Genomic DNA, 57671 nt, shown 5'->3' on the forward strand with positions numbered 1-57671 from the left:
ACGTACGGTGGTGTGAGAGGTCGGTAATTAAAAGTTACCTCCTACTCGATTTGTTTTAGAAACGGTTTTGTTTTAGAAACTTATGTATCTTAAATCTTTGGTACGGTTTTGTTTTTAGAAACTTGTGGTTCTTGGAACTACACATAAGGTAGAAAAAATCCTCCGACTAATACAATTTCCCGAACTACTTGCTGCGTAAGTAATTCGAGAAGTTGTATTGATCTTCTGAGTAAAACTATCTTACAATGTGTTCTTATCTAGAATTTTACCAGATTTTAAATCATCAATCTCGGAAACAATGAAACTCTTTTTCTCTAAGCGCTTAATAATTTCCTTCAAAGTATTGATATCTGTTCCAGAAGGTAATGTGAAAAGCGTTCTACGTACGACTTCGTTGGACTTGGCATCCAAAGTCATACATGCGGCAACGGAAACATATTTGGCGAAAATTTTTGACATTTTTTCCAAATCGCCACGATCCCCTGAAGAACTGACTGTTAGTACGTAGCTACTAATATCCAAGTTCCAAGCGTCTGACAACATGCTCAAGAGTCTTGAGTGAGTCAAAATTCCGTAGAATAAATTGTTTTCGTCAAGAACAGCGATGTATGGCAAATCTTTGATATTGAAGAAAACCTTGAAGAAAGGTGAGTCGACGCTGATCGTCTTAGTGGCATTTTTCATCAAAGTAGTTACAGGCAAACTCATATCGCCACCACGTGATTTATGACGGTAGATGTGCATCTTATAGATGTTACCCCTAAATATTTGACCACTCTCATCCAAAATTGGCACACAACGATAACCTGAATCTTCAAGTACCTTCAAGGCCTCTTCGAGAGTTACAGTTTCTTTAACTGTAGTAAGCTTGTCCTTTTTAAGTACAAGTGATTTAACTAACATATATATTCACATCCAATCAAAGTATAATTGAATTAATAATACAGTACTTCGAAGTAAAAAAAAAGCTAGAGTGTGACAAAACTCGGGTAACTCCCGAGCAATAACAGTAAAATACCGATATTCGCATTATGAATATTGGTATTTTACTGTTATGCGGAAGGAGTTGAGTTTTGGTGCACGTTTATGGCTACATATAGGGCGAAAAATAAACGATCATGCAGCTATTTAGGGTAAAAAAAAGCTGAAACAAATTATTCATTTGTTTCAGTCTTTTTTAAGCACGATATTTTGGATTATTGACGACCCTTGATACCTGTAGCTTCGAAACCATCTTTAAGAATTTTTTCAAGTTCTGCAGCTGATTTCTTCATTTGTGCTGATTCTTCATCGTTCAATGGGACTTCAACAATTTGTTTTAGACCTTTACGGTTAACAATAGCAGGTGAACCGATGTAAATGTCTGAAACGCCGTATTGACCAGTCATCATGTTTGATAATGGAAGAACAGTGTTTTCGTCGTTTAGCAAAGCCTTGCAGATTCTTGCAAGAGCAGTACCGATACCGTAGAATGTAGCACCCTTAGTATTGATAATGTCGTAAGCAGCGTTAACAGTCTTCTTGTAGATCTTGTCAAGAGTATCTTTAGTGATTTCTGGGTGTTGTTCCATCCATTCGGCCATTGTAACGCCACCAACAGTTAAGTGTGACCATGCAGCGAATTCTGAATCACCGTGTTCACCCATGATGTAACCGTGGACTGAGCGAGGGTCAACTTCTAGTTCTTCACCGACAAATTTTTGTAATCTGGCAGTATCTAGTGATGTACCTGAACCAATTACACGTTCCTTAGGGAAGCCTGAAAGTTTCCAAGTAGCGTATGTCAAGATGTCAACTGGGTTAGCAGCAACAACGAAGATACCATTGAATCCTGATTCAACGATAGGATCAACGATTGTCTTCAAGATGTTCAAGTTCTTGTTTACAAGGTCAAGTCTTGTTTCACCTGGTTTTTGTGGAGCGCCGGCTGTGATAACAACGATATCAGCATCCTTAGCATCTGAATATTCACCAGCGTGAATGTTCTTTGGGAATGAGAATGGAATTGCATCTGCAAGGTCCATTGCGTCACCCTTAATCTTGTCTTTTGCGATATCACAGATAACTAGTTCTTGTGCAATACCTTGAAGTGTCATAGCGTAAGCAAATGTTGAACCTACGGCACCGTCACCAACTAGAAGTACTTTTTGGTGGTTCTTTTCGTTTGTTGGAGTTGTCATTATAAAATATCATCCCTTCGAAAATAATATGTTCCGTGGTTCATTATACAAATAATTAAGGGTAATTAACAAGTTCATTGTGAAAAAAGTAAAAAAATAGTGAAATTAACATGATATAATGTAAATTCGAAATGAGGTATTAAATATGAAACTAATTGTTGGCTTAGGAAATCCAGGCAAAAAATACGATCGTACAAAGCATAATATGGGCTTTATGACCATCGATAGATTGATGGATGAATATGGCCAAACACAAATGAAAAAGGACTTTGAAGCTGAATACTGCAAATTCAAAGTTGATGGCGAAACAGTTTTCTTAGTTAAACCTTTAACATTCATGAATGAATCTGGTCGAGCAGTAAATTTCTTGATGGGCTATTTTCAAATCAGACCTGAAGAATTGATGGTTATCCAAGATGATCTCGACATGCCGATCGGTAAAGTTAGATTAAGATCAAAGGGTTCTGCTGGTGGTCACAATGGGATTAAGAGTATAATTTCAGCTGTGGGTACAAAAGAGTTCAGTCGAATTAAAATCGGTATTCAGCATCCCGATAAACAGTCAGTAGTAAATTGGGTCTTGACGCCTTTTTCAAAGGATCAAGCTCCGGTTGCCTTAGCTGGGATCGACCAAGCAGTTGACATGGTCAAAGACTGGGTCAAAGGTGACACGATAGATCAATTAATGAACAAATACAATTAAAAGAGAAGCCAAAGGGGGCAAAAATTGGATCTAATAAATTTCATTACGAATAAGCTCGACCTTGGGGAATTTATTAATCAAGTTAAGCCAGAAACGAAAAATGCGTTGACAGGTTTAACTGGATCAACTATTTCCCTTTTTGTATTGGAAACTTTAAAACAAACAGGTAAAAAAGTATTGATCGTGGAGAATACCAATTTCCACGCTAATAAGCTCTATGACGATTTGAATCTCTTAGATAGCGATTCAGTTCACTTGTTCCCAGTTGAGGAATCGATCTCGACTGAATTGGCTACCAGTTCGCCGGATGAATTGAGTCAAAGACTTGATACATTGAGTTTTTTGGTCAGTGATGAGCCGGGCGTCGTCGTTACGTCAGTCGCTGGTTTGGAATACGAATTGTCTGCCAAAGAATTATTCAAAGCGGCACAGTTAGAGATTGAAGTTAATGAAGAATATGATCTTGAAGACTTGAATCAAGAGTTCGTTCAGATGGGCTATGTTAAAGATAAATTAGTCGCTAAGCCAGGGGATTTTGCTATCCGTGGTGATATTGTCGATATTTATCCATTGAATGTCGACAACCCAATCCGGATCGATTTTTTTGGTAATCAAGTTGAAAAAATCAAATACTTCGACACGGAAACACAACGTAGCATGGACGAACTGACGAAGATAAATGTGTTGCCAGCTAAGGATCGAGTCGTAACTGATGAACAAGTGGCTAGTGGTTTAAAGAAGTTACAAAGGAGCTACCAGCGACAACTTGAGTCAGCCGATAAAGATATCAAAGAAAATTTGGAAATATCATTTGGTCAGACGATCGAAGAATTATCTGAAGGAATGCGTCCGGAAAATATCGGTAGGATCGCGGATTATATTTTTGAAAATCCGCATAGTTTAGTAGATTATTTAAATCCTGATGATATCGTTATTTTCAACGAATACAATCGATTGATCGAACAATCCAATGACAGTCAGGCTGAAAATCAATCTTGGCTAGCTAGTCAATTAGAGTTTGGCAAAGCTTTGCCAGAACAAAAGATCCGTCAGAGTTTTGCCGATAACATCAAAAAAGATGTTCACGCCCAAATATACTTATCAACGTTGCAGCAGAGTATGGGTCGGATGCGTCTGAATCAATTGGAAAATGTTTCGGTCCGTTCAATGCAACAATTCTTCAGTCAAATGCCACTGTTGAAGTCTGAAGTGGAGCGTTGGCAAAAACAAGCTTATACCGTGATTTTGGTAATCAACAACGACAAAAGGATCAATGCAATCGACGATACATTGGTCGATTTTGGTATCAAAGCAACCTTAACGACCGCTGACAAAGTGATCGAGGGCAATACGCAGCTGATGAATGCCAGTTTAAGCTCTGGTTTTGAAATGCCAGATCAAAAATTAGCCATCATTACCGAGAAGGAACTTTTCAATCGGCAACCGAAAAAACGTCGTCATCAAACTTTGGCAAATGCGGAACGTTTAAAGAGTTACAACGAATTAAAACCGGGTGATTATGTCGTCCACGTCAATCATGGTATCGGTAAGTTTATCGGTATGCAGACGATGGAAGTCGACGGCAAGCATCAAGATTACATTACGATTGAATATCGTGACGATGGTCGCTTGTTCATTCCAGTAACGCAGCTGGATATGGTACAGAAATACGTTTCAGCTGAAGGTAAAGCACCTAAGACGAATAAATTAGGCGGCAACGAATGGCAAAAAACTAAGCGCAAGGTGCAATCAAACATTGAAGATATTGCGGATGATTTGATTGATCTTTACGCTAAACGTGAAGCTGAGAAGGGCTATGCTTTCCCTAAAGACGACTCCTTGCAGACTGATTTTGACAATGCCTTTCCTTATCCAGAAACGCCGGACCAATTACGTTCGATCGAGGAGATCAAGCGTGATATGGAAAAACCCCATCCAATGGATCGTTTGTTGGTCGGGGATGTTGGTTTTGGTAAAACGGAAGTAGCTCTCAGAGCAGCTTTCAAAGCCGCCGAATCGGGCAAGCAAGTAGTCTTTTTGGCACCAACGACGTTATTGGTTCAACAACATTATGAAACGATGAAAGAACGCTTTTCCGGATTCCCAATCAACATTGGTGTCTTGTCACGTTTCCAAACTCGTAAACAAGTTAAAGAGACGCTTGAACAATTAGCAGATGGAACAATCGATATTATCGTTGGAACTCACCGTCTGTTATCTAAAGATGTTAAATTTCACGATATCGGCTTGTTGATCATTGATGAGGAACAACGTTTCGGTGTTAAACACAAGGAAAAAATCAAGCAGTTGAAAGCTAACGTTGATGTTTTGACGTTGACAGCGACACCGATTCCTCGGACATTGAATATGTCCATGCTGGGCGTGCGTGATCTGTCTTTGATCGAAACAGCACCAAGCAATCGTTATCCGGTTCAAACCTATGTAATGGAACAAAACTACGAAGTTATCGCTGGAGCAATCAAACGTGAGATGGCTCGTGGTGGGCAAGTCTTCTATCTTCACAATCGAGTGGAAGATATGGACCAAGTTGCAGGGCAACTGCAGGCTTTAGTACCAAATGCTCGAATTGCGACTGCCCATGGCCGGATGAACGAAACACAAATGGAAGGTGTCATTTCAGACTATTTAGCTGGCGAATATGACGTATTAGTAACGACGACAATTATTGAAACTGGTGTTGATATGCCTAATACCAATACTTTGATCGTTGAGAATGCTGACCGTTATGGTTTGTCTCAACTTTATCAAATCAGAGGCCGAGTCGGTCGTTCTAATCGAGTGGCTTACGCTTACTTGATGTACCGTCCCAACAAGGTATTGACTGAAGTCGGTGAACAGCGCCTGGAAGCCATTAAGAACTTTACCGAATTAGGCTCCGGCTTCAAGATTGCGATGCGTGATTTATCGATTCGTGGAGCTGGTAATTTGTTAGGTAAGCAACAACATGGTTTCATCGATTCAGTTGGTTTCGACTTTTATACGCAGATGCTAAACGATGCCGTAGCTAAGAAACGTGGTCACACTAAAGCTGAAAAAACCAACGCTGAAGTCAATTTGGCTTTGGAAGCCTATTTGCCAGCCGACTACATTACGGATCAACGTCAAAAGGTAGAATTATACAAACGGATTCGTCAGATCGATTCAGTCGAAAATTATGCTGAAGTGAAATCAGAATTATTGGATCGGTTCGGTAAATACCCACAAGAAGTCGGCAATCTGCTAGACATCAGTTTGTTGAAGAATTCCTTTGATGAATCATTAGTGAAGAGCGTCGTAATGCGTAACGGCATGATTGCTATCAAGTTTTCTAAGAAAGCTTCAGATTATTTAACTGGAGACTTAGTCTTCAAGTTCTTAGCCAACACGACGATGAAAGCTAAGGTCAATGATAAGAATGGTGAATTTACCATCACCTTGGATTCTGGAAGCGTCAAGAAGGACGAATGGTTCGAACAATTAAAGACGTTTGCTGACAAGATGGCTGAAGGTTTTGACAATTTAAAGAAAGAAAAAATTAAAAACTAATATGCAAAAAGAAGTGTCGAGAGCTATTAAGGGGACTTGGATTTTGACGATTGCCTCATTGTTTTCTGAATTATTGAGTGCAATTTATCGAATTCCATTGCAGAACATCGTTGGGGATCGGGGCTATTTCATTTATCAACAGGTGTATCCCATTTACGGTATTTTCTCCGTATTGGCTCTGTCAGGCTTGCCGGTGGTTATCTCGAAGACGTTTGCTCAACAAGAGACCATGGCTGCTAAGCACAATCTGTTGAAAAAGACTTTCATTATTTTGATGGCTGGATGTTTAACTATTACGGCTTTATTGTGGATGTCATCGCGTTATCTAGCTTTTCTCATGGGGGATCCGAATTTGTATCCTGAAGTGAGAGTTGTGGCATTGACATTTTTATTGGTTCCCTTTGAGGCTAGTTTGCGAGGTTATTTTCAAAGTGACTTAATTATGGAACCGAGTGCAATTTCACAAGTTTCGGAACAGTTTTTCCGAATCGTGATCATCATCGGCAGTGCTTTATTGTTCGGTCATGGAGTATTGGATGTCTATAAGATGGGAACTTTGGCTAACTCGGGTGCTTTTATCGGTGGTTTGTTAGCGGTGGCTATCTTGGTAGTTCACTTCTTGAAAACCCGTAAGTACGATACTGAAGAGAATCCTGATGCGACGATCAAGTTGGAGCATGGTTTGGCTTTGGAGGTAGTTTTGATCGTTGTTTTCACCGGAATCACGATCTTCTATCAATTCATTGACTCCTTTTCGACCTTGCGACTGTTGATGCACGCTGGTATGTTGCGAGATCAAGCTGAGATTCAAAAAGGTATCTTTGATCGTGGGCAACCTCTGTTGCAATTAGGAATTGTTTTATCCTTATCTTTTGTGTCAACAATCATGCCACAATTGAAGGAAAAAAATCGTTTAGAACAAAATAAAGGTACTATTCAAAAGATGGTCCGCGTCTGTTTGTGGCTATCGGTTGCTGAAACGGCTGGACTTATCGCCTTGATGCCACAGATCAACACGATGTTGTTTACAAACGCTAGTGGTTCAAAAACATTGAGTATTTACATGTTGTCGATTTTGATTGTTTCGTTTATCAATCTACTGATAGCAGTAACGAGTGGCGACGACGAAAAAAATGTTCATAAATTAGTCTTGTTCGGGATGTCTTTGGTTGCTAAAGTAGCTTTGAATGTCATCCTAGTGCCGAAATATGGTATTGCCGGTTCAGCCATGGCCACAGTTTTGAGCGAGTGCATTATTTTGTTCGGTATTTTAACGATTTATAATTTTAACCGTGAATTTTTGTCGCTGGATAAAAAATTCATCAAAAACTTGATCAAGACGGGGTTGATCATGGCTATTGCCGTCAAAATCGTCGTCAAGATTTTAACGCTCCACTTTGGCGTAATGACGCGTGCTAACAGTATTTTGATAAATCTGGTTGCTATTCCGATTGGAGCAATCGTTTATCTAAAACTTTCAAAGCGTTGGCATATGTTGGCTAAAGCTGAGTGGGAAATTTTACCGATGGGTAAATATATTACTAAGTTTATGAAAATTGAGGATTAATTATGAGATTAGATAAATATTTAAAAGTAAGTCGTATTATCAAGCGTAGAACTGTCGCTAAAGAGTTTGCTGACAATGGCCGTGCTCTTATCAACGACCGTGTTGCCAAATCATCTAGTGAAGTTTCTGTGGGTGATGTATTAGAATTACACTTTGGTGAAAAGACGATGAAAATTCGCGTGCTTAACATCAAAGAAACAACTAAAAAAACTGATTCAGTGGATATGTACGAAGAAGTTTAAAGTTCAAAATTTAAAATTAGAAATAGATTAAAATTAACAATTTGCTTATTCAAATAATCGCTTAAACTTGTTATACTCAAAGTAATCATTTCTAGGGGAGTAGTGGTATGGAAGTACATAAACTAAATTCTAACGTTTCTGTATTACAACCGAAAAAATCACAAACTCCGAAACCTAATCACAACAATCATGCCAAGGTAGTTCATCGGCGGCGGATTTTGTTGATAGGAATCGTTTTTGCGATTATTGTGGTTGTTTTTGGCGTTCAAATTTTTAATGCTCACCGAACATATGCCAATACGATGGAACAAATAGAAATTAGCAATCAGAAGTTGACCAAGCAAAAAGCCACGCAAAGGGACTTGAAGCTAGAAGTTAGTCAACTTCACAACACGAATTATTTGGAAAAATATATCCGCGAGAAATACATGTATAGTAAACCAGGCGAGCAGATCTATAACTTACCTGATGACGTTAAGACCACTACGATTCAAAAATAGGGAAAGGAATTATTTTTAATTAGATGACAGTTGAAGTAGGAGCTAAAACAGAAGGTAAAGTTACCGGAATTACAAACTTTGGGGCATTCGTTGACCTTGGAGAAGGACAAAGCGGAATGGTGCACATCAGTGAAGTCGCTGACGGATACGTTAAGGATATTCACGATGTGTTAACTGTCGGTGATACAGTTAAGGTTTTAGTTCTTAGTGAAAAAGACCACAAGATCGCACTATCGATCAAACAAGCATCAGATAAGTCAAAGCCAAAGTATCATTCACATCGTTCATATGATCGTAATGATCACAACAGCAGAAAACCACAACAACACAAGCCAGAAAGTTTCGACGACATGATGTCAGGCTTCATGAAGGAAAGTGAAGAACGACTAAGCGTTATTAAGAAGAACACTGAAGGCAAACGTGGTGGCCGTGGCGGACGCCGTAGCTAAGACAATATATCAGGTTGGGACTATTTTAATTCAAGGGGGATCAAATGGAACTTGATAATAGGATTATAGGTACCGTTAGAAAAACTTTGAAACGATATCGGGCCCAAAGAGTTTTAATAGCTGTTTCTGGTGGCGTCGATTCAATGGTTTTGTTGGAAGTCGTCGCGCAGATCTTGCCACCGGAACGATTTGGAGTCGTCAATGTCGATCACGACCTGCGAAAAGAAAGTGCTTCGGAAGTAAAATTCGTGCAGGATCATTGTTTAAAAAATGGCTACCAGTTCTTCACAACTAAGTGGCAAGATAAGCCAGTCGATGATATCGGTATGGAAGCTGCCGCTAGAGAGTTTCGTTATGGATTTTTTAAGGAAATAATGACCGCAAATAACTTCGATACGTTGTTAACAGCCCATCATGGCAACGATTTGGCGGAGAATATTTTAATGAAGATGATTCGCTCGGGCAATGCATATGAAGTCGTTAGTTTAAAAGAACAGCGTCCTTTTGCCAACGGTCAGATCGTACGGCCGCTGTTGAGCTTTGCCAAAAAGGAATTGAGTGAATATGCCGATATTCACAATATTAAACATGTTCAGGATGAAACTAATTTTGACAATATTACGATGCGCAATCGTTTAAGAAATAATATTTTCCCTGAACTGCAAAAAGAAAATGGGCAGCTATTGCCACACTTTCGTTTCTTCGAACAACAGTTGATTGCATTGATCGACTTGGCTAAGCAACAATTTGAACAAATTGAACAGGCGATGGAGCTGACGAAAAAAGACCAATCGATCACCGGCTTGATTGCCCCCGTATTAGCTTTGAATACTGAACAGCAAACGTTGTTTTGGGGGAACTTTTTTACGAAAAGTCAGTTGGATGTGACGATCAGTAACCGTCAGATCGATCAGATCATCGAGATAGTCAGTGGCAATGAAGCTAATGCTTCAATCAATTTGGAAGATTCGTGGCAATTCATTAGAAGTTATGACCGTTTCGTGATCAAAAAGACGATGCCTCGTAATTTAACAACGGTGGATTTGAAATTAGGACAGAGTGAAACTTTCGGTCAAAAAAAAGTGACTGTCAGTGAGAATGAAACTGATTTTGATTTAACGGTTGCAAAGATCCCTCAAAAAATCACCTTACGAACGCGTAGGGATGGCGACAAACTCTTGTTATCCAATGGTCAGCATCAGAAATTGAGCAAGCGTTTTATAAATGAAAAAATACCTGGATACAAACGAGATAATTATTTAGTTTTATTATTTGATAATCAGATAGTATGGGTTGAAAAAATCTATAATTTAAGCGATTATTTAAAAAAAGGTAATAACCATTACCAAATTAACTTGACTGAGGTAAAAGGATGAATTCAGATATTGAAAAAGTTTTAGTTTCACAAGAAGAAATTGAAAAAGCCAATGTTCGTCTTGGAAAAGAACTAACAGAGGAGTATCGTGGCAAAAATCCGTTGTTCGTCTGTATTTTACGCGGAGCTGCTATGTTCATGATGGATCTAGTTAAGCACGTTGACATCGAAATGGAATACGACTTCATGGATGTTTCTAGTTACGGTGGTGAAAATACTACAACTACTGGAGACGTTCGGATTATCAAGGACTTGGATACGTCGTTACGTGATCGCGATGTAGTGATCGTTGAAGATATCATTGATACTGGATATACCTTGGATCGTTTGACAGAATTGTTTAACGCTCGTCATGCTAAGTCGATCAAAATCGTTTCATTCTTGGACAAACCGGCTCGCCGAATCAAGCACGTGAAGGTTGATTACGTCGGAGTTCAGATTCCAGATGAATTCGTTGTAGGCTACGGAATGGACTACAATGAGCATTATCGTAATTTAGGTTATGTTGGGGTCTTAAAGCCAGAGGTATATACTACAAAATAATTAAGTTAGAGTTACAATTATTATTGTGTTACTGTTCACCAATGTTACAATATGTAACGTCTAAGTGATTTAGGAGGAAATGTATGAAAAATAATCGAAATAGGTTAATCAATAATAGCCTGTTTTACATCTTGCTCTTCGTTGTTTTGGTCCTTGCAGCAAGTTGGTTTGCTGGTGGTCAATCCTCAGACCAATCAAAGACGCTAAGCCAAGACCAATTCATCACACAATTGAAGCAAGGCAAAGTGAAGAACTTCAAATTAGAACCTATTGGGGGAGCTTATCAAGTAACTGGTGAATACAAGAAAGCTCAAAAAGCTGAAACAACACGTTCTGTGTCTCTTTTCAGCCGTACTCAAGCTACAAGTTCTACTGAAGTAACTTCTTTCAGTTCAACTGTTTTGCCTAACAATGACACGTTGAAAATGATCAACAATGCCGCGATGTCCAAGGGAGTCAAGACTACTGCTGCTCCTAAGTCACAATCGGGACAATGGATATCATTGATCTTGACGGTGATTGTTCCGTTTGCATTATTCTTCTTTATCATCTTTGCGATGATGGGTCGTGGAGGCCAAGGTGGTGGCGCTAACCGTGTCATGAACTTTGGTAAGTCCAAGGTCAAACCTGAAGATCCTAAGAAAAATAAAGTTAGATTTTCTGATGTTGCCGGTGCCGAAGAAGAAAAGCAAGAACTTGTCGAAGTTGTTGAATTTCTAAAAGATCCAAGAAAATTCGTTTCTCTAGGTGCTAGAATACCGGCCGGTGTTCTTCTAGAGGGACCTCCCGGGACTGGTAAAACTTTACTAGCTAAGGCTGTTGCTGGTGAAGCTAAAGTTCCTTTCTACTCAATCTCTGGTTCAGATTTCGTTGAAATGTTCGTTGGTGTTGGTGCATCACGTGTTCGTGATTTGTTCGAAAACGCCAAAAAAGACGCTCCATCAATCATCTTCATCGATGAAATTGATGCTGTCGGTCGTCAACGTGGTTCTGGTACCGGTGGTGGTAACGATGAACGTGAACAAACTCTTAACCAATTATTGATCGAAATGGATGGATTTACAGGTAACGAAGGTGTTATCGTTATGGCTGCTACTAACCGTTCTGATGTCCTTGATCCTGCCTTGTTACGTCCAGGTCGATTCGATAGAAAGATTCTTGTTGGTCGTCCTGACGTTAAGGGTCGTGAAGCTATCCTTAAAGTTCACGCTCGTAACAAACCATTTACAGATGATGTAGATCTAAAAGCAATTGCTCAACAAACTCCAGGATTCGCTGGTGCTGATCTAGAAAACTTACTTAACGAAGCTGCCTTAGTTGCTGCTAGACGTGGTAAGCAAAAGATCGATCCAACTGATCTTGATGAAGCTGAAGACCGTGTTATCGCTGGTCCTGCCAAGAGAAATCGTGTTGTTCCTGAAGAAGAACGTCACACGGTTGCATATCACGAAGCTGGACACGCCTTGATCGGTTTAGTATTGAGTGATTCAAGAGTTGTTAGAAAGGTTACCATCGTACCTCGTGGACGTGCCGGCGGTTACGCTATCATGCTTCCTAAGGATGATCAAAACCTTGCAACTAAGAAAGAATTGAACGAACAAATCACTGGTTTACTTGGTGGACGTACTGCCGAAGAAATTATCGTCGGTCAACCTTCATCAGGTGCTTCAAACGATTTCGAGCAAGCTACACAAATCGCCCGTACGATGGTTACTGAATACGGTATGACTGACAAGCTTGGTACAGTTCAACTCGAAAAGAATGGTCAACCATTTAGTGGTGGTAACTATCGTCAACTACCTTCATATTCAGAAGATACTGCGAAAGCTATTGACCAAGAAGTTAAACGTATTATCGATGAAGATCACGAACGTGCTCGAGAAATTATCGAAACACACCGTGAACAACATAAGATTATTGCTGAAGCCTTATTGAAGTATGAAACACTTGATGAAAAGGAAATCTTGAGCTTGTATAACACTGGTAAGATGCCAGCTAACGATCCAAACCAAGAATTCCCAAGTGAAAGTGCTGCAACCTTCGAACAAGCAAAGAAGGCCGCTGAAGCTAAAGATGTTGCTAGACAAAAGACTGAAGAATCAAATAACGAAACTCCAAAGACTGACAATGATGGTCTTGACGAGAAGACTTATCCTTCAGAACAAGATGGCAAGTCAACTGATGAAACTAAATCAGACACTGACAAGTCAGATGATAACGGTTCTGATGATTCAACAGACGATACAAATAACAACAACGATAATGACAATAATAAAGATAATCAATAAGAAAAAGCGACTCTTACGAGTCGCTTTTTTGAACGGAGGAAAACATATATGACTGATACTTTGACAAAAGCCATCTCTAAGGACGGTAAATTTAGAGCCTACGTTGTCAACGCAACTGAAACGATCCAGGAGGCTCAAAAAAGACATGATACTTGGAGAAATTCTAGTGCTGCCTTAGGTAGAACCATGATCGGTTCAATGTTAGTTGCCACTTCAACTTTGAAAGAAGATGAAGTTTTGACGACTAGAGTTCAAGGCGACGGACCAGTTGGTGCTATTGTCGTTGATGCAGATGCTCAAGGAAATGTTAAAGGTTACATCTCTAATCCCCATGTGAGTTTAAAAGCACGTGAAGATGGCCACATTGATGTAGCGGCAGCTGTTGGTACCAAAGGTATGCTCAGTATTACTAAAGATCTACACATGAAGGAACCATTTACAGGCCAAGTGCCATTGGTTTCCGGCGAGATCGGCATGGACTTTACATATTACATGGCCAAATCAGAACAAATTCCTTCAGCTATTGGTGTTTCAGTTTTCGTAACGCCAAATGAAACGGTTGGTGCCGCAGGTGGTTTCATGATTCAAACATTGCCAGGAGCAACTGACAAAGATATTTCTCAAATTGAAGCTAATTTAAAAGTCGTTCCTAATCTTTCAACTCTCCTTAATGAAGGTTTGAGTAACCAAGATATTATGGATAAGATCATGAACGGTATTGAAATGAAATATCTTCAAGATATGCCGGTTCAATTCAAATGCGATTGTTCCAAAGATAGATTTTCTAAATCTTTAGCAACTTTATCCAAAGACCAATTGCAATCAATGATCGATGAAGATCATGGTGCTGAAGCTGTCTGCAAATTCTGTGGCAACAAGTATGAATTTTCCGAAGCTGAATTACAAAAAATTCTTTCCGAAAAGAAATAATGATATTTGCCATGTGAATGGTTAATTTGTTATTATTGCAAGTTGTAATTGAAAAATAGAGGTACAAAGAATGGAATGGAAAATCGGTGACGTTACAATTCCTAATCAAATTGTCGTCGCACCCATGGCTGGAGTAACTAACTCGGCTTTTAGAGTCACGGCTAAAGAGTTTGGTGCCGGTTTGGTCGTCTGTGAAATGATCAGTGACCAAGGTATCAAATATCGGAATGCTAAAACCTTGGGTATGATGTTTGTCGATCCTAAAGAACATCCTGTCAGCATTCAAATTTTTGGTGGAACCAAAGAATCTCTCGTGCAAGCGGCTCGATATGTGGCTGAAAATACAGCGGCTGATATTATCGATATCAACATGGGTTGCCCGGTCAAAAAGGTAACCAAAATTGGCGCTGGCTCGAGTTGGTTAAAAGACCCTGACAAGTTATACGATGCTGTCAAGGCAGTCAGCTCGGCTATTGATAAGCCTTTGACAGTTAAGATGCGAACCGGTTGGGATGATGACCATATTTTGGCTGTTGAAAATGCTTTGGCAGCCCAAGAAGCCGGAGCTAAAGCTATTGCTATGCATGGACGGACGAAAACCCAAATGTATACGGGACATGCGAACTGGGATATTTTACACGAAGTCGCCCAGCACCTCACAGTTCCGTTTATGGGCAATGGCGATGTGAAAACGCCACAGGATGCTAAAAAGATGCTCGATGAAGTGGGAGCTGACGCCGTTATGGTCGGCCGAGCCGTTCTAGGTAATCTTTGGCGCCTCAATGAAATGAAGCATTATTTGGATACTGGCGAGATGCTTTCTGAACCAACTGTTGCAGAAAAAATTAATATTGCTAAACTTCAACTGCAACGTCTGGTAGACTTAAAAGGTGAGCATGTTGGTGTTCCAGAATTTCGTCAACAGGCAGCATATTATCTAAAGGGGATTCCCCATGCAGTCAGAACTCGTGCTAAAGTAGTGAATGTAAATACAATGCAAGAAGTTTTTGATGCTTTAGATGAATTTGTTGAAAGTTACGAAAAACGAGAAGCGAGATCTTCAAAAATTTCGTAGACAGGGGGAAAAATTTTGAGTAACGAAAATAAGAAAAAGCAACTTACTAAAGAAGATATAAAAAAAGCTAGAGTCATGAATGACCAATTGAAGGTCAGACGCGATAAACTTCAAGAACTTTATGATGAAGGCGTTGATCCATTTGGTTCAAGATTCGAAAGAACTGCTTTGGCTCAAGATATTCATGAAAAGTACGGCGACGAAGATAAGGAAGTTCTTGAAGAACAAGACTTACCAGTTGTTATTGCCGGACGTATGATGACAAAACGTGGAAAAGGTAAAGTTGGTTTTGCTGACATCCGCGACCGTTCTGGTAAGATTCAGATCTATGTCAGAAAAGACGTTGTTGGTGAAGAAAACTATCACATTTTCAAACGTTCTGATATCGGTGATCACTTGGGTATCCACGGTGAAATTATGAAGACAGATATGGGTGAATTGACTGTCAAAGCTACTCACGTCACAATGCTTTCTAAATCACTTCGTCCATTGCCTGACAAGTATCATGGTTTGACTAACGTTGAACAAATTTATCGTCAAAGATATTTGGATCTTATTGCTAACCAAGATAGTTTTGAACGTTTCAAGAAACGTACTAAGATCATTTCAGCTGTACGTGAATACTTAGACGGTGAAGGTTTCATGTCAGTTGAAACTCCTGTCTTAAATACTCAAGCCGGTGGTGCTAGTGCTCGTCCATTTATCACTCACCACAACGCTATGGATATGACAATGTATCTTCGTATCGCTTTGGAACTACCTTTGAAGAGATTGATCGTGGGTGGTTTTGAACGTGTTTACGAAATTGGTCGTGCTTTCCGTAACGAAGGTATGGATACACAACACAACCCTGAATATACATCACTAGAAACATATGCTGCATACTGGGACATGACTGACGTCATGAAAGAAGTCGAAGGTATGTTCAGACACGCTGCCGAAAAAGCTAACGGTACGCAAAAGGTTACTTATCAAGGTGAAGAAGTCGACTTGTCTAAGCCTTTCAAACGTATCAAGATGGTTGATGCTATTAAAGAACAAACTGGTATCGACTTCAGTCAAGATATGGACCTTGAAACAGCTCGTAAATATGCTGACGAAAAAGGCGTTCACTACGAAGACTTCTGGGGTGTTGGTCACATCATCGCTGAATTCTTCGAAGAGTTCGTTGAAGATACTTTGAAGCAACCTACATTCGTTTACGAATATCCTTTGGAAGTTTCACCATTGGCTAAGAAGTCAAAGGACAATCCTAAATTTACTGATCGTTTTGAAGTTTATATCTTAGGTCACGAATTTGGAAATGCCTTTACCGAATTGAATGATCCAATCGATCAAAAGGAACGTTTCGAAGCACAAGCTAAGGAACGTGAAGAAGGTAACGACGAGGCTGAACCTATCGACGAAGATTACGTTGAAGCCATGGAATATGGTATGCCACCAACAGGTGGACTAGGAATTGGTATCGATCGTTTGGTCATGCTATTGACAGATGCTCCATCAATTCGTGATGTTATCTTGTTCCCAACTATGAGACCAGAAGACAACACAAATAACGAAGAATAATTAATATATTAAGAATCAGGACATTTTAGTTCTGGTTCTTTTTTTATTGGAAGAAGGCAAGTATAAAAGAATCAAACTGCAGAAAGAACTAAGCTCTGAAATCGGCAATGAATTTAATTCAAAAAAATCTAAAATTTTTGTTGACTTAGATTATAGTCAAACGGTATACTAATATAGTTGTTTCGAACAGGAAACATATGGAGGATTAGCTCAGCTGGGAGAGCATCTGCCTTACAAGCAGGAGGTCACAGGTTCGATCCCTGTATCCTCCATTAAGCAATTTGCTTAATGGAATTTCAATAAGTATTTTGCGGGTGTGGCGGAATTGGCAGACGCGCTAGATTTAGGTTCTAGTGTCCAGTGGACATGAAGGTTCAAGTCCTTTCACCCGTATGAATTTGTTCTTGCAAAAGAATGAATTAAGAGTATTATGTTAATTGTTGTTGACATAATGCCGACTTAGCTCAGTTGGCAGAGCACCTGTCTTGTAAACAGGGGGTCGGAGGTTCGAATCCTCTAGTCGGCATGTTTTAAATTTTAATGCGGAAGTAGTTCAGTGGTAGAACATCACCTTGCCATGGTGGGGGTCGCGGGTTCGAATCCCGTCTTCCGCTTTAGAGATTTGAAAAATTAAAAAGGGTAATTAATTCTAATATAGGATTGATTACCTTTTTTCGTTCTCTAAAAAAAATTAAACTAAGTCAAATTGGAAATTCTATTTGGCTATATTAATTCGCTGAATGTGTTAGGATTCTAGTGAAAGACAGTTATAATTGGGATATTAATTATCTGATTTGGTTTTATAAGGTTAATTAATTGCTTTTTTTTGAAACACAATTATACTTTCTAAACAGACACTTAAAAAGTAGAGGTAACATTAATGGACAAAGTATTTACCGAAAGCGCCAAAAATGCACTTGTGTTAGCACAAGAACAAGCTAAAACATTTCACCATAATGCTGTTGGGACTGAACATATCTTACTCGGCCTAACGATGGAAAATGATGGTATCGCCGGTATTACTTTGAGAGATCTAGCTGTGAGTGATCGAGATGTTGAAGAGGAGATTGAACATCTGACAGGTTATGGAGATGTCTCATCTAATACCGCTAAAGGAATTTACCTACCTTATTCTCCTAAGGGACAATTAATTTTAAGCGATGCAGAAGAAGTTTCTAATGCTTATAAAGCTAACCGCATCGGAACTGAACATATTTTATTGGCCATCCTCGATGACGCTGATAATTTGGCTAACCGCATCCTAGTTAATTTAGGATTGAGCTTGGCTAAAACTAAATCATTACTATTGAATAAAATGGGCATGTCCAACAAGGCTGCACGTCGCAGTGGTTTTGGCTCAAGCCTAGCAAACAAACAAAAGAAGCAACAAACTCAAGCCGGTGGCACACCAACCCTTGATTCTTTGGCTCGTGATCTAACAAAGATGGCTTCTGACAACCAAATCGACCCTGTTATTGGTCGTAAGGAAGAAGTCGAAAGAACTATCCAGATCCTCAGTCGTAGAACGAAGAACAATCCTGTTTTAGTAGGGGAACCCGGCGTTGGTAAAACGGCAATTGCCGAAGGTTTGGCAATTGCTATTGTCAAAAAAGAAGTTCCACTTGATATGCAAAACAAGCGAATCATGATGCTTGATATGGGCTCATTGGTTGCCGGTACTAAGTATCGTGGTGAGTTTGAAGACCGTTTGAAGAAGATTATTGAAGAAATTTATCAAGATAAACACGTTATCTTGTTCATTGATGAGTTGCACACTTTGATCGGTGCCGGTGGTGCTGAAGGAGCAATCGATGCTTCTAACATTTTGAAGCCTGCTTTGGCTCGTGGTGAATTGCAATTGATCGGTGCTACAACTTCAAATGAGTACCAAAAGTACATTGAAAAAGATACAGCCTTAGAACGTCGTTTCGCTAAGGTTCACGTTGAAGAGCCTACAGCAAAAGATTCAGTTAAAATCTTGGAAGGTTTACGTCCTAGATATGAACAACACCACGGTTTGACTATTTCTGATGAAGCCGTTGAAGCTGCAGTACGTCTTTCAACACGTTACTTGACGAACCGTTTCTTGCCTGATAAGGCGATCGATTTGATGGATGAGGCTTCGGCTAAAGTTAGAATCCACAATGTTTCTAAGAACAACAAGTTAGAAGAACTAACGGATCAATCAATGAAATTGTTGAGCGACAAAAACGATGCTATTTTAAACCAAGATTTTGAAAAGGCTGCTAAGATCCGTGAACAAGAACAAGACGTTCAAGCAGAATTGGCTAAACTCAAGAATAAGAAGACTGGTGCTAATAAGAAACCAGTTGTTACAGCCGACGATATTGCCGAAGTTATCGCTCAATGGACTGGTGTTCCAGTCAAACAGATCACTAAGAAGGAAAGCGAACGTCTACTTAACCTCGAAAAGGAACTTCATAAGCGTGTGATTGGCCAAAACGATGCCATCAATGCTGTTTCTCGTGCCATTCGTCGTGCCAGAAGCGGTATGAAGGATCCTGACCGTCCAATTGGTTCCTTCATGTTCCTTGGACCTACTGGTGTTGGTAAGACGGAACTAGCTAAGTCGATTGCTGAAGTGATGTTTGGTTCTGAAGACAACTTGATCCGTGTAGATATGTCTGAATACATGGAACAATACAGTACTTCTAAATTGATCGGTTCAGCTCCAGGTTACGTTGGTTTTGACGAAGGTGGACAATTGACAGAAAAGGTCAGAAATGAACCTTATTCAGTTGTTTTACTTGATGAAGTTGAAAAAGCTCATCCAGATGTCTTCAATATTCTTTTACAAGTTCTAGATGATGGTATTTTAACTGATGCCAAGGGTCGTAAAGTTGATTTCCGTAACACGATTATCATCATGACTTCTAACTTGGGCGCAAGATCACTTGAGGAAGATAAGTCAGTTGGTTTCGGTGCTAAAGATGTTCACGACGACTACAAGGAAATGCAAGAACGAATCAATGCTGAATTGAAGAAGTTCTTCCGTCCCGAGTTCTTGAACCGTATCGATGAAACAATCATCTTCAAGTCTCTAAACAAAGAACAACTCAAGGCGATTGCTAAGATCATGAGCAGCAACTTGAGAAAACGTTTGGCTGAAAGAGAAATTAAGCTAGATATTTCTCCAAGTGCTTACAATGATTTAGTTAAGGATGGTTACAATCCAGAGTATGGTGCTCGTCCAATGAGAAGGACCATCCAAAGAGAAATCGAAGACCCAGTGAGTGAACAACTCTTAATGGGCAAAGTTAAAGCTGGCGATGCCATCAAAGTTGGTTCGAAGAAGGGTAAGTTGACTGTGACAGTCGATCACCCAGAAGACAAAAAGGCTTTAGCTCATCAAAAGTAATATGCTCAAGTATTGACATGGATAATTCATGAGAGTATTATGTTTTTTGAGATTCAAAGTTCAAATCGCAGATCACGATCTATTGTCCGTGGTTATGCTAAATAAAAAACACAAAAATAGATAATTGATTCTATTTTTGGTTTTTTTTTGCCTAAAAACAGATTAAAAAAACGTTTTCATGCAATTGTAACCAAATTGTAATATTTGTTTGGTCTGGGTTTGAACAAATTATATGTTGAGGTGAAAAATTTGACTTATCATAACGTTAATTATGGTGCACACCGTGTTCGTCGTAGTTATGCAAAGATCAAGGAAGTACTTCCACTGCCAAATTTAATTGACATCCAAACAAACTCTTATAACTGGTTCTTAGATGAAGGACTAAAAGATATGTTTGACGATATTATGCCAATTGATGACTTTGCTGGAAACCTTTCTTTGGAATATGTCGATTACAAATTACTAGAACCAAAATATACTGTTGAAGAAGCAAGAGCACATGATGCTAACTACTCAGCACCATTACATGTAACTCTTAAGTTGACTAATCATGAAACTGGTGAAATCAAGACTCAAGATGTCTTCTTTGGTGATTTCCCTATCATGACTGATGAAGGTACTTTCATCATCAACGGTGCCGAACGTGTTATTGTTTCCCAATTAGTACGTTCACCTGGTATTTATTACAATCAAGATACTGATAAAAACGGCCGTGTAAACTTCGGTACAACTGTTATTCCTAACCGTGGTGCATGGTTGGAATTTGAAACAGATGCCAAGGGTCTAGGCTACGTAAGAATCGATAGAACTAGAAAACTTCCTATTTCAGAATTGATCCGTGTACTTGGTTTCGGTGAAGATTCAGAAATCTTGGACATTTTCGGTGATAACGATACTTTGAACCTTACACTTGAAAAAGATGTCTTCAAAAATGCTGACAGTGGCGACACACGTGTTGAAGAAGCATTGAAGGATGTTTACGACAGACTTCGTCCTGGTGAACCTAAGACAGCCGACAGTTCTCGTTCATTGCTTTATGCTAGATTCTTTGACCCACGTCGTTACGATTTAGCTCCTGTTGGTCGTTACAAGATCAATAAGAAGTTGAACCTTAAAACAAGACTTATGAATAAGACTTTGGCTGAAACACTTGCTGATCCAGATACTGGTGAGGTTATTTTGGCTAAAGATACTTTAATTGATCGCGATGCTATGAGTAAGTTGTCTCCATATCTTGAAAGAGATGACTTCAAGACTGTTTCATTACAACCCGCTGAAGAAGCTGTTTTGACAGATCCTGTTAATGTTCAAATCATTAAAGTATATTCAGAAGCTGACAATGAAAAAGTAGTTAATATCATTGGTAATGGCCACATTCCTGCTGAAAACCGTACAATTACACCTGCTGATATCTTAGCTGGTATCAATTACTTCCTTAACTTGAAGGAAGACATCGGTACAACAGATGATATTGATCACTTGGGTAACCGTCGTATTCGTTCAGTCGGTGAATTGCTACAAAACCAATTCCGTATTGGTCTATCACGTATGGAACGTGTTGTACGTGAAAGAATGTCAATTCAAGACTCAGCTACAGTTACACCACAACAATTGATCAACATTAGACCAGTTGTTGCTTCAATCAAGGAATTCTTCGGTTCATCACAACTATCACAATTCATGGATCAGACAAACCCACTTGGAGAACTAGAACACAAGCGTCGTCTATCTGCCCTTGGACCTGGTGGTTTGACTCGTGACCGTGCCGGATATGAAGTTCGTGATGTTCACTATACTCACTATGGTCGTATGTGTCCTATCGAAACTCCTGAAGGTCCTAATATCGGACTTATCAATAACTTGGCTTCATACGCTATCATCAACAAGTATGGTTTCATCGAAACACCATATCGTCGTGTTTCATGGGATACACACAAAGTTACCGACAAAATCGATTACTTGACTGCTGATGAAGAAGATAACTACGTTGTTGCTCAGGCCAATACTCCATTGACTGATGATGGTTCTTTCGTTGACAACACGATCTTGGCTCGTCACAAGGATGACAACATCGAAACAACTCCAGAAAAAGTCGATTACATGGATGTTTCTCCACGACAAGTAGTTTCTGTTGCTACTGCATGTATTCCTTTCTTGGAAAACGATGATTCTAACCGTGCCTTGATGGGTGCCAACATGCAACGTCAAGCTGTTCCTTTGATCAATCCACACGCACCACTTGTTGGTACAAGTATGGAATACATTGCTGCCCACGATTCTGGTGCTGCTTTGTTAGCTGATCACGATGGTACAGTTGAATATGTTGATGCTAAGAAAGTTACTATCAAACGTGACGAAGATGGCACAACTGACGATTATAAAGTTACTAAATTCCGTCGTTCAAATAACGGTAAATCATACAACCAAAGACCTATCGTCCGTAAGGGTGAAAAGGTTAAGAAGGGTGACATCATCTGTGATGGTCCTGCTATGGAAAACGGTGAATTAGCTTTGGGTCAAAACCCACTTATCGCCTTCATGACATGGAACATGTACAACTATGAAGATGCTATCGTTCTTTCAGAAAAATTAGTGCGTGAAGATGCTTATACTTCAATTCATATTGAAGAGTACGAATCAGAAGCACGTGATACAAAACTTGGACCTGAAGAAATCACACGTGAAATTCCTAACGTTGGTGAAGATTCATTGAAGGATCTTGACGAATTCGGAATTATCCGTATTGGTGCCGAAGTTCGTGATGGCGATATCTTAGTTGGTAAAGTTACACCTAAGGGTGTTACAGAATTATCAGCCGAAGAAAGACTATTGCACGCTATCTTTGGTGAAAAGGCCCGTGAAGTTCGTGATACTTCACTTCGTGTACCACATGGTGGTGGCGGTATTATCCAAGATGTTAAGGTATTTACTCGTGAAGCCGGCGACGAACTTGATCCTGGTGTCAACATGCTTGTTCGTGTTTACATCGCTCAAAAACGTAAGATCCAAGTTGGTGACAAGATGTCTGGACGTCATGGTAACAAGGGTACTGTTTCAATCGTTGTACCTGAAGAAGATATGCCATACATGCCAGATGGTACTCCAGTAGATATTCTACTTAACCCAATGGGTGTTCCATCACGTATGAATATCGGACAAGTTCTTGATCTTCACTTAGGTATGGCTGCTAGAAAACTTGGCATCCATGTTGCAACACCTGTTTTCGATGGTGTTAGTGATGACGAACTTTGGGATATTGTTAAAGAAGCTGATATGGATTCAGATGGTAAGTCGATTCTTTATGATGGACGTACTGGTGAACCATTCAAGAACCGTGTTTCTGTTGGTGTCATGTACTACTTGAAACTAGCTCACATGGTTGATGATAAGCTACACGCTCGTTCAATCGGACCTTACTCACTTGTTACTCAACAACCACTTGGTGGTAAAGCACAATTTGGTGGTCAGAGATTTGGTGAAATGGAAGTTTGGGCTCTTGAAGCTTATGGTGCCGCATATACACTCCAAGAAATCTTGACATACAAGTCAGATGATATTGTTGGTCGTGTTAAGACTTATGAGGCTATCGTTAAGGGTGAAAGTATTCCTAAGCCTGGTGTTCCTGAATCATTCCGTGTTCTTGTCAAAGAATTACAAGCTCTTGGACTAGACATGAAGGTTCTCGATTCACACAAGAAAGAAATTGAACTTAGAGATATGGATGATGACGAAGATGCTGTAAGTGTCGATGCTCTATCTAAATTCGCTAAGGAACAAGAACAAAAACGCGCTGAAGAAGAAGCTAAAAAGTTGGAAGCATCAAAAGATTCAACTGAAACTAGTACAAAATCAGAAAACTAGTCAAAACTTTAGGGAGGTTACCTTTTGATAGACGTTAATAAATTCGAAAGTATGCAAATTGGTTTAGCATCTCCGGACAAGATTCGTAGTTGGTCTTATGGAGAAGTTAAGAAACCAGAAACTATCAACTACCGTACTTTGAAACCAGAAAAAGATGGTCTATTCGATGAAAGAATTTTCGGACCAACTAAAGACTGGGAATGTGCCTGTGGTAAGTACAAACGTATCCGTTATAAGGGTATTGTTTGTGACCGTTGTGGTGTTGAAGTTACTCGTTCAAAGGTTCGTCGTGAACGTATGGCTCATATCGAACTAGCTGCCCCTGTATCACACATCTGGTACTTTAAGGGTATCCCATCACGTATGGGACTTGTTTTGGACATGAGTCCAAGAAACTTGGAAGAAGTAATCTACTTTGCATCATACGTAGTTATCGACCCAGGTGATACAGATCTAGAAAAGAAACAATTATTAACTGAAACTGAATATCGTAAGAAACGTGAAGAATTTGGTAACAAGTTCGTTGCTAAGATGGGTGCCGAAGGTATTCGTGATTTACTTAGCCAAGTTGATATGGATACTGAAGTTAAAGAATTACGTGAAACATTGAAGTCTGCTCAAGGCCAAAAACGTACACGTGCAATCAGACGTTTGGATATCCTCAGTGCTTTCCAAAAGTCAGGTAACAAACCTGATTGGATGGTAATGGAAGCAATTCCTGTTATCCCACCTGACTTGCGTCCAATGGTTCAACTTGAAGGTGGCCGTTTCGCTACTTCTGATTTGAACGATTTGTACCGTCGTGTTATTAACCGTAACAACCGTTTGAAGAGATTGTTGGATCTACATGCTCCTAACATCATCGTTCAAAACGAAAAACGTATGTTGCAAGAAGCTGTTGATGCCTTGATCGATAATGGTCGTCGTGGCCGTCCTGTTACAGGACCTGGTAACCGTCCATTGAAGTCACTTTCTCACATGCTTAAAGGTAAGCAAGGACGTTTCCGTCAAAACTTACTTGGTAAACGTGTTGATTATTCAGGACGTTCAGTTATCGATGTTGGACCTACATTGAAGTTCTATCAATGTGGACTTCCTCGTGAAATGGCTTTGGAATTGTTCAAGCCATTCGTTATGCATGAACTTGTTAAACGTGAAATTGCTTCTAACGTTAAAAATGCTAGAAGAAAGATCGACCGTCAAGATGATGACATTTGGGATGTACTAGAAGACGTTATCAAAGAACGTCCAGTATTACTTAACCGTGCCCCTACACTTCACAGACTTGGTATTCAAGCCTTTGAACCTGTATTGGTTGATGGTAAGTCAATGCGTTTGCACCCACTTGCTTGTGAAGCTTACAATGCCGATTTCGATGGGGATCAGATGGCTATCCACGTTCCTCTATCAGACGAAGCCCAAGCTGAAGCTCGTATGTTGATGCTTGCTGCTCACCATATTCTTGCTCCTAAAGATGGTAAGCCTATCGTTACTCCTTCACAGGATGTTGTTTTAGGTAACTACTATCTAACAATTGAAACAAGACATATGACTGGTGAAGGTAAGATCTTCAAGGATGCTAATGAAGTTCAAACTGCACTTCTAAATGGTGATATTCACTATCACACAAGAATTGGTATTGCTGTTTCATCAATGCCTAACAAGCCATTCAAGGATGAAGAACGTAACAAGATCATGATTACCTCTGTTGGTAAAGTTATCTTTAACGAAATTCTTCCTGAAGACTTCCCATACTTAAACGAACCAACTGATGACAACTTGATGCACGGCGTTCCTGACAAGTACTTCCTTGGTAAAGGGGAAGACATTCACCAACGTCTTGATGAAATGGATCTAATCGACCCATTGAAGAGTGGATACCTTTCAGATATCATCGCTCAAGTATTCAAGATCTACCGTGTTCAAAGAACATCATCACTACTTGATGACATGAAGACATTGGGTTACACAATTTGTACATTGTCTGGTTTAACAGTCGGTGTTACAGATGTTCCTAACTTGACTCAAAAACCTGAAATCATCGAAAAAGCCCACAAACAAGTTGCTTCAATTTCTAAGCAATTCCGTCGTGGACTAATTACGGATGCTGAACGACACGATCGTGTTATTAGTGTTTGGAACGATACAAAGGATGAAATTCAACAATTGTTGATCGACTCATTTGATCCTACCAACCCTATCTCAATGATGTCTGATTCCGGTGCCCGTGGTAACATCTCAAACTTTACGCAACTAGCTGGTATGCGTGGACTAATGGCTGCCCCTAATGGTGGTATGATGGAAATCCCTGTTATTTCTAACTTCCGTGAAGGACTTTCTGTTTTGGAAATGTTCATGTCAACCCACGGTGCTCGTAAAGGTATGACCGATACAGCCTTGAAGACAGCTAACTCAGGTTACTTAACTCGTCGTCTAGTTGATGTTGCTCAAGATGTTATCGTACGTGAAGAAGATTGTGGTACTGACCGTGGACTTGTTGTAAGTTCAATCATGGAAGGTACAGATATGATCGAACCATTGTATGATCGACTTGTTGGTCGTTATACACAAAAGACTGTCAAAGACCCACAAACAGGTGACGTAATCGTTCCTCGTGGTGTCATGATGGATGAAACACTTGCTCAAAAGGTTGTTGACGCTGGTGTTACACACGTTACAATTCGTTCAGCATTCACATGTGATACAAAACATGGTGTATGTAAGAAGTGTTACGGTCGTAACCTTGCTACTGGTGAAGAAGTTGAAATTGGTGAAGCAGTTGGTACTGTTGCTGCTCAATCAATCGGTGAACCAGGTACACAATTGACAATGAGAAACTTCCATACCGGTGGTGTTGCTGGTGGCGACGATATTACTCAAGGACTTCCTCGTGTTCAAGAAATTGTTGAAGCTAGAAATCCTAAAGGTCTTGCCGTTATTTCCGAAGTTGAAGGTACTGTTGTTTCAATCGAAGAAAACCCAGCAGAACACACTAAGGTTATTACTGTCGAAGGTGACATTGATAAGCGTGATTATCAAGTTCCTTATACATCAAGTGTTGCCGTTGCCGAAGGCGATCACGTTAAACGTGGTGGCAAGTTGACACAAGGTTCAATTGATCCTAAGGAATTGATCAAAGTTACAAACGTTCTACATACAGAAAACTACTTGCTTGCTGAAGTTCAAAAGGTTTACCGTATGCAGGGTGTTGATATCTCTGATAAGCACTTTGAGGTTATGATCAGACAAATGCTACGTAAGATCCGTATTCTTGATCCTGGTGACACTGATGTCTTGCCTGGTCAATTAATGGATATTTCACAATTTACTGACCATAACCGTGAAACATTGTTCAACGGCGGTGTTCCTGCTACTGGATGTCCTGTCCTTCTTGGTATTACTAAGGCTTCTCTTGAAACAAACAGTTTCTTGTCAGCCGCTTCCTTCCAAGAAACAACTCGTGTTCTTACTGATGCTTCAATTCGTGGTAAGAATGATCCACTTCTTGGTCTCAAGGAAAATGTTATTATTGGTAAACTTATTCCTGCCGGTACTGGTATGGCTAAGTACAACCACATGGAACCTAAGAAAGTCGGCCCTATGGCAGATAACTCCTTGAATGGTGCCTACACTATTTCTGACATCGAAGCTCAAATGAAAGCTGAAGATGCAGCTAAACAAGAAAAATAGTTAATAACTAAAAGACGACCCTCGGGTCGTCTTTTTTTGTATAATAAGATTGAAAAATAATTTGGAGGTAGGATTTTGCAAACACAAGACTTAGCATATCAAGATACCAAATTTACCTTAGATACGTATTTTTTGGACCCAATTGCTGACTTTGAGACCCAAGTAGAGCGTCCACTAGCTATTATTTGTCCCGGAGGGGCTTTTAGATTTCAATCTGACCGTGAGGCGCAACCGATTGCCATGCAATTCAACGCTGCTGGAATGCACGCTTTAGTTTTGCATTATCAATTATTTGATGGCGATACGCCGGTTTATCCCTTGGCACTGCAAGAGATGGCGACAACTTTAAATTGGTTGAAATCACAAAAAGAAAACCATCATATTGATTTGAACAAAGTTGTATTGATTGGTTTTTCAGCCGGCAGTCAGATCGTGGCCAACTTTAATTCGATCATGTTGGACCCTGAACAACGTGAAAAGATCTTTACAGACGAATTGACAGTTGAACCAGCCGCTAATATTTTGAGTTATCCTGTGATCGATATGACTTTGGGATGGCCTAAAGACGAGGATTGGGCTATGAAGATCAGTCCAGACATCTATTACTGGCAAGCTCAAGAACACTTGACGGATCACGGTAAACCAACTTTCATTTGGCAAACGGTGACCGACCAAGCAGTTCCAGTTATGAATTCGATTATTTATGCACAAAAGATGGATTTGTTGGGAATTCCTTATGAAATGCATCTGTTTGGCTCAGGCAGTCACGGCTTATCAATGGCAACTTACGTTACCCAAAACCCTGGCAATGAGGCCAATCTCAACTCGAACGATGCTAAATGGTGGGAGCTATGTCTTAACTGGCTAAAATTACAAAAAATCTTACCTAAGTTTTAAATAAAAGATCAGATAGATCACTCCAGTGGCGCAAGCTAAATAGGGGATGAATCTAAATGATCTTTTTTTGTTGACCAAATAACTCAAAATACAAAATGAACAGGCAACAATGATGATCTGTAAGACAGTTTCGAATTTAAAAATCAGTCCCAATAAGGAAATGACCTCGACATCGCCTAAACCAAACTCGAATTTTTTGCTCAATAAAAAGAGCGTCAAATACAATATCACGGCCGGTAGCCAATGCAGTGGCTTGACCAAGAATAAGGTAGGTAAACTCAACAAATAAAAAATTGGGTAGATATAACCATAGAAGTGGTCAGTGAACCCTAAAAGAACCAGCATGATGAATATCGGTAAGTATTTCCAGTCATGTTGATAAGCTATTAGTGTAAAGAAAAATCCACCAATGAACTCCCAAAAAGGATTGGAAAAATCGATTTGCATTTTGCAGCGGATGCACTTACCATGAACTATGAAATAACCTAATATAGGTATGATTTCGAACCATCTAAGGATTCTATTACAGTGATCACAGTGAGATCGACGAGTTATGCTCAACTGTGGGTAGTCGTAGGCGATTACCTTTAGAAAGGAGATAATGCAAGCTCCTAGTATGAAGAAAATAAAGTATAAAAATAATGTCATTTTAAGCACCTCGTTTGAAATTACGAGAACTTGTGGATAACTTTTTAGAATGTTACATTGACAGGACTTTTTTTAGATGGTATTCTAATAGACGTGCTTTTATTGGCAGCAATATTAGTTTGTTTATTAAATATAAAGCTCGAAGCGTACGCCACTCATGTGGTTTATTATTTTACAAAATTATGAACCACCTGGATGTGTGTACTTAAATTTTTAGGAGGAACTTTGAATGCCTACAATTAATCAATTAGTTCGCAAAGGCCGTAAATCTACAGCCTCAAAGTCTGATGCACCTGCATTGAACTTTGGTTACAACAGTATGAAGAAAGTTGCCACAAAGAACCCAGCTCCACAAAAACGTGGTGTTGCAACTCGTGTCGGAACAATGACACCTAAGAAACCTAACTCTGCCCTACGTAAGTACGCCCGTGTTAGATTATCAAACCTTATTGAAGTTACAGCTTATATCCCTGGTATTGGCCACAACTTGCAAGAGCACAGTGTTGTCCTAGTCCGTGGTGGACGTGTAAAGGATTTACCTGGTGTTCGTTATCACGTTGTTCGTGGTGCCTTAGATACAGCCGGTGTTGATGGACGTATGCAAAGTCGTTCAAAATATGGTGCTAAGAAGCCTAAGAAATAACATCAATTCAATTTTATTAAAGAAATAATGTAATAACGGAGGAATTTTATATGCGTAAAGGTAGAGCTCCAAAACGTGATGTTTTGCCAGATCCAATGTACAACTCAAAGCTAGTAACTCGCTTGATCAACCACTTAATGTATGATGGTAAAAGAGGTACTGCTTCAACAATCTTATATCGTGCATTCGATATTATTAAGGATACAACAGGTAACGAACCATTGGACGTGTTTGAAGAAGCAATGAACAATGTTATGCCTGTCCTTGAAGTTAAGGCTCGCCGTATCGGTGGTTCTAACTATCAAATTCCTATCGAAGTTCGTCCTGACCGTCGTACTACTTTAGGACTACGTTGGATTACAAGTTATGCTCGTCTACGTGGCGAACACACAATGGACCAACGTCTAGCAAACGAAATTATGGATGCAGCCAACAACACTGGTGCAGCCGTTAAGAAACGTGAAGATACACACAAGATGGCCGATGCTAACCGTGCATTCGCTCACTATCGCTGGTAGGATCTAGTTACCTTAAAAACTAGTTAATTTGAGAGGAGAAACAATTATTCATGGCTAATAAACGTGAATTTCCACTAGAAGAAACCAGAAATATTGGTATCATGGCCCATATCGATGCCGGTAAAACTACAACTACTGAACGTATTTTGTACTATACTGGTAAAATCCACAAAATTGGTGAAACACATGATGGTGCTTCACAAATGGACTGGATGGCCCAAGAACAAGAACGTGGTATTACTATTACATCAGCTGCTACAACTGCTGAATGGAAAGGTAACCGTATTAATATCATCGATACACCAGGACACGTTGATTTCACAATCGAAGTTGAACGTTCACTACGTGTGCTAGATGGTGCTATTACAGTTCTTGATGCTCAATCTGGTGTTGAACCACAAACTGAAAATGTTTGGCGTCAAGCTTCAACATACGGTGTTCCACGTATCGTCTTTGTTAACAAGATGGATAAAATCGGTGCTAACTTTGACTATTCTGTTGAAACATTGCATGAAAGACTAGATGCTAATGCTCACGCTATCCAAATGCCTATTGGTGCAGAAGATCACTTCGAAGGTGTTATTGACCTTATCGAAATGAAAGCTGACCTTTATGACGAAGATGAACTAGGTACAAAGTGGGATACAGTTGATGTTCCTGCTGACTACTTGGAAGAAGCTAAGAAGAAGCGTGCTGAATTAGTTGAATCAGTTGCTGATGTTGATGATGACATCATGGAAAAATACCTTGATGGTCAAGAAATCACAAATGACGAATTGCGTGCTGCAATCCGTAAAGCAACTATCGACTTGAAGTACTTCCCAGTTCTTGCTGGTTCTGCCTTCAAGAACAAGGGTGTTCAAATGTTGATGGATGCCGTTGTTGACTATCTACCATCACCACTTGACGTACGTCCTTACAAGGCTACTGATCCTAAGGATGATTCAGAAGTTGAACTTATGGCTGACGATAGCAAACCATTTGCTGGTCTAGCATTTAAGATTGCTACTGATCCATTCGTTGGACGTCTAACATACATCCGTGTATACAGAGGTTCACTAGAATCAGGTTCTTATGTCTTGAACTCAACAAAAGACAAGCGTGAACGTGTTGGTCGTTTGCTACAAATGCACTCTAACCACCGTAAGGAAATCCCAGAAGTATTCTCTGGTGATATCGCTGCTGTTATCGGTTTGAAGAACACTACAACTGGTGATTCTCTAACTGATGTATCTGATCCATTGATTCTTGAATCATTGGATATTCCAGATCCAGTTATCCAAGTTTCTATCGAACCTAACTCAAAGGAAGATAGAGATAAGATGGATATCGCTATCCAAAAACTATCTGAAGAAGATCCTACTTTCCAAGCTGAAACAAATCCTGAAACTGGTGAAACTCTTATCGCCGGAATGGGTGAATTGCACTTGGATATCATGGTTGACCGTATGAAACGTGAATTCAACGTTGCATGTAAGGTTGGTGAACCTCAAGTTGCTTACCGTGAAACATTTACACAACAAACAAGTGCTCAAGGTAAGTTCGTTCGTCAATCTGGTGGTAAAGGTCAATATGGTGATGTTTGGGTTGAATTTACACCTAATGAAGAAGGTAAAGGCTTCGAATTCGAAGACGCTATCGTCGGTGGTGTTGTTCCTCGTGAATACATCCCATCAGTTGAACAAGGTTTGAAGGAAGCTATGGAAAACGGTGTTCTTGCCGGTTATCCATTGATCGATGTTAAGGCTAAGTTGTATGATGGTTCATACCACGAAGTCGATTCATCTGAAGCAGCCTTCAAGATTGCCGCTTCAATGGCTCTACGTAATGCAGCTAAGACTGCTGGTGCTGTAATTCTTGAACCTATTATGAAGGTTGAAATTGTTACACCAGAATCATACTTAGGTGATGTTATGGGACAAGTTACTGCTCGTCGTGGACGTGTTGAAGGTATGGAAGCACGTGGTAACGCACAACTTATCAATGCTTTCGTTCCACTTGCAGAAATGTTTGGTTACGCTACAACACTTCGTTCAGCAACACAAGGCCGTGGTACATTTACAATGACAATGGATCACTACGAAAAGGTTCCTAAGTCAATTCAAGCTGACATCATTAAGAAGAATGGTGGCAACGCTGAAGACTAGGTCTTTAAATGTTGATAATCAAAAGAGAAGATCATTTGGTCTTCTCTTTTTTTGTGCCCTAAAATAAATTCTTGATACAGATCAAGTCCTCGAATGAACAAATTGGGTAAGATAGTCCTTGTAAGTTGATTGAACAAAAGTATTCAAAGGATGGAGGAATTGATTATGGCAAAAGCAACTTTACAATTAGGCGCATTAACTTGCCCATCATGTATGACAAAGATTCAAAAGGCAGTCGAAAACCAAGCTGGCGTTTCAAATGTCAAAGTTCTCTTCAATGCAAGCAAGGTTAGAGCTGATTTTGACCCAAGCCAAACTTCCGCTGATGAGTTGGCAAGAGTTATTACTGATTTGGGATACGAAGTATTGAAGGTAAAAGTTAAGGAACTTGCTTAATAATAAATAACTTCTGAGTTCACCACTCGATTGAAATGTATTGCGAGACGACGTCGAAATTAACAGTCGTAATTAACTTCTCTGACTAAAAATAAATAAAAAACTTAGACATGAATAATCCTTAGGTCGTGAAGTAAAAGACTCCATAATTGTTAGATGTGAATTTAACAGTTGTGGAGTCTTTTGATTTTATAATTTTCATATTGAAATAGTTATTAGTTGTATAATAATCGCATAAAAAGGGGGAGATTTTATGCGGTTTAATCAACTAAAAGCAAATTCTAATTCAATCGTTAGAAAAAAACTTTATAAGAAAGGCAAAGTTTGGTTAGTTGCTTCGATGTTGAGTTTTGCAGGTGTATTGATGTTAAGTTCAGTACCTGTAAAAGCAACAGTGACCAACGATTCTACTCAACAGACTGACACCACCACCGTTAATGATGATCAATCTTCCAATCAGAATGAGACTACTTCGATAACTAAAACTTTGGCAGTTTCATCTAATTTGGGCGACATAAATATCTCCGTTAGTGGGCAAAAAGGTACCACAGTTGAGGTGTCAGCTCCAACAAAAACTGGCTACACTATTACAAGCGACCCAACTATTACGGTCCAAATAAGTGCTGATGGTTCGCTCAGTACCAATGATTCGATTGTTTACGTCGCAAACACCGATTCAAATACTGAAAAGGAAACTGATTCAGTTGACAGTACGCAATCTCAATCAGAAGATTCAACTAATACTCAAGCAGAGGATTCATATATTTATACTGGCGATAATGTTAAACAAAACGATGATGGATCTTATTCAGCATCGGTAACTTATCAAGGTCAGACATATGACGTTGATGGCAAAATTGGCGACACGATTAGAAAAACTGACAGCTCAGGTAATGCGGTAACAATTAATATCAAAGCAACTAAGCAACAAAAATTTACTGATCCGGCAAATAGTAATTTGATCAATATGAGTAATACCACTGCGGTATACGACCAATATGGTCGCCAAACATCACAGATTCTGAGTGGTAATAAATTCGTAGATGCTCAAATGACCGATTATGAAGGTAATATTTTTTATAATATCTCTGACAATGCTGACCAATGGATCAAACAGGGAACGGGTGTAGAATTTACAGGTGAAGGTACCTTGAGTTCTGAAGTAGTAACAATACCCATATTTATTATCAATGATCCCAAGTTGTATAATGGAAAATACGAATCGGTTACTGAAGAGTATAATGCGGATACCGGAGAAGTAACGGGATCGGTTGTAGTTCATTCAGATTACTATGACAAAGATCTTACATATTCCTATACCGGAAAACCCGGTGAGACTGTTAAAGCCACATTGGATGGAAACGATAGTTCTATGATCACACCGAATGTTTACGTAGATATTCAAGCAAGCAATCCGGAAAGCTCCACAGGCAAAGTAGGTACTGCCTTAAATCCGGGTGACACGGTAACTTTGGCCGGTCCCGCTAGCCATGTCTATGATCTTTATAATGCGGATGGGACCAAAGTTGATCTGGGATTGGCTGGAGATTCAACTTGGGCAACGGATTCTTATATTTATATCGACGGAGTACCTTGTTATCGTGTTTCTGAGGATGAGTGGGTCAAACAAAGCGATGGCGTCACTTATAACGGCACTGTTAAACCCGTCGATAACACGGTTTACACGGCTACACCATATGTAGAGCCTTTAATAGTCGGTGATGTATCGATTGATTCTAATCTTGATAAAAAAGTAGTCAAAGAAATCAGTGGCTATGCAGGTAATGACGTGACGGTCAATGTCCCTGATGTTTCGGGCTATACTAAAGATAAAGACTCCATTACAGCGCACATCAATGACGATGGCACAATAACAACTGATGAGTCAGTTACTTATACGAAGATTAATTCTGGCAATAATGGTGGCAGCGACTCCGGTATCCAACTTGATTTTATAAAAAAGAGTCAAAACGTCTCGACCTTTGTTGGTAAAGGCAATGTAACCTTGTATAAATTATCAGGCACGAAGTTCACGCCAGTAATAAATCGAGCTTTGGCAGAACAAACTGATTGGTATTCAGATCAATATGTCAATTTAGATGGAATGACTTACTTCAGAGTAGCTACCAATGAATGGGTCAAAATTTCTAATGTTTATCGTTATAAAGATTTGAATACGATTGTTAATACCAAAAATCAAACGTCTAGGTTATTGAATGATGAAGGTGTATTAGTTATGAATCGGGCACTGGGACCAAGAACTAGCTGGTTAGTTGATAGGATCGGTTATTTAGGTGACGATGACAATCCAACTGGTTTTTATAGAGTGGCTACAAATGAATTTTTGAACACTTCCGATACGCTTCAATAAGTATAAAATAACTATCTTTTTCATTAAACATGCAGCGTAAACACAAAAGAACGTCTCTGATTCAGTATTTGAATCGGAGACGTTCTTTTATTAATGATTCGGTTTGTTGCACTCTCTAAACGAGTTGCACAAACCAACTTCCTGCGTTTTGCTACATCTCCCAAATCATTCGCGAAAGCGGCGAGCAATTCGTGAGATTAGGCAAATACTCAGAAGTTACCCGGTTTGTTCCACTCTCTAAATGAGTTCCACAAGCTAGATTCCTGTGCATTACTACGACTTAAAAATCATCCACCAAAATTGGGTGGCTAATTTCCAAGTCTAGGCAATTGCTCAGAATCTGACCAAGCTTGTTGCACTCTCTTGCAAGCAAATTAGAAGCCAAATGACTTGTTTCTTCTATTATAGACAGCAATCAGGATAGCAATGGCGACAGCAACGAAAATCAACGTTTCTAAAATCGTCAAAAGACTGTCGGCTAAAGTTACTTTACCTGACATCAGGGTTCCTGAGACACTGAATACTAAGGTGTCAACGAGGATGTGAAAGATAACAGGTACATAAAACATTTCGGTGTAGAGATATAGTCCACACATCAGTAGGCCAAAGCCAAAAGCAAAGACGACTTGATTGAGTGTATTAGCAACGCTTTGACCGGCAGAGATATTCCCTAAGTGCAATAAACTAAAGCAGAGACTGCTGATACCGGCAGCGTAGAAGATTTTGAATCTAGTATTGCGAAAGGCCAGCAACAAGATTGTTAGGAAAGCATATCTAAAGAGTAATTCTTCAGCAATACCGGCTTCTAGACCAGAGAGAATATACTCAGGCTTAAAAGTGAGGTTGGAGAAGTTAAAACTGAAAAATGACGTGAAGAGATTATTGCCGCCACCGAAAGCATTCCAGAGTACGAACCAAATACTTACTATTAATAGTAGAATTAGGACTTTGATATTAGCAGCTTTAGCCAAGCGCATCTTAGGCCAGCTGTATCCCCAATGACGCATCAAAAGAAGCGTCAAAACTAAAAATCCTAATGCACCAAGAAAAGCGGAGTTGATCAAGGTAGCCATGAAAGGGTTGAAGTAGAGAATAGTTCCGTAAGTCACCATACTCAAGCCACCCATTGCCACATATTCAAAAACGAATATTAAGATGACTAGTTGCCAGAACTTGTTTTGAATATTACCAAAGAAAACAATTGCGTAAGGAATATACATTAACAACATAGTCACTAACAACAAAGCAATCGAACTAGGCAGGTTCCAACCGTAAAGTCTAGTCGTGGCATTAATTAGATAATGATACGATTCCGGGATGATAAAGACCTGGAAAAATAATTGAAAGAGGTAATTGATACGATCAAGTATTTTTTGAGGATGTTGTTTGAGATACAAAGCTAACAGATTCAAAATAATTGGACCAAAGAGATATAGGTTCTCGGTCAAGGCACTGTAAGCAAAAATCGCTAGTGCGTTAAAAATTACTTGAGCTTTGAACAAATAAAAATAAACTTTGTCTTTATTATTTGTTTCAAACCTGTTATTATAACTAAATTCGAGATTATTCAATCATTACACACCTCCACTTTTTCTTAGAGTATAATGTAAAAATGCTTTTTAAGAAAGCGTCTTTCATTTAAAAAAATACTTGATTTATCCTTGAAAAAGGGGAGCTCATCGTGTAGTATTATAAGAGTGCTTATTTCATATAGAAGTATGTACCGAAGAGGTATTGAAAAAAATATCGACGGTTTAGAAGTGAGAGGTTGCGACACACCCGGCCGCTTTGCCACGGCAGGGCTGGCGGATATTTTCACGGAGCCGGTCATCTTGAAAGAGACAAAAAGGAGGTAACCCCATGGCAAGTCAAAAAATTCGCATTCGTTTGAAGGCTTATGAACATCGTATTCTAGATCAATCAGCTGACAAAATTGTGGAAACTGCAAAGAGAACTGGAGCACAAATTTCAGGTCCAATTCCTTTACCAACAGAGCGTTCACTATATACAGTGTTAGCTTCACCACACAAGCACAAGGATTCTAGAGAACAATTCGAAATGCGTACACATAAGAGACTTATCGACGTTGTTAACCCAACAAAGAAGACGGTTGATTCACTAATGAAGTTGGATCTACCATCTGGTGTTGACATTGAAATCAAATTATAATAATTAAAAATAAATTATTGGAGGTGCAAACATGGCCAGAAAAGGTATTCTTGGTAAAAAAGTCGGAATGACTCAAATTTTCACTGACAACGGTGAACTTGTTCCCGTAACAGTTGTTGAAGCAACACCAAACGTTGTTATGCAACTTAAAACTGTTGAAAATGATGGTTATGAGGCCGTTCAACTAGGTTTTGAAGACAGACGCGAAGTTCTATCAAACAAACCAGCCAAAGGTCATGCAGAAAAGGCAAATACAACTCCTAAACATTACATTCGCGAATTCCGCGATGTTGAAATGGGAGACTACGAATTAGGTGCCAACGTTACAGTTGATACATTTAATTCTGGTGATATTGTCGACGTTACAGGTATTACAAAGGGACACGGAATGCAAGGTAACATCAAGCGTTTTGGTCAAGCTCGTGGTCCAGAAACTCACGGTTCTAGATATCACCGTGTTGCTGGTTCAATGGGTGCCATCATTAACCGTGTATTCAAGGGTAAGATGCTTCCTGGTGTTATGGGTAACAACCGTGTTACTACACAAAACCTTGAAATCATCAAAGTTGATACCGAACACAATGCAATCATGATCAAGGGTAATGTACCCGGTGCAAACAAATCATTAGTTAAAATCCAAACAGCTATTAAAGCTAATCAAAAATAGGAAGGAGGAACTGAGTTATGACAAAAATCACAGCTTACAAAGATAACGGTGCTGAGAACGGTGCTGTTGAAGTAAAAGACGCAATCTTTGGTATCGAACCAAACAACAACGTCGTTACTGATGCGGTTATTATGCAACGTGCATCAATGAGACAAGGTACTCATGATGTTAAGAACCGTTCCGAAGTACGTGGTGGTGGTAGAAAACCATGGCGTCAAAAAGGTACTGGACGTGCTCGTCAAGGTTCAATTAGATCACCTCAATGGGTAGGTGGTGGTGTCGTATTCGGCCCTACACCAAGATCTTATTCATATCACCTTCCTAAGAAGGTTAGCCGTTTGGCATTGAAGTCTGTACTTTCACAAAAGGCTGCTGACAGTAACTTAATCGTTATTGACTCAATTTCATACGACAAGCCAAGTACAAAGGCTTTTGCACAATTACTAAATACTGTAGGTGCTGATAACAAAGCTCTTGTAGTTGTTGAAGATGGTAACGACAACGTTGCTTTATCTGCAAGAAATATTGCTGGAGTTAAGGTTGTTGCACCAGAAGGTGTTAACGTTCTTGACGTTATTAACGCTAACAAGTTAGTTGTTACACAAGCAGCACTTTCTAAAATTGAGGAGGTGCTTGGATAATGAACGCAAGAGACGTAATTATTCGCCCTGTTGTTACTGAAAGCTCAATGGATGCTATGAGCGACAAGAAATATACTTTCGATGTTGCTTTAGATGCTAACAAGGTTCTTGTTAGACAAGCTGTTGAAGAAGTTTTCGGTGTTAAAGTTAAACAAGTAAACATCATGAATGTTTCTGGTAAGAAGAAGCGCCAAGGTCGTTATGTTGGTTTTACAGCAAAACGTCGTAAGGCTATCGTTACTCTTACAGCAGATTCAGATGAAATTAAGATTTTTGACGAAGAATAAATAAGGAGGTCCAATAATGGCGATTATCAAGTATAAACCAACCACAAACGGTCGTCGTAATATGACAGGTTCTGACTTTTCAGAAATTACTAAGACAACTCCTGAAAAGACACTTCTAGAATCACAAAGCCATACTGCTGGTCGTAACTCATACGGTCATATTACAGTTCGTCACCGTGGTGGTGGACACAAACAAAAATACCGTGTTATTGATTTCAAACGTATCAAAGACGGTGTTAAAGCTACAGTTAAGGCAATCGAATACGATCCTAACCGTACTGCTAATATTGCACTTATTCACTATTCAGATGGTGTTAAATCATACATCTTAGCTCCTAAAGGTCTTGAAGTAGGACAAGTTATCGAATCTGGTAAAGATGCAGATATCAAACCAGGTAACGCACTTGCACTTGCTGATATTCCCGTTGGTACAACAATTCACAACGTTGAATTGAAACCTGGCAAGGGTGGTCAACTAGGCCGTTCAGCTGGTACATCAATCCAATTGCTTGGTAGAGATGGTAAGTACTCAATCTTACGTCTACCTTCAGGTGAAGTTCGTTTAATCCTTTCAACTTGCCGTGCTTCAATCGGTGCTATTGGTAACGAACAACATGAACTTATTAAGATTGGTAAAGCTGGTCGTAAGCGCTGGTTAGGTATGAGACCTACAGTTCGTGGATCAGTAATGAACCCTAACGATCACCCACACGGTGGTGGTGAAGGTAAAGCTCCTATCGGTCATCCATCTCCTATGTCACCATGGGGTAAGAAGACTCTTGGTAAGAAAACTCGTTCAACTCATGCCAAATCTGAAAAGCTTATCGTTCGTCACAGAAAAGGTAAGTAGACTATTCATTAGAATAATATAAGGAGGACATAAGATGAGTCGTAGTTTAAAAAAGGGACCATTCGCTGACGCACATCTTCTAAAGAAGATCGATGCACAAGCTGATTCTGAAAAGAAATCAGTTATCAAGACATGGTCAAGACGTTCAACAATTTTTCCTAGTTTCGTAGGATACACAATCGCAGTTCATGATGGTCGTAAGCATGTTCCAGTTTATATCCAAGAAGATATGGTTGGACACAAGTTAGGTGAATTCGTACCTACACGTACTTTCCATGGTCATGCAACTGATGACAAGAAGACAGTTAAGAAATAAGAAGGGAGACTTAAATGATGGCAGAACAAGAAATTACATCTGCAACAGCTAGAGTTACAAACGTGCGTATCGCACCTCGTAAAGCTCGTCTTGTTATTGACTTGATCAGAGGCAAACAAGCTGCTGAGGCACTTGCACTTTTGCAATTCACACCTAGAGCAGGCTCTCCAATTATTGCTAAAGCTCTTAAGTCAGCAATTGCAAACGCAGAACACAACTTTGATTTAGATGCACAAAACCTATATGTCAGTGAAGCTTTCGTTGACGAAGGACCAACTCTTAAACGTTTCCGTCCTAGAGCTAAAGGTTCAGCATCACCAATTAACAAGAGAACAAGTCACATTACTGTTGTAGTAAGTGAAAAAGAATAGTATAGGAGGTAACTTTAGTGGGTCAAAAGATTAATCCAGTCGGATTCCGTGTCGGTGTTATCCGTGACTGGGATGCCAAATGGTATGCAAACAACAAAGACTTTTCAACATTTTTACATGAAGACCTTAAGATTCGTAAGTATATTGAAGACAAACTTTCAAATGCTTCTGTCTCAAGAATCGAAATCGAACGTACTGCTAAGAACGTTACTGTTTCAATTCATACTGCTAAACCAGGTATGGTTATCGGTAAAGGTGGTTCTGAAGTTGAAAAATTACGTAATGAATTAAACAACTTAACTAACAGAAACATTCACATCAACATCATCGAAATCAAGAAACCTGATCTAGATGCAAAATTGGTTGGTGAAAGTATCGCCCGTCAACTTGAAGCTCGTATTGCTTTCAGACGTGCACAACGTCAAGCAGTTCAACGTTCAAGACGTGCAGGTGCTAAGGGTATCAAGGTACAAATTTCTGGTCGTTTGAACGGTGCTGATATGGCTCGTCGTGAATGGCATACAGAAGGAACTGTTCCTTTGCACACATTGCGTGCTGATATCGATTATGCTTGGGTTGAAGCAAAGACAACTTATGGTAATTTAGGTGTTAAAACTTGGATCTACCGTGGTGAAGTTCTTCCTGCTAAACCACAACATACTCAAGAAACAAAAAACGAAGGGAAAGGAGAATAATCTATGCTAGTACCAAAACGTGTAAAACACCGTCGTGAATTCCGTGGGAAGATGCGCGGAGAAGCTAAAGGTGGAAAAGAAGTAACATTTGGCGAATATGGTTTGAAAGCACTTGATTCAAGCTGGATCACAAATAGACAAATTGAAGCATCTCGTGTTGCTATGACTCGTTACATGAAGCGTGGTGGTAAGGTTTGGATTAAAATCTTCCCTCATAAATCATACACTGCTAAGGGTGTAGGTGTTCGTATGGGTAATGGTAAAGGTGCTCCTGCTGGATGGGTAGCTCCAGTTAAACGTGAAAAGGTTTTGTTTGAAATCGGTGGCGTTTCTGAAGAAGTTGCTCGTGAAGCATTGAGACTTGCATCACACAAACTACCTGTTAGAACTAAGTTTGTAAAACGTGAGGAAGTAGGTGGCGCTGATGAAGGCTAGTGAAATCAAAGAGCTAACTGCTGCTCAATTGCAAGACAAAGTCAAAGCATATAAAGAAGAATTGTTCAACTTGCGTTTCCAACAAGCCACAGGCCAATTGGAAAACACAGCCCGTTTAAAGGCTGTTAGAAAGAACATTGCAAGATTAAGAACAGCTCAAAACCAAAAGAATAACGAAAAATAATAGACAGGAAGGGGACATCAAGTTGAGCGAAACACAAGAAACTCGTAACCGTCGTAAAGTATATCAAGGCCGCGTTCTTTCAGATAAGATGGATAAGACGATCGTCGTTGTTGTTGAAACAACAAAACAACATCCAGTTTATGGAAAACGTGTAAGATATTCTAAGAAATATTACGTTCAAGACGAAAACAACGAAGCAAAAGTTGGCGATATTGTACGTATCATGGAAACTCGACCTTTGTCAAAGACAAAGCGCTTCCGTTTATTAGAAATCGTCGAAAAAGCAGTCACAATCTAGACTATAACTGATGAGAGGAGGGCCAAAACGTGATTCAACAAGAAAGTCGTCTAAAAGTTGCAGATAATTCTGGAGCTCGTGAAATTCTAACAATTAAAGTTCTTGGTGGTTCAAACCGTAAGACAGCTAATATCGGTGATATTATCGTAGCTACTGTCAAACAAGCAACACCAGGTGGCGTTGTTAAAAAGGGTGACGTTGTTAAAGCTGTTATCGTAAGAACTGTATCAGGTGCTCACCGTACAGATGGTTCTTACATCAGATTTGATGAAAACGCCGCAGTTATTATTAATGCTGATAAAACACCTAGAGGAACACGTATCTTCGGACCCGTTGCTCGTGAACTACGTGATAACGATTTTATGAAGATCGTATCTCTAGCACCAGAAGTGCTATAAAAAGATCAATTAAATTCAGGAGGTGCTGAATAGTGTTTGTAAAAACTGGAGACAACGTCAAAATTATCGCTGGCGATGCTAAAGGCAAGACAGGTGTAGTTAAAAAAGCTTTCCCTGCTACCAACAAAGTTATCGTTGAAGGCGTAAATGTTGTAAAGAAACACTCTAAGCCAAGCAACGCTCAACCCCAAGGTGGAATTGTTGACGTTGAAAGACCTATTAGCGCAACTAACGTTAAAGTTGTAAGTAAAACAACTGATAAAGAAGATAAATAAGAAAGGAGAAAACTAAATGGTTAACGCATTAAAAGAAAAGTACGTTAGCGAAATCACACCATCAATGATGAAGAAGTTCAACTACTCATCAATCATGGAAACACCTAAGATCGACAAGATCGTTCTTAACATGGGTGTTGGTGATGCAATTGCTAACTCAAAGAATCTTGACGAAGCCGTTGAAGAATTAGCTCAAATTTCTGGTCAAAAGCCATTAATTACAAAAGCTAAGAAATCAATCGCTGGTTTCAGACTTCGTGAAGGTATGTCAATTGGTGCTAAGGTTACACTACGTGGTGATCGTATGTACGACTTCCTTGACAAACTAATCAACATTGCTTTACCACGTGTTCGTGACTTCCGTGGTGTATCTACTCGTTCATTCGATGGCCGTGGTAACTACACACTTGGTGTTAAAGAACAATTGGTTTTCCCAGAAATTGACTACGATAAGGTTAACAAGATTCGTGGATTGGACATCGTTATTGTTACAACTGCTAACACTGATGAAGAATCACGTGAACTATTAACACAAATCGGTATGCCATTCGCTAAATAAATTAGGAGGTAAATTCATTGGCTAAGAAATCTCAAATCGTACGTAATCACAGACCTGCAAAGTTCTCTTCACAAGCATATACTCGTTGCGAACGTTGTGGTCGTCCACACTCAGTCTATCGTAAGTTTAAGCTTTGCCGACTTTGCCTTCGTCAATTGGCTCACGAAGGTCAAATCCCTGGTATGAAAAAAGCTAGCTGGTAAGATTTTTAATATAAAAAGGAGGCAAATTAAATGGTCATGACAGATCCTATTGCAGATTACCTAACACGTATTCGTAATGCAAATATGGTTAAACATGAATCTCTAGACATTCCTGCTTCAAACATCAAGAAGAGCATGACAGAGATTCTCAAGAATGAAGGATTTATCAAGGATTACGAAGTTATCGAAGATAACAAACAAAACGTAATTCGTGTTTTCTTGAAATATGGAAAAGATCAACAACGCGTAATCTCAGGCTTGAAACGTATTTCAAGACCAGGTCTACGTAGTTATGTTGATTCAGATAACGTACCAAAGGTTCTTAACGGATTAGGTATCGCTATTCTTTCAACTTCAAAAGGTGTTATTACTGACAAAGAAGCCCGCGCTCAACACGTTGGTGGAGAAGTAATCGCTTATATTTGGTAATATTCTTAAAAAGTAAGGAGGTGCACTAATTTGAGTCGTATCGGTTATAAAGTAATTGAAATACCTGCAGGTGTTGAAGTTACAGAAAAAGACAATAGTATTACTGTTAAAGGCCCTAAGGGTGAATTAACAAGAGAATTTAGTCCAAAGATCAAGTTGACTGTTGAAGGCAACGAAGCTAAGTTCACACGTGAAAGCGACAATGACAAAGCTCTTCACGGAACAATGCGTTCAAACCTTAACAACATGATCATTGGTGTAACAGAAGGTTACGAAAAGAAACTTGAACTACGAGGTGTTGGTTACCGTGCAGCTGTAAAGAACAATGTATTGACACTTTCAGTTGGATACTCACATCCAGTAGTTATGGATACCCCAGAAGGTATCACTCTAGTATCACCTTCAAATACTGAAATCACTGTTTCAGGTATCTCAAAGCAAAAGGTTGGTCAATTTGCTGCTGAGATCCGCGATGTACGTAGTCCAGAACCTTATAAGGGTAAAGGTATTCGTTATGTTGGCGAATATGTACGTCGTAAGGAAGGTAAGACTGGTAAGTAATAAATAAAACCATGAGGTGAAAATTGTGATAACAAAACCAGATAAAAACAAAGCACGTCAAAGACGTCAAAAACGTATTCGTGCCAAAATCTCTGGTACTGCTGAGCGCCCACGCTTAAATGTATTCCGTTCTAACAAAAACATTTACGCTCAAGTAATTGATGACGTAAAGGGTGTAACGCTCGCAAGTGCCTCAACTCTTGATAAAGAAATTAAAGACGGTTCAAAAGTTGAACAAGCTGAAGCTGTTGGTGCATTAGTTGCACAAAGAGCTCAAGAAGCTAAAATTAGCAACGTAATCTTTGATCGTGGTGGTTACTTATATCACGGACGTGTTCAAAGTCTTGCTGAAGCTGCTCGTGAAAATGGGCTAAAATTCTAGAAGGAGGAAACCAAATTTATGACATATATCGATCCATCTCAATTAGAATTAGAAGATCGCGTTGTCTCAATCAACCGTGTTACTAAGGTTGTTAAAGGTGGACGTCGTCTACGTTTTGCAGCTATCGTAATCGTTGGTGACAAGAATGGTCACGTAGGTTTCGGTACTGGTAAAGCTCAAGAAGTTCCTGAAGCTATTCGTAAAGCTGTTGAAGATGCTAAAAAGAATCTTATCGAAGTTCCTATGGTTGGTTCAACAATTCCTCATGAAGTTATCGGTAACTTTGGTGCTGGTAAGATCATGTTGAAGCCTGCTGAAGAAGGTTCAGGTATCGCCGCTGGTGGTGCTGTTCGTGCCGTTATCGAATTATCTGGTGTTGGTGATGTTACAAGTAAATCACTTGGTAGAAATACACCGATCAACGTAATTCGTGCAACTATCGATGGACTAAAACAACTAAAGACAGCTGAAAGTGTTTCTGCTATGCGTGGAATCTCAGCCCAAGAATTGCTTAACTAGGAGAAAGGTGTGTAATTATGGCTAAACTTAAAATTACTCTAACTAGAAGTGCAGCTCACCGCCTTCCTGCTCAACGTAAAGTTGTCAAGGAATTAGGACTTGGAAGAGTTTCAAGTTCTGTTGTTAAGCCGGACGATCCAGCTATCCGTGGTGCTGTTAGAAAAATCGCTCACTTAGTTAGTGTTGAAGAAGTTAAAGATTAATAAATTCATAAAAGATTAGGAGGTGCAATAATGGAACTAAACGAACTTAAGCCAAGTGCAGGCTCAAGACACTCAAGAAAGCGTCTAGGTCGTGGTACTTCAAGTGGTACAGGTAAAACTGCTGGTCGTGGTCAAAAAGGTCAATTGGCTAGATCAGGTGGTAAGACACGTATCGGTTTTGAAGGTGGACAAATGCCTTTGTTCCGTCGTATGCCAAAACGTGGATTCAATAACATCAACCGCAAGGAATATGCTATTGTTAACCTAAGTGATTTAAGTAAGTTCAATGACGGTGCTGAAGTTAATGTTGAAACATTAAAGGCAGCAGGTGTTATTAAGAAAGAATATAATGGTGTTAAGTTGCTTGCTAACGGTGAAGTTAGTGCTAAGTTAACTGTTAAAGTTGCTAAGAGCTCAGCCGCAGCAACTAAGGCAATCGAAGCCGCTGGTGGAACTGTAGAGGTGATCTAATGCTTGGAACTATCAGAGATGCTCTAAAGGTAAAGGAAATCCGTAAAAAGATTCTATTTACCTTGATGTTACTTGTTATATATCGTTTGGGTTCACAAATTACCGTTCCTGGTGTTAACGCAGCAGCTATGGATAAAGTCGGTTCAACAGGGTTGGTTCCTTTATTGGATACTGTTACCGGTGGTGGCCTATCGAACTACTCTATTTTCTCAATGGGTGTTTCACCATTCATTACGGCCCAAATTGTTGTTCAACTTTTACAAATGGACATTGTTCCTAAATTTGTAGAGTGGAGTAAACAAGGTGAAGTTGGTCGTAGAAAGTTAAATCAAGTAACGAGATATTTGACGATTGTTTTGGGTTTTGTTCAGTCAATCGGTATTACTGCCGGTTTTAACCAATTAAGTGGTTTGGGATTAGTTAAATCTCCTAATATGAGAGCTTTCATTACTATTGGTATCATCTTAACTGGTGGTACTATGCTTCTTACTTGGATTGGTGAGCAGATTACCGATAAAGGTTTAGGTAATGGAGTTTCAGTAATTATCTTCGCAGGTATTATTGCTAGACTTCCTAGTGGAATTCAACAAATTTACCGTGATTATATTACAAATGCTAGTTCAGCAGATCTTGCTAAGAATATCGCATTCATCGTCGGTCTTGTGATCGTAATCTTGATTGTTGTGCAATTTGTTACATATGTTCAACAAGCAAGTAGAAGAATTCCTATTCAATATACAAGACGTGCTGCTGGTAGTGGTAGTGAAAGTTTTCTACCATTGAAGGTTAACGTTGCTGGTGTTATTCCTGTTATCTTCGCTAGTTCATTTATTGTTACGCCTCAAACAATTTTGATGGCATTCCAAGCAAATCACAGTGGAGATCAATGGTATCAAGTATTAACGGAAATATTCAGTATGCAGACTACAACAGGTTCGATAATTTATACATTGTTGATTGTATTATTTACATTCTTCTATGCATTTGTTCAAGTAAATCCTGAAAAGCTTGCAGAAAACCTACAAAAACAAGGGGCTTATATCCCTGGTGTTTGGCCTGGTAATGAAACAATCAAGTTCATGTCAGGTGTATTAATGAGACTATCAACTGTCGGAGCTGCGTTCCTAGGTTTAGTTTCATTACTTCCATTATTAGCAGCCAACTTGTTCAACTTACCTCAATCCATCGGATTAGGTGGTACAAGTTTGTTGATCATCGTTGGTGTTGCTTTGGAAATGGATCGTCAATTACGTGGTCTTTTGATGAAGCGTGAATACGTCGGGTTTATTAGATAAGATAATTGGAGATGTTTTGACAATGAATATTGTATTGATGGGATTGCCTGGTGCTGGTAAAGGTACTCAAGCTGAAAAGATTGTTGAAGATTTTAAAGTTGTTCATATTTCAACTGGTGACATGTTCAGAGCTGCTATGGCTAACAAGACAGAAGTTGGTCTAAAGGCTAAAGGGTTCATCGACAAAGGTGAACTTGTTCCGGATGATGTTACCGAAGCTATCGTTGAAGAACGTTTAGCTGAAGCTGATGTTCAAAAAGATGGATATATGTTAGATGGATTTCCGAGAACTCTTGAACAGGCTAACGCTTTACAGACAATTGCAATGAATGTAAACAAACCTATAGATGCTGTCATCTATATCGATGTAAAGCCTGAAACATTAGTTGATCGTTTATCTGGAAGATATATTTGTTCTAAGTGTGGAGCAACTTATCATAAAATTTACAATCCTACTAAGGTTGAAGGAACTTGTGACGTCTGTGGCGGACATGAATTCTTCCAACGTGAGGACGATAAACCAGAAACTGTAAAGAATAGATTAAAAGTTAATATTGAAATGAATACACCATTAATTGATTTTTACGATAAGTTGAACTTGTTGTACAAGATCAATGGTGAACAAGAAATAGATGAAGTTTATAACGAAGTAAAGAAAGTTTTACAAAACTTGTAAAACTTTTTGCTTTGAATGTTTACATGTACGGAAAATTATTGTATAATTCGCCAGTATATGCAGAATAATTTCATCCCGTATGGAGGTTAATATCTTTGGCAAAAGAAGATGTCATTGAAGTAGAAGGTACAATTTCAGAAACATTGCCTAATGCAATGTTTAAGGTAAAGCTTGAAAATGGTGCTACAGTTCTAGCCCATGTGTCAGGTAAAATCCGCATGCACTACATCAGAATTTTACCCGGTGACAAGGTTACCGTGGAATTATCCCCTTATGATTTAACCAAGGGAAGAATTACATATAGATATAGATAATAAGTTTTTTAATGGAATGGAGGTTCCACAATATGAAAGTAAGACCATCCGTTAAACCTATGTGCGAACACTGTAAGGTAATTAAGAGACGCGGTCGCGTCATGGTTATTTGCTCTGCAGATCCAAAGCACAAACAAAGACAAGGATAATTTAATAGGAGGTGCATAGTTAATGGCTCGTATAGCAGGTGTAGATTTACCTCGTGATAAGAGAATCGTTATCGCCCTAACATACATTTTTGGTATCGGCGAAACAACAGCTCAAAAAGTACTTAAAGATGCTGGCGTATCAGAAGACATTCGTACAAGAGACTTAACTCCTGAACAAGAAGAAAAAATTCGTGCAGAAGTTGATAAGGTTCGTGTCGAAGGTGACTTACGTCGTGAAGTAAGTATGAACATCAAGAGATTACAAGAAATTGGCTCATATCGTGGTATGAGACATCGTCGTGGTTTGCCAGTTCGTGGACAAAACACAAAGAACAACGCAAGAACTCGCAAGGGTAAGAAAACTACTATTGCAGGTAAGAAGAAGTAATAGATTAAGATAGGAGGTTAATCATGGCACAAACAAAAGGTCGTAAGCGCCGTACTAAGAAGCATATTGAAGCTGGTGTTGCACATATCCACTCAACTTTCAATAACACACTAGTTATGATCACTGATGTTAACGGTAATGCCGTTTCATGGTCATCAGCTGGTGCACTTGGATTCAAGGGTAGTCGTAAATCAACACCATTTGCTGCACAAATGGCTGGTGAAGCTGCTGCTAAGGAATCAATGGAACACGGTATGAAATCTGTTGAAGTAGCTGTTAAGGGTCCTGGTTCAGGTCGTGAAGCTGCAATCCGTTCACTACAAGCTACTGGATTGGAAATCACTGCTATTCGTGATGTTACACCAGTTCCACATAATGGTTCTCGTCCTCCAAAGCGTCGTCGTGTATAGAATGGTTGTATACCCATATGAACTACGCTACACACATTTCGTTTTGAAAGGGGAACTAACCGAATGATCGAATTTGAAAAGCCAGCTATTACTTCTGTTGAAGAAAATAGCAGTTATGGCAAGTATATTATCGAACCGCTTGAAAGAGGTTATGGTACAACTTTAGGTAATTCATTACGTAGAGTTTTATTAGCATCATTACCTGGTACTGCGGTATCTGATATTCAAATAGATGGTGTATTGCATGAATTCTCAGCCATTGATGGCGTAATTGAAGACGTTACACAAATTGTGCTTAACGTTAAGAAGTTAAAGCTTAAATCATATGCTGAAGACAGTTTAAAAGCCGAGATCGATGTTGTTGGTCCTGCTACTGTTACAGCTAAAGATATCAAAGCTGATGATGATCTAGAAGTCCTCGATCCAGAACAATTTATTTGTACTGTTGCTGAGGGTGGACATTTCCACATGCAAATGACAATTAAAAATGGTCGTGGATATACTCCTGCAGAACAAAATAAGACGGACGAAACACCAATTGGTGTTCTTCCAGTTGACTCTATTTTTACACCTGTAGAAAAGGTTAACTATCAAGTTGAAAACACTCGTGTGGGTAAGAGAAACGACTTCGACAAATTAACAATCGATATCTGGACAAATGGTTCAATTGGACCACGCGAAGCTATTAGTTTGTCAGCTAAGATCCTTACAGAACACTTAAACAGTTTTGTAAACCTTACTGAAGAAGCTAAGAGTGCCGACATGATGATCGAAAAAGAGGAAACTCAAAAAGAGAAGAAGCTTGAAATGACTATTGAAGAACTAGACTTGTCTGTTCGTTCATATAATTGTTTGAAGCGTGCCGGTATCAATACTGTGCAAGAGCTTACTGAAAAATCCGAAGCAGATATGATGCGTGTTCGTAATCTCGGACGCAAGTCACTTGTTGAGGTTAAAGAAAAGCTTGCTGATCTTGGATTATCATTGAAGCAAGAAGACTAATAATATCAAATTCAAACAGGAGGTATAGACATGGGCTACCGTAAACTAGGACGTAACAGTTCTCAAAGAAAAGCAATGTTACGCGATTTAACTACTGATTTACTCATTAATGAACATATTGTAACAACTGAAACTCGCGCTAAAGAGATCAGTCGTACAACTGAAAAGATGATAACCTTAGGTAAACGCGGTGATTTACATGCTCGTCGTCAAGCTGCTGCTTATGTTAGAAACGAAGTTGCTAACATTACAGAAGATGATGATGCAGTTATTGTTCAATCAGCTCTTCAAAAATTATTCAGTGACATCGCACCTCGTTACAAAGAACGTAATGGTGGATACACACGTATTTTGAAGACAACTCCACGCCGTGGAGATGCTGCACCAATGGTTATTATTGAATTAGTTTAATAATAATTGTTTATTAATATTTAAAAAATCAGTCATTCTGATGAATTAGTGAGTGTTAAGATGATGGTTATTTTCAACCAAGTCTATCTCTGAGATCCTCTTAAAAAGGGACACTAATTTGTCGAATGATTTTTTTTTGCTCAAATTTGTTATTATATACGTAACACAATTTTGAGGGAGATAACTTTTGGAAAAAATCATTTCAATTGAAAACTTGAATTACACTTATCCCGAATCGAAAAAGCCAGCCATCAAAGATTTGTCGCTCGATATTTATAAAAATGAGTGGCTGTCGATCGTTGGTAAAAATGGTAGTGGAAAATCTACTTTGACAAAACTAATTGATGGTTTGATAGAGGCAAGTTCTGGTACCATTACTATTGCAGGACAAGTTATCAATGAAGAGAATATTTGGGACGCCCGGAAGAGAATCGGTATCATCTTTCAAAACCCTGATCACCAATTCGTCGGTGCAACAGTTGAAGACGATGTGGCCTTTGGCTTAGAGAATCAAGGTATGCCTAGAGAAGATATGATCAAGGAAGTCGACCGTGCTTTGGCATTGGTAAAGATGTCCGATTTTAAAACGCGTGACCCCCAGTCTCTTTCCGGTGGGCAGAAACAACGGGTAGCTATCGCTGGAGTTTTGGCAACGAAGCCACAGATCATTATCATGGATGAATCGACAAGTATGCTTGATCCCGATGGACGCAAGACTGTTTTGGATCTAGTTCAGCAATTACGAAAACAACAGGATCTGACGATCATTTCGATCACTCACGACATTGAAGAGACGGAATTGTCCCAGAGAATCGTTGTTTTGAATGATGGGCAAATCGTTAAAGATGGTAAACCAGTGGACATTTATGATTTAGGGTCTAATTTGCGCAAATATGGCCTTGAGGAACCTTTTTCAAGTAAATTAATGTCAATTATAAGGGTGACTGAAAAATTGCCTGAGGGCTATTTAAGTGAAGAGGAGTTGAAGCAGCAACTATGGAAATTACATTCGAACATGTGACACACTCTTACGAAGCTAATAGTCCGACTGCTAGTCTCGGTTTAGATGATGTTTCCTTGACGATCAAGGACAAATTATTTACGGCCATTGTCGGGCAGACGGGGAGTGGTAAGTCAACGTTAGTTAGACACATCAACGCCCTGTTGAAACCGACATCAGGTAAAGTTATTGTCGGCAAGCGAGTGATCACTTCTGAAACTAATAACAAGAATCTCAAACCCTTGCGTAAACAAGTCGGCATGGTCTTTCAATTTCCCGAAAGTCAGTTGTTTGAGGATACAGTTGAAAAAGATATCATGTTTGGTCCGATGAACTTTGGTGCCACTGAAGAGGAAGCTAGAAAGGCTGCCCATACAATGATCAAATTAGTTGGATTAGATGAATCACTATTGTCAAAATCGCCATTTGATCTTTCTGGTGGTCAGATGCGGCGAGTAGCGATTGCTGGAGTTTTGGCTAGTGACCCGGAGACGGTGATTTTGGATGAACCGACAGCAGGGCTTGATCCAGTTGGACGTTTGGAGATCATGAATTTATTTAAGGACCTTCAAGAAAAAGGCAAGACGATTATTTTGATCACGCACAATATGGATGACGTCGCAGACTATGCAGATGAGATGGCAGTTATCCACAGTGGAAAACTAATTGCTCAAGGACCACCTAAAGAAGTTTTCAACAACCAAGAACTTTTACAAGATGACGTATTAACTTTGCCACACAGTGCATCTTTTGCCAAAGAGTTGCAACAAAAAGGTTTTCACTTTGATAAACTACCGATTACGATCAACGAGTTAGGAACTGAAATTAAACAACAGTTAAATGGTGATTAAATGGATAAGATAATTTTAGGGAGATATCTACCTGGGGATTCGATTATTTACCGTTTGGACCCGCGGGGGAAATTTTTATTAACATTCTATTTCGTAGGAATCGTCTTTTTAGCCAATAATGTGGCTTCTTATGCGTTCTTATTAGCTTTTGTATTGTTCGCAGTTTATTTATCAAAGATAAACTTTGGCTTCTTTATTAAGGGATTACGGCCGATATTTTGGCTGATCTTATTTACAGTAGCCTTGCAGCTGTTCTTCACGCCTAGCAATCATCCACTGTGGCACTGGGGGATTTTGACCTTCTCCAAAGAGGGAATGGTTATTGCCGGTTATATTTTTATCAGATTCGTTCTGATCATATTCATTTCGACATTGCTGACCTTAACAACGACACCTATCGAGATTTCCGATTCGATCGAGAGCATTCTCAAGCCGTTGAAGAAAATCAACTTTCCAGTTACTCAGGTAGCTTTAATGTTGTCGATTGCGTTAAGATTCGTGCCGTTATTAGTAGATGAAACCACCAAGATCATGGATGCCCAGAGAGCTCGGGGAGTCGACTTTGGTGAAGGTGTATTGATCAAGCGGATCAAGTCGTTTGTACCGATCCTGATTCCATTGTTCGTCAGCAGTTTCTCGATTGCTTATGATCTGGCAATTGCGATGGAATCAAGAGGCTACAAAGATGGCGAGGGCCGCAGCAAGTACCGAGTACTCAGTTGGGATAAACGCGACAATTTGATGGTGCTGTTTATGGCCGTAGTAACAATTATTTTATTATTTTTACGGAGTTATTAATTTATGACAAGATACAAACTGACCATCGCTTATGATGGGACTAAGTTTCATGGTTTTCAGCGTCAAAATGATCTGCGTACCGTTCAAGGCGTCGTTGAGAAAGCTTTGACAAAGATGACTAAAGGAAAACACGTCGATGTAGTTGGTTCGGGGCGAACTGACGCGGGCGTGCATGCTTTAGGTCAAGTGATCCACTTTGACTATCCCGGTCAAATCCCAGCTGAAAACATGCTCAGAGCTATCAATTCTTTGATGCCATTGGATGTTTTGGCTAAAGATAGTGAGATCGTCGATGATAATTTTCACGCTCGTTTTGGAGTGACGAAAAAAACTTATCAATATCGAGTCTCCTGTACTCACTACACTGATCCGTTCAAACGTTTTTATACTGGGCATTACGCCTATGATTTGGATGTAGATAAAATTCAAGTTGCCTTGAAAGATCTAGTTGGTGAACACGATTTCACGAGTTTTGCGGCTTCAGGTGGAATGATAGAAAATAAAGTTAGGACTATCTATTCTGCGACAGCCGTGTATAATAAGAGCAATGACGAACTAATTTTTGAATTTACGGGCAATGGCTTCCTATATAATATGGTTAGAATTTTAGTTGCTACTCTGTTAGAGATCGGTAATGGGCGCAGGGATGTTCATGACTTCTTGCGATTGTTTGAAGTAAAGGATCGCCAAGAGGCACGTGGCACAGCACCTGCAAGTGGGCTATATTTAAAAGAAGTTTTTTACGATTAATCTGTGGATAAATATTGACTTAATATAGAAATCACAGTATTATTGTAACTGGTATTGTTTGCCCCACGATAAGCCCCGGAAACTTATTAGGTTGTCAAACAGACGTAGAAACTGGAGGAATTTATAGTGCGTACAACACCATTAGCAAAAGCAAGTGAAGTTGAACGTAAATGGTATGTAATTGACGGTGAAGATGTTGTCTTAGGTAGACTTTCATCAGTTGTTGCTTCTATTCTTAGAGGTAAGAACAAACCAACTTACACACCTAACGTTGATACAGGTGATAATGTTATTATCATCAATGCAGATAAAGTTAGATTAACAGGTAAGAAAGCTAAGAATAAGATTTATTATTCTCACTCAGATCACCCAGGTGGGTTGAAGAGTATTTCAGCCGGCGAAAAGAGAGCTACTAAGCCAGAACGCTTCGTAGAAGACTCAATTCGTGGTATGTTACCTAAGAACACTCTTGGTCGTCAAGAAATCAAGAAGTTGCACGTATATGCAGGTTCTGATCACCAACACCAAGCACAAAATCCAGAAATGTTGGATATCAACAAACTAATCTAAGGAGGAAAAGAATTTGGCACAAGTATCATACGCCGGAACAGGTCGTCGCAAGGATTCAGTTGCTCGTGTACGCCTAGTACCCGGAAACGGAAAGATTACTATCAACAAACGTGATGTCAAAGATTACATTCCTTTTGACAATTTGATTGCTGATATGAAACAACCTCTAGATGTTACTGAAACAGCTGACAACTATGACGTTATTGCTAACGTTAACGGTGGTGGCTTCTCAGGACAAGCTGGAGCAATTAGACATGGTATCGCAAGAGCCCTACTTGATGTAGATCCTGATTTCAGACCATCACTCAAGTCAGCCGGCTTCTTAACACGTGACCCTCGTATGAAGGAACGTAAGAAACCAGGTCTCAAGAAAGCCCGTAAGGCTTCACAATTCTCAAAACGTTAATATTTACTATTATCGGTTTGATTTTAAAAACATCTCTCAGTGTGAGGGATGTTTTTTTGTTATATATTAATAACGGAGGAGAGTGATATGTTGAATATTGAAAAGTTATCCACAAGTTATCAAGTTAGAAAATTAGATGCTAAAGATGCTAACAAAGCCTATGCGCTAGTTCAAAGCAATCCGCTGTACTTTGCCTATTGTCCACCACAGGCGACTAGACACTCGATTTTAGAGGATATGAAGGTCGTGCCAGCCAACAAAAATTTGGACGACAAATATTATCTAGGTTTCTTTGACGGCAATGATTTGATAGCCATCTTGGATTTGATCACAGGCTATCCCAATAATACCAGTGCTTGGATCGGCTTCTTCATGGTCGACGCTAAGTATCAGAGACAAGGTATTGGCACAAAGATCATCGATAGTTTGAATGGCGAATTGTTAAAGTCAGGCATCAAGCGAATCGAATTGGCTTATGGCAAGGGTAATGAACAGAGTGAAAAGTTCTTGTTGAAGACTGGCTTTGTTAAAGATGGCCGAGAGATTAAAGTTCCAGGGTATACGGTCGTTGTTATGGAGAAGATTTTGACGGCTTAATATGTGAATAATAAGAAATGAGTTTAAAATACAACTATATTTTCCATTAATATACAGTGTAAACGCGGAATAAAAGATAGCTTTTCCGCCTAACAAAAAGCCGTCTCTGATTTGAAATACTGAATCAGAGACGGTTTTATATTAATTTTCGAAGGCTAATCATGTTTTGTTTCGTTCTCATATGTATGTGACAAGTTGTGACATGGGGATGTTATATAATAACGATATTAAGCTTATGGGGGATGCAAAATTGGATAACGTAGAAGAAAATTCAAAACCAATCGTAAGGGAAGATTATTTAAAATTCAGGAATTTATTAAAATACTTTGTACATATTTTGATAGTTAATTCTGATAAAAGAAATGTTCAAGTTATGATGCAAAAGAAGTATCCAGACATGGATCCTAAATGGAAAGGTTCCATTGAAGATGCGGATGAACCGATCGTTCAAGAATATTTAACAAAAATCGGCCGACCTATTGAAGAGAAAAAAGCTAGTGAAAGTTGGAATGGCAAAGGTCAAGACGGTGGTTCGATCAGAAAAGATTATCTAAAATATCGTGAATATAGTACTGGAACAATTGATGTCAAGATTGCGGGGGGATTTCAAGTTCACAGTCGTGGTAGTTACATTAACTGGATCAATTCTAGATGTAATATTGTAGCCACTTGGAATCATGACAAAAATGAAGTTGTCGGATTGAGAATGTATTTGAGTGGTGTAGATGATGAAGATCAACCAAGATATGATTTGATAAAACTCACTGATCTGGGTATTTATGATAGTGATGATACGGAACCGACGGAAGTACTAAAGAAGTTTTTTAGAGATTATACGACCTTCTTAAAAGAACATCCGGTTGTAAAGGAAGAGAAAAATATGCCAAATACCAGTGTAAGAGTTAAATCATTGATCGAAAAACTTGAAAGTTCTAAAAATATTATTTTACATGGTGCTCCAGGTACAGGCAAAACTTATATAGCTAGACAAGTTGCTGCGCAGATGATTGGTATTGATGAATCGGAATTAAGCGCTAGTCCTCAATATAGTTTTGTCCAATTTCACCCTAGTTACGATTACACTGATTTTGTCGAAGGATTACGTCCAATCATCAATGATGATGGCAGTATGTCTTTTGAATTAAAAGATGGTGTTTTCAAGAGATTCTGTGAAACAACTTATCAAGCAGATTCCGACAAGAAGTTTGTTTTTGTGATCGATGAGATCAATCGTGGTGAAATTTCCAAAATTTTTGGTGAATTATTCTTCTCTGTTGATCCGGGATATCGGGATAAGAAGTACGGCATCAATACTCAATATTCTAATTTACATTCTAATAACGAAAAATTCTTTATTCCAAATAATGTTTATATTATTGGAACTATGAATGATATCGATCGTTCAGTTGATACATTTGATTTTGCTATGAGAAGACGTTTTAGATTTATCAATGTTACAGCAGCTGAATCGATGGATATGTGGGATGACAGTGAGTTATCTGATGATGATAAGGAACAAGCTAAGAAACGTTTGACAGCTCTTAATCAAGTGATTGAGAATATCGACGGTCTTAATTCTGATTATGACATTGGTGCTAGTTATTTTATGAAACTTGCTGAACTGGGC

62 protein-coding genes and 4 tRNA genes (1 of these 66 running past the window's edge) are annotated in these 57671 nt (G+C 39.3%); 62 read left to right on the forward strand and 4 right to left on the reverse strand.

Annotated elements, in window-relative coordinates; genetic code table 11:
* Positions 1-240 precede the first annotated feature (240 nt).
* Together cbpA and FD29_RS06440 are read right to left on the reverse strand one after the other, a co-directional pair.
* Positions 241-903 carry a cyclic di-AMP binding protein CbpA gene (gene cbpA, locus FD29_RS06435; RefSeq protein WP_057888128.1) on the reverse strand — a complete coding sequence of 221 codons (663 nt, stop codon included), beginning with the start codon at positions 901-903 and terminating at the stop codon, positions 241-243.
* Positions 904-1196: 293 nt separating this feature from the next.
* Positions 1197-2180, reverse strand: a complete 984-nt coding sequence (locus tag FD29_RS06440; RefSeq protein WP_057888129.1) for an L-lactate dehydrogenase — start codon at positions 2178-2180, stop codon at positions 1197-1199.
* A 145-nt stretch (positions 2181-2325) separates the two neighbouring features.
* On the opposite strand from FD29_RS06440, the gene pth reads away from it, so the two are divergent.
* From pth to FD29_RS06540, 20 genes are all read left to right on the forward strand, one after another.
* Positions 2326-2883 carry an aminoacyl-tRNA hydrolase gene (gene pth, locus FD29_RS06445; protein WP_057888130.1) on the forward strand — a complete coding sequence of 186 codons (558 nt, stop codon included), beginning with the start codon at positions 2326-2328 and terminating at the stop codon, positions 2881-2883.
* A gap of 24 nt (positions 2884-2907) precedes the next feature.
* Positions 2908-6429 (forward strand): transcription-repair coupling factor, encoded by a 3522-nt coding sequence (gene mfd, locus FD29_RS06450; protein ID WP_057888131.1) that lies wholly within the window; start codon positions 2908-2910, stop codon positions 6427-6429.
* Position 6430: 1 nt separating this feature from the next.
* Entirely contained in the window at positions 6431-7996 is a 1566-nt protein-coding gene (locus FD29_RS06455; RefSeq protein ID WP_083477798.1) for a putative polysaccharide biosynthesis protein, read from the forward strand.
* Positions 7997-7998: 2 nt separating this feature from the next.
* Positions 7999-8238, forward strand: coding sequence for an RNA-binding S4 domain-containing protein (locus tag FD29_RS06460; protein ID WP_057888133.1), 240 nt, complete (start codon positions 7999-8001; stop codon positions 8236-8238).
* A gap of 107 nt (positions 8239-8345) precedes the next feature.
* Positions 8346-8738 carry an FtsB family cell division protein gene (locus tag FD29_RS06465; RefSeq protein ID WP_057888134.1) on the forward strand — a complete coding sequence of 131 codons (393 nt, stop codon included), beginning with the start codon at positions 8346-8348 and terminating at the stop codon, positions 8736-8738.
* 23 nt (positions 8739-8761) lie between these two features.
* The gene (locus tag FD29_RS06470) at positions 8762-9187 is read left to right on the forward strand and encodes a S1 domain-containing RNA-binding protein (RefSeq protein ID WP_057888135.1); all 426 of its coding nucleotides are present in this window, start codon (positions 8762-8764) and stop codon (positions 9185-9187) included.
* Between the two features lie 44 nt (positions 9188-9231).
* The gene (gene tilS, locus FD29_RS06475) at positions 9232-10563 is read left to right on the forward strand and encodes a tRNA lysidine(34) synthetase TilS (protein ID WP_057888136.1); all 1332 of its coding nucleotides are present in this window, start codon (positions 9232-9234) and stop codon (positions 10561-10563) included.
* Positions 10560-11105 carry a hypoxanthine phosphoribosyltransferase gene (gene hpt, locus FD29_RS06480; RefSeq protein ID WP_057888137.1) on the forward strand — a complete coding sequence of 182 codons (546 nt, stop codon included), beginning with the start codon at positions 10560-10562 and terminating at the stop codon, positions 11103-11105. The genes tilS and hpt overlap by 4 nt, the downstream gene beginning before the upstream one ends.
* An 83-nt stretch (positions 11106-11188) precedes the next feature.
* A complete protein-coding gene (gene ftsH, locus FD29_RS06485) occupies positions 11189-13393 on the forward strand; it encodes an ATP-dependent zinc metalloprotease FtsH (RefSeq protein WP_057888138.1) in 2205 nt (734 codons plus the stop codon).
* A gap of 48 nt (positions 13394-13441) precedes the next feature.
* Positions 13442-14323: an Hsp33 family molecular chaperone HslO gene (gene hslO, locus FD29_RS06490; RefSeq protein ID WP_057888139.1), complete on the forward strand. Its 882-nt coding sequence runs from the start codon at positions 13442-13444 to the stop codon at positions 14321-14323.
* A gap of 70 nt (positions 14324-14393) precedes the next feature.
* Positions 14394-15398, forward strand: a complete 1005-nt coding sequence (dusB, locus tag FD29_RS06495; RefSeq protein ID WP_057888140.1) for a tRNA dihydrouridine synthase DusB — start codon at positions 14394-14396, stop codon at positions 15396-15398.
* 75 nt (positions 15399-15473) lie between these two features.
* Positions 15474-16964, forward strand: coding sequence for a lysine--tRNA ligase (lysS, locus tag FD29_RS06500; RefSeq protein ID WP_057888211.1), 1491 nt, complete (start codon positions 15474-15476; stop codon positions 16962-16964).
* A gap of 199 nt (positions 16965-17163) precedes the next feature.
* Positions 17164-17236, forward strand: a tRNA-Val gene (locus tag FD29_RS06505).
* 38 nt (positions 17237-17274) lie between these two features.
* Positions 17275-17357 (forward strand) — tRNA-Leu (locus FD29_RS06510).
* 60 nt (positions 17358-17417) lie between these two features.
* Positions 17418-17490, forward strand: a tRNA-Thr gene (locus FD29_RS06515).
* A gap of 16 nt (positions 17491-17506) precedes the next feature.
* Positions 17507-17578, forward strand: a tRNA-Gly gene (locus FD29_RS06520).
* Between the two features lie 266 nt (positions 17579-17844).
* Complete coding sequence (locus tag FD29_RS06525) at positions 17845-20343, forward strand: ATP-dependent Clp protease ATP-binding subunit (protein ID WP_057888141.1); 2499 nt, start codon at positions 17845-17847, stop codon at positions 20341-20343.
* A gap of 249 nt (positions 20344-20592) precedes the next feature.
* On the forward strand, positions 20593-24204 hold the full coding sequence (rpoB, locus tag FD29_RS06530) for a DNA-directed RNA polymerase subunit beta (protein WP_057888142.1): 3612 nt from the start codon (positions 20593-20595) through the stop codon (positions 24202-24204).
* A 24-nt stretch (positions 24205-24228) separates the two neighbouring features.
* Complete coding sequence (gene rpoC, locus FD29_RS06535; protein ID WP_057888143.1) at positions 24229-27894, forward strand: DNA-directed RNA polymerase subunit beta'; 3666 nt, start codon at positions 24229-24231, stop codon at positions 27892-27894.
* Positions 27895-27969: 75 nt separating this feature from the next.
* Positions 27970-28791: an alpha/beta hydrolase gene (locus tag FD29_RS06540; protein WP_057888144.1), complete on the forward strand. Its 822-nt coding sequence runs from the start codon at positions 27970-27972 to the stop codon at positions 28789-28791.
* On the opposite strand, the gene FD29_RS11830 is transcribed toward FD29_RS06540, so the two are convergent.
* On the reverse strand, positions 28777-29439 hold the full coding sequence (locus FD29_RS11830) for a prepilin peptidase (RefSeq protein WP_083477799.1): 663 nt from the start codon (positions 29437-29439) through the stop codon (positions 28777-28779). The genes FD29_RS06540 and FD29_RS11830 overlap by 15 nt on opposite strands.
* A 229-nt stretch (positions 29440-29668) precedes the next feature.
* Between FD29_RS11830 and rpsL the strand changes: the two genes are divergently transcribed.
* From rpsL to FD29_RS06570, 5 genes are all read left to right on the forward strand, one after another.
* Complete coding sequence (rpsL, locus tag FD29_RS06550; protein ID WP_057888146.1) at positions 29669-30082, forward strand: 30S ribosomal protein S12; 414 nt, start codon at positions 29669-29671, stop codon at positions 30080-30082.
* Between the two features lie 50 nt (positions 30083-30132).
* Complete coding sequence (rpsG, locus tag FD29_RS06555; RefSeq protein WP_057888147.1) at positions 30133-30600, forward strand: 30S ribosomal protein S7; 468 nt, start codon at positions 30133-30135, stop codon at positions 30598-30600.
* 50 nt (positions 30601-30650) lie between these two features.
* Positions 30651-32747, forward strand: coding sequence for an elongation factor G (gene fusA, locus FD29_RS06560; protein WP_057888148.1), 2097 nt, complete (start codon positions 30651-30653; stop codon positions 32745-32747).
* Positions 32748-32912: 165 nt separating this feature from the next.
* Positions 32913-33143: a heavy-metal-associated domain-containing protein gene (locus FD29_RS06565; protein WP_057888149.1), complete on the forward strand. Its 231-nt coding sequence runs from the start codon at positions 32913-32915 to the stop codon at positions 33141-33143.
* A gap of 253 nt (positions 33144-33396) precedes the next feature.
* A complete protein-coding gene (locus FD29_RS06570) occupies positions 33397-35514 on the forward strand; it encodes a KxYKxGKxW signal peptide domain-containing protein (RefSeq protein WP_057888150.1) in 2118 nt (705 codons plus the stop codon).
* 374 nt (positions 35515-35888) lie between these two features.
* Here FD29_RS06570 and FD29_RS06575 read toward each other — a convergent pair whose 3' ends face one another.
* Positions 35889-37085: a CPBP family intramembrane glutamic endopeptidase gene (locus FD29_RS06575; RefSeq protein ID WP_057888151.1), complete on the reverse strand. Its 1197-nt coding sequence runs from the start codon at positions 37083-37085 to the stop codon at positions 35889-35891.
* Between the two features lie 289 nt (positions 37086-37374).
* Here FD29_RS06575 and rpsJ point away from each other — a divergent pair, with 289 nt between their 5' ends.
* From rpsJ to FD29_RS06755, 37 genes are all read left to right on the forward strand, one after another.
* Positions 37375-37683, forward strand: coding sequence for a 30S ribosomal protein S10 (gene rpsJ / locus FD29_RS06580; protein ID WP_010018513.1), 309 nt, complete (start codon positions 37375-37377; stop codon positions 37681-37683).
* 31 nt (positions 37684-37714) lie between these two features.
* A complete protein-coding gene (rplC, locus tag FD29_RS06585) occupies positions 37715-38350 on the forward strand; it encodes a 50S ribosomal protein L3 (protein WP_057888152.1) in 636 nt (211 codons plus the stop codon).
* A gap of 17 nt (positions 38351-38367) precedes the next feature.
* Positions 38368-38991: a 50S ribosomal protein L4 gene (rplD, locus tag FD29_RS06590; protein ID WP_057888153.1), complete on the forward strand. Its 624-nt coding sequence runs from the start codon at positions 38368-38370 to the stop codon at positions 38989-38991.
* Positions 38991-39278 (forward strand): 50S ribosomal protein L23, encoded by a 288-nt coding sequence (gene rplW, locus FD29_RS06595; protein WP_057888154.1) that lies wholly within the window; start codon positions 38991-38993, stop codon positions 39276-39278. The genes rplD and rplW overlap by 1 nt, the downstream gene beginning before the upstream one ends.
* A gap of 16 nt (positions 39279-39294) precedes the next feature.
* Complete coding sequence (rplB, locus tag FD29_RS06600) at positions 39295-40128, forward strand: 50S ribosomal protein L2 (RefSeq protein ID WP_057888155.1); 834 nt, start codon at positions 39295-39297, stop codon at positions 40126-40128.
* 34 nt (positions 40129-40162) lie between these two features.
* Positions 40163-40444, forward strand: a complete 282-nt coding sequence (gene rpsS, locus FD29_RS06605; protein WP_057888156.1) for a 30S ribosomal protein S19 — start codon at positions 40163-40165, stop codon at positions 40442-40444.
* A gap of 17 nt (positions 40445-40461) precedes the next feature.
* Positions 40462-40815, forward strand: a complete 354-nt coding sequence (rplV, locus tag FD29_RS06610; RefSeq protein WP_057888157.1) for a 50S ribosomal protein L22 — start codon at positions 40462-40464, stop codon at positions 40813-40815.
* Between the two features lie 17 nt (positions 40816-40832).
* A complete protein-coding gene (gene rpsC / locus FD29_RS06615) occupies positions 40833-41510 on the forward strand; it encodes a 30S ribosomal protein S3 (RefSeq protein ID WP_057888158.1) in 678 nt (225 codons plus the stop codon).
* A gap of 3 nt (positions 41511-41513) precedes the next feature.
* The gene (gene rplP / locus FD29_RS06620) at positions 41514-41945 is read left to right on the forward strand and encodes a 50S ribosomal protein L16 (RefSeq protein WP_057888159.1); all 432 of its coding nucleotides are present in this window, start codon (positions 41514-41516) and stop codon (positions 41943-41945) included.
* The gene (rpmC, locus tag FD29_RS06625; RefSeq protein WP_057888160.1) at positions 41935-42129 is read left to right on the forward strand and encodes a 50S ribosomal protein L29; all 195 of its coding nucleotides are present in this window, start codon (positions 41935-41937) and stop codon (positions 42127-42129) included. Before rplP ends, rpmC begins: the two co-directional genes overlap by 11 nt.
* A 22-nt stretch (positions 42130-42151) precedes the next feature.
* On the forward strand, positions 42152-42427 hold the full coding sequence (rpsQ, locus tag FD29_RS06630; protein ID WP_083477800.1) for a 30S ribosomal protein S17: 276 nt from the start codon (positions 42152-42154) through the stop codon (positions 42425-42427).
* A gap of 29 nt (positions 42428-42456) precedes the next feature.
* The gene (gene rplN / locus FD29_RS06635) at positions 42457-42825 is read left to right on the forward strand and encodes a 50S ribosomal protein L14 (protein ID WP_025084417.1); all 369 of its coding nucleotides are present in this window, start codon (positions 42457-42459) and stop codon (positions 42823-42825) included.
* Positions 42826-42857: 32 nt separating this feature from the next.
* The gene (gene rplX, locus FD29_RS06640) at positions 42858-43100 is read left to right on the forward strand and encodes a 50S ribosomal protein L24 (protein ID WP_057888161.1); all 243 of its coding nucleotides are present in this window, start codon (positions 42858-42860) and stop codon (positions 43098-43100) included.
* A gap of 16 nt (positions 43101-43116) precedes the next feature.
* A complete protein-coding gene (gene rplE / locus FD29_RS06645; RefSeq protein WP_057888162.1) occupies positions 43117-43659 on the forward strand; it encodes a 50S ribosomal protein L5 in 543 nt (180 codons plus the stop codon).
* A gap of 17 nt (positions 43660-43676) precedes the next feature.
* Complete coding sequence (locus FD29_RS06650; RefSeq protein WP_010018530.1) at positions 43677-43862, forward strand: type Z 30S ribosomal protein S14; 186 nt, start codon at positions 43677-43679, stop codon at positions 43860-43862.
* A 30-nt stretch (positions 43863-43892) separates the two neighbouring features.
* The gene (gene rpsH / locus FD29_RS06655) at positions 43893-44291 is read left to right on the forward strand and encodes a 30S ribosomal protein S8 (protein WP_057888163.1); all 399 of its coding nucleotides are present in this window, start codon (positions 43893-43895) and stop codon (positions 44289-44291) included.
* A gap of 30 nt (positions 44292-44321) precedes the next feature.
* A complete protein-coding gene (rplF, locus tag FD29_RS06660) occupies positions 44322-44852 on the forward strand; it encodes a 50S ribosomal protein L6 (RefSeq protein WP_057888164.1) in 531 nt (176 codons plus the stop codon).
* Positions 44853-44868: 16 nt separating this feature from the next.
* Complete coding sequence (gene rplR / locus FD29_RS06665; RefSeq protein WP_057888165.1) at positions 44869-45234, forward strand: 50S ribosomal protein L18; 366 nt, start codon at positions 44869-44871, stop codon at positions 45232-45234.
* Positions 45235-45252: 18 nt separating this feature from the next.
* Positions 45253-45753, forward strand: a complete 501-nt coding sequence (gene rpsE / locus FD29_RS06670) for a 30S ribosomal protein S5 (protein ID WP_057888166.1) — start codon at positions 45253-45255, stop codon at positions 45751-45753.
* Positions 45754-45770: 17 nt separating this feature from the next.
* A complete protein-coding gene (gene rpmD, locus FD29_RS06675; RefSeq protein ID WP_057888167.1) occupies positions 45771-45956 on the forward strand; it encodes a 50S ribosomal protein L30 in 186 nt (61 codons plus the stop codon).
* A gap of 30 nt (positions 45957-45986) precedes the next feature.
* Positions 45987-46427 (forward strand): 50S ribosomal protein L15, encoded by a 441-nt coding sequence (gene rplO, locus FD29_RS06680; RefSeq protein ID WP_057888168.1) that lies wholly within the window; start codon positions 45987-45989, stop codon positions 46425-46427.
* Positions 46427-47722 (forward strand): preprotein translocase subunit SecY, encoded by a 1296-nt coding sequence (gene secY / locus FD29_RS06685; RefSeq protein WP_057888169.1) that lies wholly within the window; start codon positions 46427-46429, stop codon positions 47720-47722. The genes rplO and secY overlap by 1 nt, the downstream gene beginning before the upstream one ends.
* Before the next feature lie 22 nt (positions 47723-47744).
* Positions 47745-48398, forward strand: a complete 654-nt coding sequence (locus tag FD29_RS06690) for an adenylate kinase (RefSeq protein ID WP_057888170.1) — start codon at positions 47745-47747, stop codon at positions 48396-48398.
* Positions 48399-48493: 95 nt separating this feature from the next.
* Positions 48494-48712: a translation initiation factor IF-1 gene (infA, locus tag FD29_RS06695; protein WP_010018544.1), complete on the forward strand. Its 219-nt coding sequence runs from the start codon at positions 48494-48496 to the stop codon at positions 48710-48712.
* Between the two features lie 32 nt (positions 48713-48744).
* Complete coding sequence (gene rpmJ, locus FD29_RS11270; protein WP_010018546.1) at positions 48745-48861, forward strand: 50S ribosomal protein L36; 117 nt, start codon at positions 48745-48747, stop codon at positions 48859-48861.
* Positions 48862-48883: 22 nt separating this feature from the next.
* On the forward strand, positions 48884-49249 hold the full coding sequence (rpsM, locus tag FD29_RS06700) for a 30S ribosomal protein S13 (RefSeq protein ID WP_057888171.1): 366 nt from the start codon (positions 48884-48886) through the stop codon (positions 49247-49249).
* Between the two features lie 23 nt (positions 49250-49272).
* A complete protein-coding gene (gene rpsK, locus FD29_RS06705) occupies positions 49273-49659 on the forward strand; it encodes a 30S ribosomal protein S11 (RefSeq protein WP_057881448.1) in 387 nt (128 codons plus the stop codon).
* A gap of 63 nt (positions 49660-49722) precedes the next feature.
* Positions 49723-50661 carry a DNA-directed RNA polymerase subunit alpha gene (locus FD29_RS06710; RefSeq protein WP_057888172.1) on the forward strand — a complete coding sequence of 313 codons (939 nt, stop codon included), beginning with the start codon at positions 49723-49725 and terminating at the stop codon, positions 50659-50661.
* A gap of 30 nt (positions 50662-50691) precedes the next feature.
* Positions 50692-51072, forward strand: coding sequence for a 50S ribosomal protein L17 (rplQ, locus tag FD29_RS06715; protein ID WP_057881450.1), 381 nt, complete (start codon positions 50692-50694; stop codon positions 51070-51072).
* Positions 51073-51259: 187 nt separating this feature from the next.
* On the forward strand, positions 51260-52093 hold the full coding sequence (locus FD29_RS06720; protein ID WP_057888173.1) for an energy-coupling factor ABC transporter ATP-binding protein: 834 nt from the start codon (positions 51260-51262) through the stop codon (positions 52091-52093).
* Positions 52069-52923, forward strand: a complete 855-nt coding sequence (locus FD29_RS06725; protein WP_057888174.1) for an energy-coupling factor transporter ATPase — start codon at positions 52069-52071, stop codon at positions 52921-52923. Before FD29_RS06720 ends, FD29_RS06725 begins: the two co-directional genes overlap by 25 nt.
* The gene (locus FD29_RS06730; protein ID WP_057888175.1) at positions 52924-53721 is read left to right on the forward strand and encodes an energy-coupling factor transporter transmembrane component T family protein; all 798 of its coding nucleotides are present in this window, start codon (positions 52924-52926) and stop codon (positions 53719-53721) included.
* Positions 53722-53724: 3 nt separating this feature from the next.
* Positions 53725-54471, forward strand: a complete 747-nt coding sequence (gene truA / locus FD29_RS06735; RefSeq protein ID WP_057888176.1) for a tRNA pseudouridine(38-40) synthase TruA — start codon at positions 53725-53727, stop codon at positions 54469-54471.
* 126 nt (positions 54472-54597) lie between these two features.
* Positions 54598-55041, forward strand: a complete 444-nt coding sequence (gene rplM, locus FD29_RS06740) for a 50S ribosomal protein L13 (RefSeq protein WP_057888177.1) — start codon at positions 54598-54600, stop codon at positions 55039-55041.
* A 13-nt stretch (positions 55042-55054) separates the two neighbouring features.
* Positions 55055-55447 (forward strand): 30S ribosomal protein S9, encoded by a 393-nt coding sequence (gene rpsI, locus FD29_RS06745; RefSeq protein ID WP_057888178.1) that lies wholly within the window; start codon positions 55055-55057, stop codon positions 55445-55447.
* Between the two features lie 87 nt (positions 55448-55534).
* Positions 55535-56044, forward strand: coding sequence for a GNAT family N-acetyltransferase (locus FD29_RS06750; RefSeq protein ID WP_057888179.1), 510 nt, complete (start codon positions 55535-55537; stop codon positions 56042-56044).
* Positions 56045-56294: 250 nt separating this feature from the next.
* On the forward strand, positions 56295-57671 hold the 5' portion of the coding sequence (locus FD29_RS06755; protein ID WP_057888180.1) for an McrB family protein. It continues 159 nt past the right edge of the window; 1377 of the gene's 1536 nt are visible here — the first part of the coding sequence; the start codon lies at positions 56295-56297; its stop codon lies off the right edge, out of view.

Source organism: Companilactobacillus mindensis DSM 14500, from assembly GCF_001434275.1.
In the GTDB taxonomy this organism is placed as follows: domain Bacteria; phylum Bacillota; class Bacilli; order Lactobacillales; family Lactobacillaceae; genus Companilactobacillus; species Companilactobacillus mindensis.

Coding starts and splice junctions, on each gene's coding strand:
- truA (WP_057888176.1), top strand. CDS start 53,725: ATGACAAGATACAAACTGACCATCGCTTATGATGGGACTAAGTTTCAT.
- rpsG (WP_057888147.1), top strand. CDS start 30,133: ATGCGTAAAGGTAGAGCTCCAAAACGTGATGTTTTGCCAGATCCAATG.
- hslO (WP_057888139.1), top strand. CDS start 13,442: ATGACTGATACTTTGACAAAAGCCATCTCTAAGGACGGTAAATTTAGA.
- FD29_RS06440 (WP_057888129.1), bottom strand. CDS start 2,180: ATGACAACTCCAACAAACGAAAAGAACCACCAAAAAGTACTTCTAGTT.
- FD29_RS06455 (WP_083477798.1), top strand. CDS start 6,431: ATGCAAAAAGAAGTGTCGAGAGCTATTAAGGGGACTTGGATTTTGACG.
- FD29_RS06725 (WP_057888174.1), top strand. CDS start 52,069: ATGGAAATTACATTCGAACATGTGACACACTCTTACGAAGCTAATAGT.
- FD29_RS06465 (WP_057888134.1), top strand. CDS start 8,346: ATGGAAGTACATAAACTAAATTCTAACGTTTCTGTATTACAACCGAAA.
- rpsJ (WP_010018513.1), top strand. CDS start 37,375: ATGGCAAGTCAAAAAATTCGCATTCGTTTGAAGGCTTATGAACATCGT.
- rpsL (WP_057888146.1), top strand. CDS start 29,669: ATGCCTACAATTAATCAATTAGTTCGCAAAGGCCGTAAATCTACAGCC.
- FD29_RS06525 (WP_057888141.1), top strand. CDS start 17,845: ATGGACAAAGTATTTACCGAAAGCGCCAAAAATGCACTTGTGTTAGCA.
- rplQ (WP_057881450.1), top strand. CDS start 50,692: ATGGGCTACCGTAAACTAGGACGTAACAGTTCTCAAAGAAAAGCAATG.
- FD29_RS06690 (WP_057888170.1), top strand. CDS start 47,745: ATGAATATTGTATTGATGGGATTGCCTGGTGCTGGTAAAGGTACTCAA.
- rpsH (WP_057888163.1), top strand. CDS start 43,893: ATGGTCATGACAGATCCTATTGCAGATTACCTAACACGTATTCGTAAT.
- secY (WP_057888169.1), top strand. CDS start 46,427: ATGCTTGGAACTATCAGAGATGCTCTAAAGGTAAAGGAAATCCGTAAA.
- rplB (WP_057888155.1), top strand. CDS start 39,295: ATGGCGATTATCAAGTATAAACCAACCACAAACGGTCGTCGTAATATG.
- rpsK (WP_057881448.1), top strand. CDS start 49,273: ATGGCACAAACAAAAGGTCGTAAGCGCCGTACTAAGAAGCATATTGAA.
- rpsS (WP_057888156.1), top strand. CDS start 40,163: ATGAGTCGTAGTTTAAAAAAGGGACCATTCGCTGACGCACATCTTCTA.
- rplO (WP_057888168.1), top strand. CDS start 45,987: ATGGAACTAAACGAACTTAAGCCAAGTGCAGGCTCAAGACACTCAAGA.
- rplE (WP_057888162.1), top strand. CDS start 43,117: ATGGTTAACGCATTAAAAGAAAAGTACGTTAGCGAAATCACACCATCA.
- pth (WP_057888130.1), top strand. CDS start 2,326: ATGAAACTAATTGTTGGCTTAGGAAATCCAGGCAAAAAATACGATCGT.
- FD29_RS06730 (WP_057888175.1), top strand. CDS start 52,924: ATGGATAAGATAATTTTAGGGAGATATCTACCTGGGGATTCGATTATT.
- lysS (WP_057888211.1), top strand. CDS start 15,474: ATGAATGACCAATTGAAGGTCAGACGCGATAAACTTCAAGAACTTTAT.
- rplV (WP_057888157.1), top strand. CDS start 40,462: ATGGCAGAACAAGAAATTACATCTGCAACAGCTAGAGTTACAAACGTG.
- rplW (WP_057888154.1), top strand. CDS start 38,991: ATGAACGCAAGAGACGTAATTATTCGCCCTGTTGTTACTGAAAGCTCA.
- hpt (WP_057888137.1), top strand. CDS start 10,560: ATGAATTCAGATATTGAAAAAGTTTTAGTTTCACAAGAAGAAATTGAA.
- rplC (WP_057888152.1), top strand. CDS start 37,715: ATGGCCAGAAAAGGTATTCTTGGTAAAAAAGTCGGAATGACTCAAATT.
- rplD (WP_057888153.1), top strand. CDS start 38,368: ATGACAAAAATCACAGCTTACAAAGATAACGGTGCTGAGAACGGTGCT.
- ftsH (WP_057888138.1), top strand. CDS start 11,189: ATGAAAAATAATCGAAATAGGTTAATCAATAATAGCCTGTTTTACATC.
- rpsM (WP_057888171.1), top strand. CDS start 48,884: ATGGCTCGTATAGCAGGTGTAGATTTACCTCGTGATAAGAGAATCGTT.
- rpmJ (WP_010018546.1), top strand. CDS start 48,745: ATGAAAGTAAGACCATCCGTTAAACCTATGTGCGAACACTGTAAGGTA.
- fusA (WP_057888148.1), top strand. CDS start 30,651: ATGGCTAATAAACGTGAATTTCCACTAGAAGAAACCAGAAATATTGGT.
- FD29_RS06750 (WP_057888179.1), top strand. CDS start 55,535: ATGTTGAATATTGAAAAGTTATCCACAAGTTATCAAGTTAGAAAATTA.
- rplP (WP_057888159.1), top strand. CDS start 41,514: ATGCTAGTACCAAAACGTGTAAAACACCGTCGTGAATTCCGTGGGAAG.
- FD29_RS06470 (WP_057888135.1), top strand. CDS start 8,762: ATGACAGTTGAAGTAGGAGCTAAAACAGAAGGTAAAGTTACCGGAATT.
- tilS (WP_057888136.1), top strand. CDS start 9,232: ATGGAACTTGATAATAGGATTATAGGTACCGTTAGAAAAACTTTGAAA.
- FD29_RS06570 (WP_057888150.1), top strand. CDS start 33,397: ATGCGGTTTAATCAACTAAAAGCAAATTCTAATTCAATCGTTAGAAAA.
- FD29_RS06460 (WP_057888133.1), top strand. CDS start 7,999: ATGAGATTAGATAAATATTTAAAAGTAAGTCGTATTATCAAGCGTAGA.
- FD29_RS11830 (WP_083477799.1), bottom strand. CDS start 29,439: ATGACATTATTTTTATACTTTATTTTCTTCATACTAGGAGCTTGCATT.
- FD29_RS06565 (WP_057888149.1), top strand. CDS start 32,913: ATGGCAAAAGCAACTTTACAATTAGGCGCATTAACTTGCCCATCATGT.
- dusB (WP_057888140.1), top strand. CDS start 14,394: ATGGAATGGAAAATCGGTGACGTTACAATTCCTAATCAAATTGTCGTC.
- rpmC (WP_057888160.1), top strand. CDS start 41,935: ATGAAGGCTAGTGAAATCAAAGAGCTAACTGCTGCTCAATTGCAAGAC.
- cbpA (WP_057888128.1), bottom strand. CDS start 903: ATGTTAGTTAAATCACTTGTACTTAAAAAGGACAAGCTTACTACAGTT.
- rpsE (WP_057888166.1), top strand. CDS start 45,253: ATGACATATATCGATCCATCTCAATTAGAATTAGAAGATCGCGTTGTC.
- rpmD (WP_057888167.1), top strand. CDS start 45,771: ATGGCTAAACTTAAAATTACTCTAACTAGAAGTGCAGCTCACCGCCTT.
- FD29_RS06710 (WP_057888172.1), top strand. CDS start 49,723: ATGATCGAATTTGAAAAGCCAGCTATTACTTCTGTTGAAGAAAATAGC.